General features: G+C 59.8%; 42 protein-coding genes. 13 read left to right on the forward strand and 29 right to left on the reverse strand.

Translation table 11 applies throughout. The features are described from left to right. Positions 1-18 precede the first annotated feature (18 nt). The 3 genes from AC6FTP_RS07680 to AC6FTP_RS07690 all read right to left on the reverse strand — a co-directional run bounded on the left by AC6FTP_RS07680 (position 19) and on the right by AC6FTP_RS07690 (position 3,497). Positions 19-1,482, reverse strand: a complete 1,464-nt coding sequence (locus AC6FTP_RS07680) for a SulP family inorganic anion transporter (protein WP_497206324.1) — start codon at positions 1,480-1,482, stop codon at positions 19-21. 120 nt (positions 1,483-1,602) lie between these two features. Beyond that, positions 1,603-2,523 (reverse strand): LysR family transcriptional regulator, encoded by a 921-nt coding sequence (locus tag AC6FTP_RS07685; RefSeq protein ID WP_497206325.1) that lies wholly within the window; start codon positions 2,521-2,523, stop codon positions 1,603-1,605. A gap of 95 nt (positions 2,524-2,618) precedes the next feature. Then, complete coding sequence (locus AC6FTP_RS07690) at positions 2,619-3,497, reverse strand: LysR family transcriptional regulator (RefSeq protein WP_497206326.1); 879 nt, start codon at positions 3,495-3,497, stop codon at positions 2,619-2,621. Positions 3,498-3,582: 85 nt separating this feature from the next. Here AC6FTP_RS07690 and AC6FTP_RS07695 point away from each other — a divergent pair, with 85 nt between their 5' ends. The 3 genes from AC6FTP_RS07695 to AC6FTP_RS07705 all read left to right on the forward strand — a co-directional run bounded on the left by AC6FTP_RS07695 (position 3,583) and on the right by AC6FTP_RS07705 (position 7,278). Further along, complete coding sequence (locus AC6FTP_RS07695; RefSeq protein ID WP_497206327.1) at positions 3,583-4,563, forward strand: sodium-dependent bicarbonate transport family permease; 981 nt, start codon at positions 3,583-3,585, stop codon at positions 4,561-4,563. Further along, complete coding sequence (locus tag AC6FTP_RS07700; protein ID WP_497206328.1) at positions 4,560-4,862, forward strand: P-II family nitrogen regulator; 303 nt, start codon at positions 4,560-4,562, stop codon at positions 4,860-4,862. The genes AC6FTP_RS07695 and AC6FTP_RS07700 overlap by 4 nt, the downstream gene beginning before the upstream one ends. A gap of 139 nt (positions 4,863-5,001) precedes the next feature. Then, positions 5,002-7,278: a bifunctional SulP family inorganic anion transporter/carbonic anhydrase gene (locus AC6FTP_RS07705; RefSeq protein ID WP_497206329.1), complete on the forward strand. Its 2,277-nt coding sequence runs from the start codon at positions 5,002-5,004 to the stop codon at positions 7,276-7,278. 1 nt (position 7,279) lies between these two features. Here the strand turns inward: AC6FTP_RS07705 and AC6FTP_RS07710 are convergent, their stop codons facing one another. Further along, positions 7,280-7,930, reverse strand: a complete 651-nt coding sequence (locus tag AC6FTP_RS07710; protein WP_497206330.1) for a DedA family protein — start codon at positions 7,928-7,930, stop codon at positions 7,280-7,282. Positions 7,931-8,018: 88 nt separating this feature from the next. On the opposite strand from AC6FTP_RS07710, the gene AC6FTP_RS07715 reads away from it, so the two are divergent. Beyond that, positions 8,019-8,522, forward strand: a complete 504-nt coding sequence (locus AC6FTP_RS07715) for a helix-turn-helix domain-containing protein (RefSeq protein WP_497202506.1) — start codon at positions 8,019-8,021, stop codon at positions 8,520-8,522. A 13-nt stretch (positions 8,523-8,535) separates the two neighbouring features. After that, positions 8,536-9,639, forward strand: a complete 1,104-nt coding sequence (locus tag AC6FTP_RS07720; RefSeq protein WP_497206331.1) for an esterase — start codon at positions 8,536-8,538, stop codon at positions 9,637-9,639. Positions 9,640-9,645: 6 nt separating this feature from the next. Here AC6FTP_RS07720 and pdxH read toward each other — a convergent pair whose 3' ends face one another. Further along, the gene (gene pdxH, locus AC6FTP_RS07725) at positions 9,646-10,299 is read right to left on the reverse strand and encodes a pyridoxamine 5'-phosphate oxidase (RefSeq protein ID WP_497206332.1); all 654 of its coding nucleotides are present in this window, start codon (positions 10,297-10,299) and stop codon (positions 9,646-9,648) included. A gap of 71 nt (positions 10,300-10,370) precedes the next feature. Here pdxH and hpt point away from each other — a divergent pair, with 71 nt between their 5' ends. Continuing rightward, on the forward strand, positions 10,371-10,913 hold the full coding sequence (gene hpt / locus AC6FTP_RS07730; RefSeq protein WP_497206333.1) for a hypoxanthine phosphoribosyltransferase: 543 nt from the start codon (positions 10,371-10,373) through the stop codon (positions 10,911-10,913). Next, positions 10,910-11,152: a MoaD/ThiS family protein gene (locus AC6FTP_RS07735; protein ID WP_497206334.1), complete on the forward strand. Its 243-nt coding sequence runs from the start codon at positions 10,910-10,912 to the stop codon at positions 11,150-11,152. The genes hpt and AC6FTP_RS07735 overlap by 4 nt, the downstream gene beginning before the upstream one ends. Before the next feature lie 55 nt (positions 11,153-11,207). Here the strand turns inward: AC6FTP_RS07735 and AC6FTP_RS07740 are convergent, their stop codons facing one another. The 4 genes from AC6FTP_RS07740 to AC6FTP_RS07755 all read right to left on the reverse strand — a co-directional run bounded on the left by AC6FTP_RS07740 (position 11,208) and on the right by AC6FTP_RS07755 (position 13,741). Further along, positions 11,208-11,693, reverse strand: coding sequence for a thiol-disulfide oxidoreductase DCC family protein (locus AC6FTP_RS07740; protein WP_497206335.1), 486 nt, complete (start codon positions 11,691-11,693; stop codon positions 11,208-11,210). 162 nt (positions 11,694-11,855) lie between these two features. Beyond that, a complete protein-coding gene (locus tag AC6FTP_RS07745) occupies positions 11,856-12,248 on the reverse strand; it encodes a hypothetical protein (RefSeq protein WP_497206336.1) in 393 nt (130 codons plus the stop codon). Positions 12,249-12,330: 82 nt separating this feature from the next. Next, entirely contained in the window at positions 12,331-12,867 is a 537-nt protein-coding gene (locus AC6FTP_RS07750; RefSeq protein ID WP_497206337.1) for a GbsR/MarR family transcriptional regulator, read from the reverse strand. Positions 12,868-12,940: 73 nt separating this feature from the next. After that, positions 12,941-13,741, reverse strand: coding sequence for an HpcH/HpaI aldolase family protein (locus tag AC6FTP_RS07755; RefSeq protein ID WP_497206338.1), 801 nt, complete (start codon positions 13,739-13,741; stop codon positions 12,941-12,943). 79 nt (positions 13,742-13,820) lie between these two features. Here AC6FTP_RS07755 and AC6FTP_RS07760 point away from each other — a divergent pair, with 79 nt between their 5' ends. Continuing rightward, positions 13,821-15,218, forward strand: coding sequence for a DUF1501 domain-containing protein (locus AC6FTP_RS07760; protein ID WP_497206339.1), 1,398 nt, complete (start codon positions 13,821-13,823; stop codon positions 15,216-15,218). Between the two features lie 54 nt (positions 15,219-15,272). Here the strand turns inward: AC6FTP_RS07760 and AC6FTP_RS07765 are convergent, their stop codons facing one another. Beyond that, the gene (locus AC6FTP_RS07765; protein WP_497206340.1) at positions 15,273-16,637 is read right to left on the reverse strand and encodes a Gfo/Idh/MocA family protein; all 1,365 of its coding nucleotides are present in this window, start codon (positions 16,635-16,637) and stop codon (positions 15,273-15,275) included. 102 nt (positions 16,638-16,739) lie between these two features. On the opposite strand from AC6FTP_RS07765, the gene AC6FTP_RS07770 reads away from it, so the two are divergent. The 4 genes from AC6FTP_RS07770 (at position 16,740) to AC6FTP_RS07785 (ending at position 21,907) form a co-directional block, all read left to right on the forward strand. Next, positions 16,740-18,191, forward strand: coding sequence for a hypothetical protein (locus tag AC6FTP_RS07770; RefSeq protein WP_497206341.1), 1,452 nt, complete (start codon positions 16,740-16,742; stop codon positions 18,189-18,191). A gap of 70 nt (positions 18,192-18,261) precedes the next feature. Continuing rightward, entirely contained in the window at positions 18,262-19,632 is a 1,371-nt protein-coding gene (locus tag AC6FTP_RS07775; protein WP_497206342.1) for a DUF1501 domain-containing protein, read from the forward strand. A gap of 32 nt (positions 19,633-19,664) precedes the next feature. Next, positions 19,665-21,101 carry an amidohydrolase family protein gene (locus tag AC6FTP_RS07780; RefSeq protein WP_497206343.1) on the forward strand — a complete coding sequence of 479 codons (1,437 nt, stop codon included), beginning with the start codon at positions 19,665-19,667 and terminating at the stop codon, positions 21,099-21,101. Between the two features lie 101 nt (positions 21,102-21,202). Further along, positions 21,203-21,907 (forward strand): 3-keto-disaccharide hydrolase, encoded by a 705-nt coding sequence (locus AC6FTP_RS07785; RefSeq protein WP_497206344.1) that lies wholly within the window; start codon positions 21,203-21,205, stop codon positions 21,905-21,907. Positions 21,908-21,955: 48 nt separating this feature from the next. Here the strand turns inward: AC6FTP_RS07785 and AC6FTP_RS07790 are convergent, their stop codons facing one another. The 18 genes from AC6FTP_RS07790 to AC6FTP_RS07875 all read right to left on the reverse strand — a co-directional run bounded on the left by AC6FTP_RS07790 (position 21,956) and on the right by AC6FTP_RS07875 (position 49,911). Further along, complete coding sequence (locus tag AC6FTP_RS07790) at positions 21,956-23,296, reverse strand: hypothetical protein (RefSeq protein WP_497206345.1); 1,341 nt, start codon at positions 23,294-23,296, stop codon at positions 21,956-21,958. 108 nt (positions 23,297-23,404) lie between these two features. Continuing rightward, positions 23,405-24,265, reverse strand: a complete 861-nt coding sequence (locus tag AC6FTP_RS07795) for a sialate O-acetylesterase (RefSeq protein ID WP_497206346.1) — start codon at positions 24,263-24,265, stop codon at positions 23,405-23,407. Continuing rightward, positions 24,262-26,889 carry a LamG-like jellyroll fold domain-containing protein gene (locus tag AC6FTP_RS07800; protein WP_497206347.1) on the reverse strand — a complete coding sequence of 876 codons (2,628 nt, stop codon included), beginning with the start codon at positions 26,887-26,889 and terminating at the stop codon, positions 24,262-24,264. Before AC6FTP_RS07800 ends, AC6FTP_RS07795 begins: the two co-directional genes overlap by 4 nt. 12 nt (positions 26,890-26,901) lie before the next feature. Further along, positions 26,902-28,341, reverse strand: coding sequence for a hypothetical protein (locus tag AC6FTP_RS07805; RefSeq protein ID WP_497206348.1), 1,440 nt, complete (start codon positions 28,339-28,341; stop codon positions 26,902-26,904). A gap of 76 nt (positions 28,342-28,417) precedes the next feature. Further along, positions 28,418-29,851 (reverse strand): DUF1501 domain-containing protein, encoded by a 1,434-nt coding sequence (locus AC6FTP_RS07810; RefSeq protein ID WP_497206349.1) that lies wholly within the window; start codon positions 29,849-29,851, stop codon positions 28,418-28,420. A 36-nt stretch (positions 29,852-29,887) separates the two neighbouring features. Next, positions 29,888-31,363: a DUF1501 domain-containing protein gene (locus tag AC6FTP_RS07815; protein ID WP_497206350.1), complete on the reverse strand. Its 1,476-nt coding sequence runs from the start codon at positions 31,361-31,363 to the stop codon at positions 29,888-29,890. After that, positions 31,360-33,930, reverse strand: a complete 2,571-nt coding sequence (locus tag AC6FTP_RS07820; RefSeq protein ID WP_497206351.1) for a PSD1 and planctomycete cytochrome C domain-containing protein — start codon at positions 33,928-33,930, stop codon at positions 31,360-31,362. Before AC6FTP_RS07820 ends, AC6FTP_RS07815 begins: the two co-directional genes overlap by 4 nt. A 48-nt stretch (positions 33,931-33,978) precedes the next feature. After that, positions 33,979-35,490 (reverse strand): Kelch repeat-containing protein, encoded by a 1,512-nt coding sequence (locus AC6FTP_RS07825; RefSeq protein ID WP_497206352.1) that lies wholly within the window; start codon positions 35,488-35,490, stop codon positions 33,979-33,981. Between the two features lie 330 nt (positions 35,491-35,820). Beyond that, entirely contained in the window at positions 35,821-37,494 is a 1,674-nt protein-coding gene (locus AC6FTP_RS07830; RefSeq protein ID WP_497200890.1) for a 30S ribosomal protein S1, read from the reverse strand. 193 nt (positions 37,495-37,687) lie between these two features. Then, positions 37,688-38,455, reverse strand: a complete 768-nt coding sequence (locus AC6FTP_RS07835; protein ID WP_497206353.1) for a hypothetical protein — start codon at positions 38,453-38,455, stop codon at positions 37,688-37,690. A gap of 61 nt (positions 38,456-38,516) precedes the next feature. Further along, a complete protein-coding gene (locus AC6FTP_RS07840) occupies positions 38,517-38,852 on the reverse strand; it encodes a hypothetical protein (RefSeq protein ID WP_497206354.1) in 336 nt (111 codons plus the stop codon). A gap of 14 nt (positions 38,853-38,866) precedes the next feature. Then, on the reverse strand, positions 38,867-40,537 hold the full coding sequence (locus AC6FTP_RS07845) for a dihydroxy-acid dehydratase domain-containing protein (protein WP_497206355.1): 1,671 nt from the start codon (positions 40,535-40,537) through the stop codon (positions 38,867-38,869). 119 nt (positions 40,538-40,656) lie between these two features. After that, complete coding sequence (locus tag AC6FTP_RS07850) at positions 40,657-41,469, reverse strand: hypothetical protein (RefSeq protein ID WP_497206356.1); 813 nt, start codon at positions 41,467-41,469, stop codon at positions 40,657-40,659. Between the two features lie 283 nt (positions 41,470-41,752). Then, on the reverse strand, positions 41,753-44,695 hold the full coding sequence (locus tag AC6FTP_RS07855; RefSeq protein WP_497206357.1) for a hypothetical protein: 2,943 nt from the start codon (positions 44,693-44,695) through the stop codon (positions 41,753-41,755). A gap of 41 nt (positions 44,696-44,736) precedes the next feature. Then, on the reverse strand, positions 44,737-45,303 hold the full coding sequence (locus AC6FTP_RS07860) for a hypothetical protein (RefSeq protein WP_497206358.1): 567 nt from the start codon (positions 45,301-45,303) through the stop codon (positions 44,737-44,739). A gap of 47 nt (positions 45,304-45,350) precedes the next feature. Next, entirely contained in the window at positions 45,351-45,641 is a 291-nt protein-coding gene (locus AC6FTP_RS07865) for an FmdB family zinc ribbon protein (RefSeq protein WP_497206359.1), read from the reverse strand. Between the two features lie 80 nt (positions 45,642-45,721). Beyond that, positions 45,722-47,161 (reverse strand): Gfo/Idh/MocA family protein, encoded by a 1,440-nt coding sequence (locus AC6FTP_RS07870; protein ID WP_497206360.1) that lies wholly within the window; start codon positions 47,159-47,161, stop codon positions 45,722-45,724. 65 nt (positions 47,162-47,226) lie between these two features. Beyond that, the gene (locus AC6FTP_RS07875; RefSeq protein ID WP_497206361.1) at positions 47,227-49,911 is read right to left on the reverse strand and encodes a beta strand repeat-containing protein; all 2,685 of its coding nucleotides are present in this window, start codon (positions 49,909-49,911) and stop codon (positions 47,227-47,229) included. A 230-nt stretch (positions 49,912-50,141) separates the two neighbouring features. Here AC6FTP_RS07875 and tal point away from each other — a divergent pair, with 230 nt between their 5' ends. Further along, positions 50,142-51,095, forward strand: coding sequence for a transaldolase (gene tal / locus AC6FTP_RS07880; protein ID WP_497206362.1), 954 nt, complete (start codon positions 50,142-50,144; stop codon positions 51,093-51,095). Positions 51,096-51,703: 608 nt separating this feature from the next. On the opposite strand, the gene AC6FTP_RS07885 is transcribed toward tal, so the two are convergent. Next, a partial coding sequence (locus AC6FTP_RS07885) for an acetate--CoA ligase family protein (RefSeq protein ID WP_497206363.1) occupies positions 51,704-52,886 on the reverse strand: 1,183 nt, incomplete at its 5' end.

Raw genomic sequence — 52,886 nt, forward strand, 5'->3', positions numbered from 1 at the left:
TCAGGGGCTATGCTCCGATCAAGCTCTCACACCTGGCAGCGATTTTCCTCGTCTCGGCGTGCCTTCACGAGCAGGTTTGTACCATTCCTCGTGAGTTTCATCGAGATCGACATGGCCGCCGGTCTTCTCGTGATTCAGACGCCAGCCGTGCAGCGATTCAAAGGCCGCGTGGTCGATGAAATCGACGGCGAGGTCGATGTCCACATTATGACCCGCAGGGATGCTCGAAAGCGCTGCATTCATGCTCGGCACGGAGGCGAAAGTAAGCGTGCCACCGATGCGCACATGCCACTTGCCTTCACGCTGCTCGACTTTGACATCCGTGTTGGAAAGACGACGCAGCAGGAAGAAAACGCTGAGGCCAAGGCCGAGGCCGACACCTGCCAGCAGGTTCAATCCAACCACACCGAGCACGGTGGCGAAGTAGATCGGCGCTTCCTTGTGCGTGTGCAGGTCGCGGATGTGATGCAGGTTCACCAGATTGATGCCCACATGCACCAAGAGGCCAGCCAGCACGGCCAGCGGAATTTGCTCGATCACTCCACCGAGGAACAACGCGAAGATCAGCACCCACACGCCATGGAAAATGGCCGACCAGCGGCTCGCACCACCCGCGATGATGTTTGCCGATGAGCGCACGATCACGCCTGTGATAGGTAGGCCGCCGAGCAGACCAGAGACGAGATTGCCTGCGCCTTGAGCACGCAGTTCCTTGTCCAAATTCGAGCGCACTCCGCTGTGCAGTTTGTCGGTGGCCACCGCGCAGAGCAGTGACTCGATGCTAGCGATGATCGCCACCGTGAGCACCGCGACCACAAACGGTCCCCAATGCTCTGGCGGTGCGAGTTTGGTCAACTCAAAGGTCTCCGGCAGATCCACGCGCTTTACATCCATCTTCGCGATGATGGACACCACCGTGCCAGTCACCACGGCCACCAGGGGGCCTGGGATAGCTTTGAAGGGAAGCTTTTTCCAAATGATAAGGATGGCGATGGTCAGGAAGCCGAGAATCGCCGCCTGCATGTTCACGAGGCCAAGCTGCTTCGGAATACCGAGCAGATTCACCACGGGCGAGCTCTGCGGCGAACCACCAAGCACCACATGAATCTGTGCCAGCGCGATGGAGATGCCAATGCCCGCCAACATGCCGTGAACGACCGCCGGCGCGATGATCAAAGCCCCACGTGCGACTTTGAACCAACCCATCAAAAGCTGCACCACGCCCGCACAGGCCGTGATCAGGCACATCGTCTCCCAGCCAAACTGATGCACCAATCCAGCAACGACGACGGTCAAGCCAGCTGCTGGCCCCGAAACCTGAAGTGGTGATCCCGCGAGCAATCCCGTCACAATGCCGCCAGCAACTGCCCCGATGAGTCCAGCAATGATCGGTGCCCCAGATGCGAAGGCGATGCCCAGCGACAGCGGCACAGCGACAAGGAAAACAACGAGAGAAGCAGGGAGATCGCGACGGAGATTCATGAGGGTGGAGACGGATGTAGTTTCCCACGCTGAATCAAGATGCGAATGAATTCTCCATCCATCCCCTCCGCAGGCTAATATGTCTGCCATGCAAAGGGACGGAAATCGGGTCTTCGCCGCCTATTTCAGTACGGACTTCGTTTTAAACACGTCCTTCGACTCCCCAGCGATCACCGCCAGCGCGGGATGCCGCATGGCCCGCTCAAGGGTGATGAGGTAACAGGAAAAGCCGCAGCGCACCGGGCGGCCGACCGGCTTCAGGCCGTAGCGATCCACGGCCTCGTCCAAGACGGAGGCGGCGATGGGGGCAAGGCCCATGCCATCGGAGGCGGCTGTTTTCATCAAAGCGGCATCATCAAACTCGGCGACGATGTGTGGACGAATGCGGTGGGAGTCGAACCAGCGATCCAGCTCATGCCGCCAAGCCGTACGGCTGGCGGGAAGGAGCACCGGGGCGTCTTTGAGCGAGGCGGGGAAATTCGCGCTCAGCTTCTTGGCCAGCGCTGGCACCGCGCAAAACACCACGGGCGACTCGCCGAGGAGGTGATTGAAAGCTTTCACCGGCATCGACGACGGCGCAGCTTCATCGGATAAAACGACATCCAGCCTTCCAGCCGCGAGGGAGCCGAGCAGCTCCTGCGCATGACCTTCCGCACAGGAGAGCTGCAAATTCGGAAACGCCTTCACCGCAGGCCGGATGAGCCGCCACGCGACGAGTTTGGGCAACGAATCGGTGATGCCGATGTTCAGCCGCAGGCTGCGAGCGCTGCCCTGGCCGTGCAGCGAGCGCACCATCTCCGTGCCGAGGGAGAAAATCTCCGCTGCGCATTCCATCACGAGGCGGCCGCCAGGCGTGAGCTTTAGCCCGCGGCCTGTGCGATCAAAGAGCTGCTCGTCGAGACTGATCTCCAGCGCCTTGATCTGAGCACTGATCGTCGGTTGCGAGAGATTCAGACGCGATGCTGCGGCCTTAAGGCTGCCTGCGCGGGCGACTTCCCAGAACAGGCGCAGATGGTGGTAATTGAGGTGTGGATCGTTCATAAATGATTTAGAGCTGACCTAAGCGGTGATTTCAGACATCGAGGTGATCAAAACGTGTTATTGGAGATGATTGTCGCGCATATTGCGCAATCCTCTCAGCGCCTCGTTGCCATCAGCTCAGCCAAGATCGGGTTAGGAAATCTTCGGCTAGGCGTGATGGCGTAAAAGGTTTCTTTGATCTGGGGGAATTTGTAGCGCTCTACCAGGGTGCCACTTTCCAGTTCGTCTTTAACGACAACGGGCGGGACGAGGGTTACGCCGGCGGTCTCGCGGGCCATGAGGCGGAGCATCGCCATGTCATCGACTTCGGCGGCGATGTTTGGACGGATGCCGGTTTGATCCAAAAGCAGATCAAAGGCTGCTCGGAGGCTGCTTTCCGTGCTGGGGAGAACGATAGGCGTGGTGCGCAAATCCTCGGGGAAGCGGAAAGGCTTCATGCCGCGTTTTTTATGCCCCACGAGGCTGACGGGCTGCTCGTCGAGCAAGTGACTGTGCCAGCCGGTCTCGGCATCGCGACGCACGGGAGTATTGGAAAGCACAACATCGAGCGTGTGAGTCTGGAGCTGGGTTAGCAGCTCACGCAATGTGCCCGAGTGGATGATGAGTTCCACATCATCTCGCGTGATGATCGGGCGCAGGAAGCTGAGCTGGAAGTTGCGCGAGAGATTCGATGCCGCTCCGACTCGCAGGTAGCCACGGCTGCGCTTGGCGCGGTTTTGCAGCAGGTCGGTCAGCTCCTCGCCACTGCGGAAGATGGAGTCCGCATACTCCAACGCGATGCGACCTGCCTCGGTGAGCACGAGCGCCTTGTGCTTCCGCTCAAACAAGGGCTGGCTGAGGTTTTCCTCCAGGCTGCGAAGCTGAACGCTGAGCGCCGATTGCGAGAGCTTCAGGTGTCGTGCGGCCTTCGTGAGGCTGCCCTCGGTGGCGATGGCGCGGAAGTAGCGGAGGTGGTGGTAGTTCAGGAAAGCCATGACGATCTCACATTTAGCAAAGCGAACGATGATTGCCAGAACATGAATTGGAGCGAAGCCAAGCTCCGACGCATTTGATAGGCATATGGACCTTCTTACCGCGATTCAATCGAACCTTCTCAGCCCGGCGGTGCTATTTTTTGTGCTCGGCGTGTTTGCGGCGGTTTCGAAGAGTGATTTGAAGTTTCCTGAGTCGCTCTACACGACACTGACGATCTACTTGCTCATCGCCATCGGCTTCAAAGGTGGTGTGGCGATCCACGAAGCGGGCATCGGCGCGGTGTGGCTTCCAGCGCTTGCGGCGATGGCGCTGGGCGGGCTGATCCCACTGTGGACGTATACGGTGCTGCGAAAGCTGGGCGGCTTCAGCATCGCAGATGCCGGAGCCATCGCGGCACATTATGGCAGCGTGAGCGCAGTGACTTTCATCGCGGCGACGAACTTCCTCAAAAGCATCCACCAGCCGTATGAAAACTATGCGTCGGCCTTTCTCGCCGTGATGGAATCGCCCGCGATCATCGTCGGCGTCATGCTGGGCAAAGGAGCCTTCGGTGGGAAGTTTTCGCTGTCCGATCAAGGCGTGCGTCATGCGCTTCGGGATGCGGTGCTGGGCCGAGGCGTGCTGCTGCTCATCGGCGCGATGGTGATCGGGGCGCTGAGTGGCAAAAATGGCATGAACTCGGTCGAGGGTTTCTTTATGACGCCGTTTCAAGGCGTGCTGGCTTTGTTCCTCCTCGAAATGGGCATGGTGGCGGGGCGCAGGTTGGGGGATTTGAAGAAGGTCGGTGTCTTCCTGCTGCTCTTCGGCCTCATCGCTCCGGTGGTGCATGGTGCGGCGGGCGTGCTGCTCGGCACCTGGATTGGCCTGAGCACGGGCGGGGCGATGCTGCTGGGCGTGCTGGCCGCGAGCGCCTCCTACATCGCCGCGCCCGCTGCGGTGCGTCTTTCGCTGCCGGAGGCCAATCCGACCTACTCACTCACAGCTGCGCTCGCCATCACCTTTCCCTTCAACATCACCGTCGGTGTGCCGTTGTTCTTTGAAATCGCCAAACGTCTCCAGCCATGAACCTGCATCCCATGAAACTCGTGACCATCATCTGCGAGGCCATCCTCGAAGAGCGTGTGGTGGAACTCCTGCGTGAATCTGGTGCGCATGGTCACACCGCTTTCAACGTGCGCGGCAGCGGCCATCAGGGTGAGCGCACGGCAGACATCGCCGAGACGGGCAATGTGCAAATCCAGGTCATCGTGAAGCCCGCCGTGGCCACCACCGTGCTGGAGCGGCTGCATCGCGAACTTTTCGCCGCCTATGCTATGGTCGCCCATGAAAGTGAGGTCCGTGTGATGCGACCGGACAAGTTCTAAACCCTCAATCCATGTGTGGCGGCTGCCGCCACGAAGCCAATGGAAAGGAGATTTTGAGCTTCGGGATTCTCTAAGTGACGCTTTGAAAGAGCGGAATCGTCAAAGCATGATGCAGGAGCGTAAGTCTTAAATCAAAGTCATGCCTCACAACCAAGCTCCTCTCTCCGTCACCCTGCCAAAAGACCTCACCGCGAGCATCGCGGTGTTTCTCGTGGCGCTGCCGTTGTGTCTTGGCATCGCGCTGGCATCGAATGCGCCGTTGTTTGCGGGTTTGATCTCCGGGATCGTGGGCGGGATCGTGGTGGGGATTCTGAGTGGCTCGCACAAAAGTGTGAGCGGACCAGCGGCAGGTTTGACGGCCATTGTGGCGGCGCAAATCGCGCTGCTGGGCAGTTTTGAGGCGTTTTTGGCGGCGGTGGTGATGGCGGGGGTGATGCAGATTTTGATGGGCACGTTTCGCTTGGGCTTCATCGCATCGTTTTTCCCGATGAGCGTCATCAAAGGCCTGCTGGCGGCGATCGGCCTCATTTTGATCCTGAAGCAGATTCCGCACGTTTTCGGTCATGATGCGGATGTGGAAGGCGAGATGAGCTTTGAGCAGCCGGACCATGAAAACACCTTCACCGAGCTGCTGGCGACGCTTTCGGATATCCTGCCCGGCGCCGCGCTGATCGGTATCGCGTCCGTTTTACTGCTGGTGATGTGGGACAAGGTCAAGGTGCTCAAGAAGCTGCCGGTGCCCTCGGCGCTGATCGTGGTGTTCGCAGGTGTGGCGATCAATTTGATCCTGCGGAAGATGGGCCACACGTGGGAAGTGAAGGCATCCCACCTCGTGCAGGTGCCGGTGGCAGCGGATGTGAAGACCTTCCTCGGCTTCCTGCAATTCCCCGGCGTGGAGCATTTCAGCAATCCGCTCGTCTTTAAAGCGGCGATCACCGTGGCGCTGGTGGCTACGCTGGAGACGCTGCTCAATCTGGAGGCCGTGGACAAGATCGACCCCGATCAACGCCAGTCGCCACCGAACCGCGAACTCGTAGCGCAAGGCGTGGGCAACATGCTCGCGGGCCTCATCGGCGGTCTGCCGATGACGAGCGTGATCGTGCGCTCCTCCGTGAACATCAACTCGGGTGGCAAAACCAAGCTCAGCGCCATTTTGCACGGCTTCCTGCTCATCGTGTGCGTGATGACGATGCCGCACTGGCTCAATGAGATCCCGCTTTCGGCTCTCGCGGCCATTTTGATCGTCACCGGCTTCAAGCTCGCCAGCCCGAAGCTCTTCAAAGAAATGTGGAGCGAGGGGTTGCCACAGTTCCTGCCCTTCTTCATCACGATCACCGCCATCGTGCTGACCGATCTACTCACTGGCGTGCTCATTGGCCTGTGTGTGAGCATTCTCTTCATCCTGCATAGCAATCTGCGCCGTCCGCTGCGCCGAGTGATGGAAAAACATGCCGCAGGCGATGTGCTGCGCATCGAACTGGCAAACCAGGTGAGCTTCCTGAACCGCTCCTCATTGGAAAAAGTCTTCTACAGCGTGCCACGCGGCGGGCGGGTGCTCATTGATGCACGCAGCACCGATTTCATCGACCCAGACATCCGCGACCTGCTCTCCGATTTGCGTGACAAGACTGCTCCGGCGCGTGGCATCGAAATGAGCTTCGTCGGGATGCGGGATCACAACTTCATCGACGATCATGTGCAGTTCGTCGATTACACCACGCGTGAGGTGCAGAGTGGCCTCACGCCGCAGGCGGTGCTGGAAATTTTGCAGGCGGGTAATCAGCGCTTCCTCGCCGGTGAGCGCATCGAGCGTGATTACAACCGCCAAGTCACCGGCACATCGTCCGGTCAGTTCCCGATGGCGGCCGTGCTCGGCTGCATTGATTCGCGTGCGCCAGCGGAGGTCGTCTTTGATCTCGGCCTGGGCGACATCTTCAGCGCCCGTGTGGCTGGAAACATCGCCACGAGCGAGCTGCTCGGCAGTTTGGAATACGCCTGCGCGGTGGTCGGCTCGAAGCTCGTCGTCGTGCTCGGCCACACAAGCTGCGGTGCGGTGAATGCGGCGGTCGATCTGCTCGCAGCGGCCAAGAAAGCCAGCGAAGCCACGCCTTGCGCCAACCTCGATGGCCTCGTCATCGAGATCCAGCGAGCCATCAATCCCGCCACGCTGAAGAAGCCCGATCAATGGTCCCCCGGCGAAAAAGCCGCCTACACGAACGAGATTTCCCGCCTGAACGTCCTCCAAACCATCCAGACCATCCGCAAACGCAGCAGCACGCTGAACAAGCTCGTCGAAGAAGGCAAGATCGCCATCGTCGGTGCCCTTTACGATGTCTCGAGCGGTGAGGTGAGCTTCTTCCAGACAGCGGAGTCGAGCGTGGCAAAGCTCAACGTGCCAATGGTGGCTGTGGCGTGACTCACTCCGCCTTCTTCTTCGCTGCCCGCTTGTGCTGGATCACCTCAATGAGGATCGGCAGGATGGAGACGAAGATGATGAGCAGGGAGACCAGCTTGAAGTTGCTCTTGATGATCGGAATGTTCCCCAGCGCGTAGCCGAGCAGGGAGATGCCCGCCACCCAGAGCAGACCGCCGCCGATGCTGAAGGTCAGGAAGCGCGAGTAGTGCATCTGGCCAAAACCGGCGGTGAAAGGGGCAAAGGTGCGCACGATGGGCACGAAGCGCGCGATGATGATGGCCCGCCCGCCGTGCTTCACAAAAAAGTGTTCTGTCTTGGTGAGGTAGTCACGTTTGAACCAAGGTCGCGTGACGATCCATGAGCCGCATTTGCGCCCGATCCAGTAGTTCAAATTATCCCCAATGATGGCCGCCGCCATGAGCAGCGGGATGATGATCTCGATCCGCAGCAGGCCCTGAGCCGCGAGTGCGCCGACGGCAAAGAGCAATGAATCCCCCGGCAGGAAAGGTGTGACCACAAGCCCCGTCTCGCAGAAAACGATGGCAAAGAGCAGCACATAGATCGCCGTCCGATGCTCCTCGGCGAAGCCTTGGAGGTGTTTATCCACATGGAGAACGTAGTCGATGAGCTGGGTCATGGCGGGCGCGGACATTCCGTTCGTTGAGCCTGTGGGCAAACGAAAATCTCGACGCGAGATTCAAGCTTGCAGAAGATGCCTCACACGGATGAACATGCCGCCTATGGAATCCCACCAAGTTATCCGAGCCGCTCTGGAGAAAGTTCACGTCAAGGAAGTCGCCGACAAGATGGGGCTTTCGCTCTCACTCGTCTATAAATGGGGCGAACGACAGGATTCCGACGCCAAGAGTGGCTCCGCTAATCCGCTCGACCGCGTGAAGGAACTATACGAAAACACGCAGGACGACCACATCGTGCAATGGCTGTGCAACAAGGCGGACGGATACTTCGTCAAAAATCCGCCGACTTCGAAGCGCCCCGGACGTGAGGTCATGCCTGCCACGCAGCAGATCGTCCAGCAGTTCGCCGATCTGCTCTCCGCCATCAGCCACGCTGCCAGTGACAACTGCATCAGTAAGGCAGAGGCGAAGCACATCCGCCATGAATGGGATGAGCTGAAGCGACTGACGGAGCGCTTTGTGAACTGGTGCGAGCAGGAAGACTTCGTCCATCTGGCTGAAGACCTGAAGGTGAACCGGGTGGGCAAGAACGACGACAATCGCTAACCTTACTTTCGATATGAAGACCCTGACCTCTCTGGCGATCATCGCCCTCATCACCGCATCACCCTTCACTTCCCATGCTCAGAAAGGCGGTCCCATCGTCTCTCCTGAGTTCGTCAAAAACAAGGAAGTCACCTTCCGGCTAAAAGCCCCCAAGGCTGGTGAAGTAGCTCTGCGCGGTCAGTGGGATCGCCAGCAGGTGGGGATGACGAAGGATGCTGAAGGTGTGTGGTCGATCACTTTGCCCGAGGTCAAAGCAGGCGTGTGGGAGTACAGCTTCATCGTGGACGGACTGTCGATGATTGATCCTGCAAACCCGGCGATGAAGCCGCAGCGCAGCCCGAACACGAGCATACTGCACATCCCCGGCTCCCCCGCTTTGGCTTGGGATTTTCAGGACGTGCCGCACGGGACCATTCACCAGCACAGCCACTTTTCGAAGTCACTCGGGAAAGAGCGCCAGGTCTGGGTTTACACGCCGCCGGGTTACGAGACTGCGACGACTGAAAAGTATCCGCTACTCGTGCTCCAGCATGGTTCGGGCGACCGCCATGAAACCTGGGTGACTCATGGCAAGGCGCACTGGATTCTGGACAACCTCATCGCGGCCAAGAAGGCCGTGCCCATGATCGTGATGATGATCGATGGGCATCCGCTCGGCATGGTGCCGCGAGATCAGGCAGATCGGCGTGGTGCCTCTTTGGCGGCCTTTAAAACCGAGCTTCTGAGCGAGGCGCTGCCGCTCGTGGAGCAGCTCTACCGCGTGCGCCCCGAGCGTGAACAACGCGCAATCACGGGCCTCAGCATGGGCGGCTGGCAGTCACTGAGCACCGGCATGACTCACCTCGACAAGTTTGCCTGGATCGGCTCCTTCAGCGGCGCTGTGGATGAAAAGGAGATCCAGTCCGCGCTCGATGATCCTGCGGGCACGAATGCCAAACTGAAGCTGCTGTGGATAGCCTGCGGGGAGAAGGATTTCCTGCTGGAAAGAAACGAGCAACTGACCACCACGCTGAAGGCCAAAGGTATCCAGCATGAATGGCGGCTCACGCCAGGCGATCACTCCTGGCCCGTCTGGCGGGACTACCTCGCCGAGTTCACTCCGAAGCTTTTCAAGTAAACTGCATCAAGGGCTGAGCCGCTCGATCCTCCAGCCTTCGCCCTCGCGGACGTAGCGGATGCGGTCGTGGAGACGACTCACCCTGCCCTGCCAGAATTCTATCTCGTGAGGCTGGATCGTGTAGCCTCCCCAGTTCGGAGGACAGGGGATCTCCGCATCGCCAAAGCGGGCCTGCATTTCCAGACTGCGCTGTTCCAGCCAATCACGGCCAGGAATGACGCTACTCTGCTCCGACACCCACGCACCGATCTGATGCCCGCGTGGACGTGCGGCGAAGTAGCTCTCGGCCTCGGAACGTGGCAGTTTCGTGATTGTGCCACGCACGGTCGCCTGATGATGACGCTGCGTCCAAAGGAAGACGGCACAAGCCCGTGGATCAGCGGCGATCTCGCTGCCTTTGCGGCTGTCGTAGTTCGTGAAGAAGTGGAAGCCCTGCGCGTCCAGCCCCTTCAAAAGGACCGTGCGCACTGAGGGCGAGCCATCCAGGCCGACCGTGCCGAGTTGCATCGCGTTCGGCTCAGGGAGTTGATGCGCCAGAGCATCCTGGAGCCAGGCATTGAAGAGCAGCAGCGGATCGGCAGGGAGCTTGTCCTCGGTCAGATTGTCGAGTTCGTAGCTCACACGCAGGTCGCGCAGGGTGTTGGGTGGGAAATCCATCATGGTAGGAGAAGAAACGCGCGTCAGGCCGTTGCGGCAATCCCGTGTTTGCGCCTTCATGCGGTCCTATTGTCATGAATGCCCTGACCGGAGTTTTGAGCGATCTCGACCGCGTGCTGCTCAGCGCGGAGGACATCCATGCCCGTGTCGCGGACATGGCCAAGCAGATCGAGCGCGACTATGCAGGCAAGCTGATCACCGTCGTGGCACTCATGGATGGCGCGCTATTCTTCGTCGCAGATCTGCTGCGACAGATCGATCTGCCCATCCGCCTCGTCACCCTGGGGGCCAGCAGCTACCACGGCGGCACTCAGTCCAGCGGTCAGGTGAAGCTGCAATGGCCCGCTGGCGTGAGCTTCACTGGCGAACATGTGCTGCTTCTGGATGACATCCTCGATACCGGCCTCACGCTCACCGCTTTGCACGAACGTCTCTCCGCCGAGTCACCCGCCACCCTGCGCACAGGCGTGCTGTTGAATAAGAAACGCCCACGCGCCCAGGACAGCCCGCTGGACTACTGCGGCTTTGAGATCGAGGATGAATTCGTCGTCGGCTACGGCATGGATTACCAGGGCCGCTTCCGCAACCTGCCTTGCATCGGCATCCTCAAGCCATGAAGCTGCGCGTGCTCTTCTTTTCCGTGCTTCGGGACATCACAGGATGCAGCGAGACCGAGTGGATCTGCGCTGGCACGACCATGGCTGATCTGCTGGAGGAAATCTTCACTCGCTGGCCCGCCCTGCGAGCCTGGGAATCCAGCCTGCTTCTCGCCATCGACTGCGCCTACGTGAAGCGCGACGCCGCCCTCCACGAAGGCTGCGAAGTCGCCCTCATGCCGCCCGTGCAGGGTGGCTAATCCGTAGAACGAATTTTAAAGTCGTACACTGGTGAGGCGAGATTTCATCTCGCCATCAGTCGATCAAATCCAAGTCATGCAGCATTCTCGTGTGCGGTCTGGCGGCTGCTGGGCGAGCGGGAAGCTGACACACGGGCTCCTCCATCTCCCGCTCCGCCACGGCGGTCAGCTCGGCATCGCTTTTGAAGCGGAGCAGCCGCGAGAGGCCGATGCGGTTCTGCGAGATCCAATGCACGACCTTTCTCGCTGCACCCTGCATCGTCGGGCTGGCGAATCTCGCCGACCAAGCGCGATACTCCCGCAGCGCCCAAAGGCACATCACCCAGGCTCCCGCGCCCTGCCAGACCTCGCCCGAGTCGGCCATGACGACGATCTCCTGATCTGCCCGCAGATGCTGGATGGCGGGAAGGCGTTTCTTGGCCTCCGGTGAATCATACGGCACGAAGTCGAGCCGCACATAAGCCGGCTGACCACTGAGCCATTGCCTGACCCGCGAGCATAAGCCGCAGCGGGCGTCGTAGAAAAGTGTGAGGGTATGCATGTGATTGGGGGTTTTGAGTTTCGATGAGCGCGGCAGCGTCTTGGAGTGCGTGCGGCTGTGACGCCGCTTTCGGAAGTCTGCCGAGGCTGGGTAACTGCTAGTCCCGCCGAAAGCGGTGCCGCGCTTGAGCGCTTGCCACCGCACTCCAGGACGCTTCGCGACTTAGGCACCGACTTTCAGCATCGGTGGCACGGGAGGGGGCATGGTGGCGAGGTGGGCGCGTTTGCGCATTTTGGTGAAAACCACCAGGTTGAAGAAGTGCATGGCCCCGAGCACCAGCAGCACGATGCCCATCTTCCCACTCAGCGCTTCAAAGACGCCGCGTGCGCCGACCACGTCTTCCGTGGTCTTCAGGTAGAGCGAGACGAAGCCGATGTTGATGAGGTAAAAGCCGACGACGAGCAGGTGGTTCACGCTGTCGGCCAGCTCCTCGTTGCCGTGGAAACACTCGACGAGGAAGATGCGGCCACTTTTGTGCAGGGTTCGAGCGACCCAGATGGTGAGGGTGATGGCGAGGGCCAGGTAGAGGCCATAGGTGAGGACGGTTTCGTTCATGGGGGTTCCTTTCGTGGGGTTTGTGTGTTTGTTTTGTTTATAGTTTCAGATACTTCTGAAACATTGGGTCAAAAAAAGGGGGTTAACTGAGCAGTCTCATGGCCCACTGGAGGGCGGAGGCGTGCTTCATGGAGGCGACGGTGTCGGACACTTTCATGCCAAACTCGACGAACTCCTGAAGCTCCTTCATCTGTCGGTGGAAGTCTTTCCCTGGGCCTGCCGCCTCGCTCTTCGTCTCTTCCGAGCACTTGCGCAGCACGGCCAGCGCAGGGTCCAGCTCGCGGCGTTTCCGCTCTTTGGCGATGGTGATGAACATCTTCCAGACGTCCTTCTCCGCCTCGAAATACTCCCGACGCTCGCCCTTTTTCACCACCAGTCGGATGAGGCCCCAACCGATGAGCTCGCGGATGTTCGTGTTCGCATTGCCGCGGCTGATGTGGAGCCGCTCCATCATCTCCTCGGTGTGCATCGCTTCGGGGGCGGTCATGAGCAGCGCGTGAATCTGCGCCATCGTCCGGTTGATCCCCCAGTTGCTCCCCAGCGCTCCCCATTGGGCGATGAACTCCTCGCGCGAGGTTTCCCAATTCGCGGGAGTGTCAGTCGCAGTTTCGTCAGGCATCTTACTTTCAGATACTTCTGAAAGTTTGATCTGGCAAGTTGGTTTTCACCAGATCTTCATCAGGCTTATCTGATCAACCCTTACGCAACGTTCCAAACACCGTCGTCATGATGTCCTTGAGCAGGCTGCTGTCGTTCGAGTGGCAGATGAAGCGCGCGCCTTGCTTGATGGCGCGGAGCTGCTGCTCGGTTTTGCCAAACCAGCTCCCGGCGGGAATGTGGCGCTTGTCAGCAGCATCAATGACCTTCTGCACGGCGGCAATGAAGTCGGGATGATCATATTCATTCGGAATGCCCATGTTCGTGGTCATGTCGTTCGGGCCGATGAACAGCGCACTCACACCGGGGATGGAGCAGATCGCATCCAGATTGTTCAAAGCACGAACGGACTCGATCATCGGCACGAAGAGCGTGTCCGCGCACTTCTGCTCGATGTAGTCGCGCGTCTTGTCACTGGGCCATTTGCCTTCTTTGATGGCACGTTCGAGCGCGACGCCTTTGAGCGGGCGATACACAGCGGCTGCGGCAAGGCGTTTGATCATCTCCACGTCCTCTGCATACGGAATCACGACGCCATCGAAGGAATCGCAGACCTTCGCCACGTCATCGGCATCGCGACTGTGCGTGCGGGCGAGCGTGGCGATACCCTTGGCAGCCAGCGCATAGCGCAGCGGCATGAAGTCGGCGATGTCGAGCGCGTTGTGCTCCGCCGTGACGATGACGAAGTCGATGCTACCATCGGGAATGAAGTCCACGATGGCAGGCACGACGGCATGCTGGATCAGCGTGCCAAAGACCGTGTGACCCTTCATCATCTTCTCTTTGAGGATCCGTGCGGGCTTCGATGCGGTGGGGCTGTAGGGCTGGGTGCTCATGCTGATGACTGATACGGCAGCGGATGGCCTGGTTATCCAGCGAAAGTGCTGCGCGCCTCGGCCCGTAGGTCTGACACGCATGTTCACCTTCCCGAGCAGCACTTCCAGCCACCACCGCCGCAGTTTTCTGAAGGCGGGGGCATTGGGTGTTGGATCGCTGACGCTCGCGGACTTGCTGCGCGCGGAATCGGTGGCGGGTGTGCGGTCTTCGACGAAGGCGGTGATCAACATTCATCTCGATGGTGGTCCGCCGCAGATGGATCTCATCGATCCAAAGCCAAATGCGCCGAGCGAGATTCGCGGCGAGTTCAAATCGCTGCCGACGAAGATTCCAGGCCTGCATTTGACCGAGTTGTTGCCGCGACTGGCAGCGAACGCGGACAAGTATGTCTTCCTGCGCTCGCTCAGCGGCGCGATGGGCAATCACGATGCGTTTCAGTGCCAGTCAGGCTTTGGTGACAAAGAACTGGCCTTCATCGGCGGACGTCCGGCGATGGGTTGTGTGGTGAGCAAACTGCTAAGCACTTCGAAGGACTCCGCGCCTGCCTTTGTCGATCTCATGCAAGGCCGCCCGCTCGTGCGCAACAGCGCTAGGCCTGGCTTTCTCGGCACGGCATCGTCAGCGTTTCGTCCGGACATCTCACATCTGTTTGAGCGGCAGTTGGAAAACGGCATGAAGGCCGAGTTGGCGCGTCGCGGCTCGGGGCACAGCCAAAGTCTGGCGTTGACGAAAGGCCTGACGGTCGGGCGGCTCGAAGATCGTGTGTCGCTGCTGCGTGATCTCGACACGATCCGCCGCGACATCGACAACAGCGGATCGATGAACGCGCTGGATGAGTTCAACCAGCTCTCACTCGGCATTCTCACCTCAGGTCGGTTCGCCGACGCGATGGATCTGAGCAAAGAAGATCCCAAGGTGCTCGAACGCTACACGCCGCGCATCATTCGCCCTGCGGATGCCTTTGGCTCGATGGAAAGCCCAAAGTGCGCGCAGAAGTTCCTGCTCGCGCGACGCTTAATTGAGGCCGGTGTGCGCTGCGTGAGCATCTCCATCAGCGATTTCGACACGCACTCGCGGAATTTCTCCGCCATGCGCTATCTTGGCCCGCTCATTGATCACGCGCTGCACACGCTGGTCACCGATCTAGATGAACGCGGTATGCTGCAAGACGTGATGATCGTCGTCTGGGGTGAGTTTGGCCGCACGCCAAAGATCAATGACAAAGCCGGACGCGATCACTGGCCGAAAGTGGCCATGGGCATCATGGCGGGTGGTCACTTGAAGACCGGCCAGGTCATCGGCGCCACCGACAAACATGCCGCGGAAGCCACCGAGCGCCCGGTGCATTATCAAGACGTCATCGCCACTCTGTATCAGCATCTCGGTATCGACGCACGCGGCACCACGCTCACCGACACCACCGGCAGACCGCAGTATCTCGTCGATCTCGGCCAGCCGATCGCCGAGCTCATTTAAAGTGGTCCGGCCCCGCAGGCCATGTTCCCTCCCTGCATTGGAAGCGAATCCACATCAGACGCGCCCATACTTCGCACGTTCGGTTTTGTGGATGAACTTGTCCGCTTCCGTCATGCCGGGGACTTTCATGTTCGGGCCGTCCCAGTCGATGCTCTTTTGCAAACGCAACGCCACGATGCCGGAGAGGCCGATCTCGGTGAGATGACCACCGAGATCAAAGTCGGCGAAGACCTTCGGGCCGCCCTGGATGGCATCAACCCACTCGTCGATGTGGCCCTTCACACGTGGCAGTGAGATGGGCACTTGTTTGGCAGCGGGATGATTGTCCGCGCCGGTGAATTTAGCGTCGCTGTTGAGCTTCACGTAGCAATCGGAGTTCCAAAGGCCGCTTTGAAGCTGGCCGTGCTCGCCGATGAGCAGGCAGCCGGTGCGCGGTAGGCTGCCGAAGGTGCCGATGAGCGGTGCGGTGACCTCCGCCGGTGGCAAATCACCGCCGGTGTAGAAGTGCAGCCGCACCGGGCCGCGATCACCACGCGCCGTGAAGTGAAAATGCACGGTGCAGGACGCGGCGAAGCTTTCTTTGCCCATGCCGGTGCCGCTGATCTCGATGCGCGTCGGATAATCGAGATTCAAGGCGTGCACGGGCATGTTGAAGCCGTGGCAGCAAAAGTCGCCGAGCGAGCCGTTGCCAAAGTCATACCAGCCGCGCCACTTTGCCGGATGGTAGATGCCGTTTTTGTAGGCACGCTCCGGCGCGGCGCCGAGCCAGAAGTCCCAGTCGAGCGTGGCGGGAATGGGATCATTGCCCGCAGGGCGCTCCTCGCCGCTCGGCCAACTGTGCGTGGGATGCCATACGTGGATGTCGCTGATCGCGCCGAAGAATCCCGCGCCGATCAACTCCATGCTGCGGCGCAGATTCGGCGACGCACTGCCCTGATTGCCCGTCTGAGTGATCACCTTCGCCGTGCGCGACATCTCGCGCAGTTCCCGTGCTTCCGCGATGGTGTGCGTGAGCGGCTTTTCGCAATACACATGCTTTCCCGCGTTCATCACCGCACGGCAAATCGGCGCATGCCAGTGATCCGGCGTGGCGATGACGACTGCATCCAGCGACTTCTCTTTTTCAAGCAGCACTCGGTAATCGCTGTAAACCGCCGCGTCTGCCACGCCCGCGCCATGACGCTTCTTGGAGTTCTCAATTTGCGCCGAATCGACATCGCAAAGCGCGCCGACGTGATGACCGAGCTGCACAATCTTGCTCACATGGCCCTGAATCTGACCGCCCATGCCGATGAAGCCGACATTGAGCTTGCGCGCCGACTGGCCGCGCAGCAGTCCGGAGGGCAAAATCAGCGTGGAGGCCGCAGCGGCGGTGTTTTGGAGAAATTGGCGACGGTTGGAGGCGGCGATGGGTTTCATGACGTTGGAAGGGCATTCAATAAGCCGAGGCATGACTCATTGTTGCATGCATCATGCGCCCTGGGTTTCGAAGAATCCGCTGCGGCAGACCGTTTGACCCTCATGCGACTTCTCCTTGCTCTACTGGTCACCACTTCGCTGCACTCTGCCGAACTCCGCATCGGCTCGTCCACAGTCAGCATCACGCCGGACAAGCCCGTGGCGCTCGCGGGGCAGTTTGGGACGCGCATTTCGCAAAGTGTGGAAGCTCCGATCATCGCCGCTGCGGTGGCGATTGAATCGGTGGAAGGCGGCAAGGTGGTCGATCAGAGCATTCTCATCTCCTGCGACCTTGTGGGCATTCATCAATCGGTGCTCGCGCAGTTTCGCCACCATCTGAAGCCGCTGCTGCCGGACTTTGATGTGCGGAAGGTCATCGTTTCCGCCACGCACACGCACACCGCGCCGGTGACCTCGGAGATTCCCGAGGAGACGCTCATCACCTATCCGATCCCGAAGGAAGGCGTCATGCAGCCGTTGGAATACACCGCGTTTCTCGTCGAGCGACTCTCGCAGGCCGCCGTGCAGGCGTGGAAGGGCCGCAAGCCGGGCGGTGTAAGCTGGACGCTCGGTTTCGCGCAGATCGGCGAGAATCGCCGCTCCGTCTTCGCCGATGGTCATGCGCAGATGTATGCGAAGACGAATGACGCGCGCTTCCGCCACATGGAGGCCGGTTCGGACTCGGGAATCGAGGCGCTATTCTTCTGGAATGCCGAAAAGCAGCTCCAGGCCGTCGCGATCAATGTCGCGTGCCCATCACAGGAAGTGGAGAGCCGCAGCGCGCTCAACGCCGACTTCTGGCATGACGCACGCGAGCAGTTGAAGGCCAAATTGAACATGCCAGATCTCACCGTGCTCGGCTGGTGCAGCGCGGCGGGTGATCAATCGCCGCATCCGCAGTATCGCAAGGATGCCGAGGTGCGCATGATCAAGCTGCGCGGCCTCACGCGCCAGCAGGAACTCGGCCGCCGCATCAGCAATGCCGTTTTTGACACGGTCGATGCCGCGAAGGCCGACATCCGCACCGACGCGCCCTTCGGCCACATCGTCGAAGACCTGCCGCTGCCGCCGCGCAAGATCCTGCAACGCGAGTATGAGGACGCGAAGAAGAACATCGCGCAATACAGCGTCGTCGAGAAGCCGGACAACCGCGTCATCACGATGCTGAAGCTCGAACAAGGCATCGTGAAGCGATTCGAGGAAGCGGACAAACTTCCCGCTTACGACATGGAGCTGCATGCCCTGCGTCTCGGCGACATCGCCATCACCACGAACACCTTTGAGCTGTATCTCGACTGGGGCATCCAGATGAAGGCCCGCAGCCCCGCGCAGCAGACTTTCGTGCTCCAGCTCACCAACGGCTGCGGCATGTATCTGCCCACCGCGCTCGCGATTGAAGGCGGCAGCTACAGCGGCCTGCCACACGTGAACAAAGTCGGCCCTGAAGGCGGCCAGATCCTCGTGGATCAAACCGTGCGGGCCATGCAGGCATTGTTTCCAGCGACCAAGCCCTGACTCTTTTGAGCCATACAGCAAGTCGGCCGATGTGGCGGCGTAGGTTTGTCAGCAAACCAACGCCACACGCATGAATTCCAAGACTGCCTCCATCACTCAGGCCTTCAGTCCCGCTCGCGGAGATCTGCTGCGCGTCGGCTCCACGCGGCGTGGGTTTCTTCAGACTGGACTCGCTGGCTTGGCGGGTGTTTCGATGCCTTCGCTGCTCCAAACGCAGGCGCTGGCCGCCGCAGCCGGACAAGCGAAGAGCAAGACCAACGTGATTCTCTTCTGGCTCTCCGGCGGCCCGAGCCACATCGACATGTGGGACCCGAAACCTGACGCGCCGAGCGAGATTCGCGGCCCATTCGGCAGCATTTCAACCAAGGTGCCCGGCATTCATGTCTGCGAGCATTTGCCACTCACGGCAAAGATCATGGATAGGCTCACGCTGATCCGCTCGGTCGATTGCAGCGCCAGCAATCACACGCCGATCACGATGCAGGCCTGCAATCCGCTCGCGAAGCGCACGAACGATGGTCGTGATGGCGGCGGTTGGCCGTCGATGGGCTCCATCGCGGCGAAGTTTCGCGGGGCAAACGCGCCGGGCATTCCTGGTTACGTCGCGCTGGCTGACTCGCTGCCTGCCGACATCTGGGGCGCGGGGCACATGGGTGGTGACTTTGAACCTGTCAGCGGCAAAGATCTCGCCGGGCGGCTCAAACTCTCCGAAGGCCTCACGGTCGATCGACTCGGCAATCGCCGGGATTTGCTGGCACAAATGGATGACTGGAAGCGCAGCGTCGATGGCAATGCTCAAATCGCTGCCGCAGACCGCTACACGCAGCAGGCCTACGAGGTGCTCATGACCGGCAACGCACAACGCGCCTTCAATCTCGATGCCGAAACGCCTGCAATGCGCGACCGCTATGGCCGCGACAGCATTGGCGAAAAGGCGCTGCTGGCACGTCGTCTCGTCGAAGCCGGGTCCACCTTTGTGACCGTGAGCGGTGCGTGGGGTTACTTTGATCATCATGGCGATGAAGTGAAATGGGGAGGCATCAAAAAAGGGCTCACGCCGCTGCTGCCGAGCGTGGATCGCACACTGCACGCCATCGTCACCGACCTCGAAGATCGCGGCCTGCTCGACAGCACGCTCATTCTCATGCTCGGCGAGTTCGGGCGCAGCCCCACCATCAATAAGAACGCCGGACGCGATCACTGGCCGCGCGTGATGTCCATGGTCGTGGCTGGTGGTGGCATGAGGCACGGCCAGGTCATCGGCAGCACCGACCGTCAGGGCGGTGACATCGACAGCCGCCGCGTCGCGCCCGGTGATCTCGCCGCCACGGTGTTTCATCATCTCGGCATCGAGCAGAACACCAACTGGATCGATCCGCAGGGGCGCCCACGTCCCATCGTCGCGGATGAAGGCAAGGTGATCACCGAATTGGTTGGCTGAGTCCGGTGCGCGAGCGCATTCTCCCGCATCTCATGAACGCCCGCATCCTCTTCGCGATCCTTGCCAGCGCGCTTCCACTTTCTGCGCACGATCTCGTCATCGCCAATGGTCGTGTGATGGACCCCGCGACTGGTCTCGATGCGATCCGCCACATCGGCATCACGGGCGGCAAAATCAGCGCGATCTCCGAGACGCCGCTTTCGGGTGAAAAGATCCTCGATGTGCCAGGGCAAGTCGTGTCCCCCGGCTTCATCGACATTCATGCGCACGGCCAGACCACCGGTGACATGCAGATCCAGGCGCGTGATGGTGTGACGACGGCGCTCGACATGGAAGTCGGCGTTTATCCGGTGAGTGATTGGTATCGCTCCATGGAAGGCAAGGCACCGCTGAATTTCGGAGCCGCTGTCGGCCACATCACGGTGCGCTTTGCCGCGTTTCATCCGCAGCTTCGCATTGGGCACTGGGCGGTGAATCGCGCCCGTGTTTCTGGTCTCGGCGCATCGCCCGCTGGGGCCAACAAGATCGCGAGCGAGGCTGAATTGAAGCTCATGGACGAGGCGATTCGGCGCGGGCTTGATGAAGGCGCGTTGGGCATCGGATTCGGCATCAATTACACGCCAGCGGCCGATCCAAGCGAGATCGAGGCGATGTTTCGCATCGCGGCGCAGCGCAAGGTGCCCGCTTTTGTCCACACGCGAGCCTTTGGCATCGCCGCGATCCGCGAGGCCATCGACACGGCGAAGAAGACCGGCGCGGCGTTGCACATCGTGCATGTCGGCAGCAGTGGCATCACGGATGTGCCGGAGGTCTTGAAGCTGATCGACGCCAGCAAGGCCGCTGGCATGGATCTCACGACGGAAGTGTATCCCTACACCGCCGCATCCACCGCACTGGAGTCTGCGATGTTCAATCCCGGCTGGCAGGACAATCTCAAAATCAGTTATGGCGATCTTGCCTGGGCCGCGACGGGTGAACGGCTCACGCAGGCAACGTTTGAGTCGTATCGCAAGCAAGGCGGTTGGGTGATCATCTACATGATGAAGGACGAGAACGTCGAGAAGGCCATCGCGCATCCCGGCGTGATGATCGCCAGCGACGGCATCCCGTTTGTCGATGGCAAAGGTCATCCGCGTGGGGCAGGCACCTTCGCACGTGTGCTCGGCCACTACTCCCGCGAAAAGAAGCTGCTGCCGCTCATGGGCGCGCTGGCGAAGATGACCATCCTGCCCGCCAAACGCCTCGAAGGTCATGTTCCGATGATGAAAAGCAAAGGCCGCATCGCCATCGGGGCCGATGCGGACATCACCGTATTCGATCCGGTCAAGGTGATCGACCGCGCGACGTTTGAAGCGCCCACCACGCCTTCAGCAGGCATTCCGCACGTCTTGGTGAACGGCACTTTCGTCGTGCGTGATGGCGAACTTGTGAAAGATGCTCGTCCGGGCCGCGCTGTGAAAGCACGCTAAATGTGGTCCGCACAGTCCTCTGTGCGGTTCGAGCGTCTCCTGATTCCGCACAGGGGACTGTGCGGACCACTTTGTGCCATCTATCGAAACCCACCAAAACCATGAAACCGCTTTTGTTCTCCATCCTCCTCGCCACCGCCGCTCTCGCCGAGGATGTGCCGCAGTGGCGCGATCTCTTCAACGGCAAGGACCTCACTGGCTGGGTGGATGTAAACACCAGCAAGGACACCTGGAGTGTCAAAGACGGCCTGCTCGTGTGCAAAGGCCTGCCCATCGGTGTGATGCGCAGCGAGAAGCAGTATGAGAACTTCATCCTGCACATTGAATGGAAGCACACACAGGCGGGCGGCAACTCCGGCGTCTTCGTTTGGAGCGAAGGCAGCACGCCTCCGAATCGTCCGTTGCCCAAAGGCATGGAGGTGCAGATGCTTGAACTCGAATGGCCGAAGCTGCATCCCGGCAAAGACGGCCAGCCGAATCATCCCGGCTATGTTTCCGGCGAACTCTTCGGCGCGAACGGGCTTGAGGGCATCCCCGACAATCCACGCGGTCGCCGCAGCATGTCGTGGGAGATGCGCTGCAAAGGCAAAGGCGAATGGAACACCTACGACGTCGTATGCGTCGATGGAACCGTGAAGCTCTCGATCAACGGCAAGTTCGTGAACGGTATCAGCCAGTCCACCGTGCGCAAAGGTTACCTCTGCCTCGAATCCGAGGGCGCGGAGATCCATTTTCGCAACATCAAGATCATGGAGCTCCCCGGCGGCCGCGTGACGCCGGAGCAAACGGCTCCTTTGGTAAAATAATGTCGGGTAAAATGATGGTTTTGATTCAGGACATCATTCTACCCAACATCATTTTACCATTTCAACGAGTTCACTGACCTTCGCCGTGATCCTCTCCTCCACCGTTTCCATGTAAGGCGCACGGTGGCCGTATTCAAACATGCCGGTCACACCCTCGTAGCCGCCTTCCTTCAGCACGCGCAGACTGGGGATGTAACTTGTAAGGTCGTTGTTGTAGCCGCAGACCCAGGTGTTGTTCCAGCCATAGGCTGCTTTGAACTTCAGCGAGTAATCCACCACCGTTTCACCCGTGAGTGCGATGAAGGTGAACTCCGCCCCGATGCGCCACACCTGAATCGGATACTTCACCCGATCCGGCGGCGAGCCGAGGGTTTCATATTGGCGAATGAAGTGCTCGAACTCTCGTTTCGGCATGCCGGTGAGGTTTGGAACACGTTGATTCAACTCATCGAGCGGAATCCCCGGCTGCAATTCCAGCTCCGTCTCGCCCATTGCAGCCTGGATCGGCCCGCTGAGTGGTTTCATCGGCGCGGCGATGACCTGGCGCACCGCTTCAGCCAGAACCTTGCCATACATGCCCGCCAGTTCCGTCGCTTCGACATCCTTCCCGCGAATGCGCGGCAGTGGATTCGCATCCCCGCCGCAATTCTGCACAAACATCGCCACGGAGCCAGGAAACGACTTCTCCAACTCAAGCTGTGCAAAGCCCGCGTAGTCGCCATTGATGCTCAACCCGCCCAAAGCTGTCGTGTGGCAGGAATAACCAAAGACGATGGCCCTGAGGTTGCTTCCGCTCTTCACCGTGATCGCCGGCACATCCTGATCCACCTGCCCGCCGAGCTTGCGGCTGTCCGGGCCGCGCGAGCGACGTCGATTCACCGCCACACCGGCCAGACCTTGCTCAAATGCGAGTTCCGCAGGCGCAAGAGCCGCGATAGCCTTGCCAATCACTTCGTCATACTTCGCATACACCATCGTCGTATAGCGATCCTTCGCCGCCGCCTCTTCCGGCGTGAATTCATAATAGAGCCACAGCACATCCTCGGTGACCGGACACGAGTGATTATGCGAGGTGTTCAAGATCAGCCGCTCTCTCGGAATGCGATGCTTCTCCGCCGCGTTCTTCGCGATCACCGAGATCATCTTGTCGCTCAATCCCACCAAATCCGCCGTCACCAGGATCGAAGTCGCGCCCGAGTCATCCTTCAAAGCCAGCGCTTTCAACCAGATCGCATGCTCCACTTGCTGTGACATCCGCGTCTTGCCGCCGTAGCCCGCCAGCGGCACGGATTCCGTTGGCGTGATGTCTGCTTTGGCGACACCCGCCTGCCAGGCGGCAAGCGTGGAAGACGTGAGACAAGTCAGGAGAATTGTGATGAGGCATTTCATGGTGAGTTGAACTGAGGCTGATACGCCGGCTATGAGAAGCATCATGCGATCAGCATCACGACACGGATCTCACGATTGTGATTCGCGACGGACCAACTTGAATGCGTGCTACTTGCCCCACTCCAGCCACGCCTTCGCCATGCGCTGGCCGATTTCGAGTTTGGCGCCTTTGCAGAAGTGCAGGTTGTCGTAGCGCTGTCCGCGCAGGTCCAGTGTGTCGATGTAATGAAAGGTGGGATCGTTCTTCGCCAAGGCGGACTGCTGCGCACGCACGACATCGCTCTTCTCACCGCCTGAGGCAATGCCGCCGATGATGACCTTCATCGCAGCAGCGTTCGGCAGATCCTTGCGAAGGTTTTCGACGAGCGTCTTCAATCGCTCACCCGATGCGGCGGCTTCGGCGGGACTGTCGCTCTCGCCTTGAATGTAAAGCAGCGCGGCGATCTCGAAGGTGACGCCTTGCGGCAAGGCCTGGATCGCCTGTTGCACGGTTTCGACGACATGGCGATACATGTGATCATCGCGGCTGCCCTTTAGCCAGAAGCTGTTGCCACCGCCGCCACGGCTGGCTTTCACGAAGAGAAAATCCTTCACGCCATTCGCGGCCAAGTGCCGTGAAAAGCCGATCTCTGGGCCCCAGAACAGCGGATTCGCTCCATCACCTTTCTGTGATCGCAACGTGAAGATTTTGCCGCCCGAGTCGTCGTAAAGCTTCACCGTGCCATCACTGTTTCGTGATAAACAATTGGCCCAGAAGAACGGAATCTGCGCATCCAGCGCGTCCTTGCCCGGCGTGATGTCTGGCTCCTTCTTGTCAGCCGTCGTGCCCAGACTGTTCGACTGGCCGGTGAGCAAGAAAATTTTCACATGCTGTCCGTTTGCCTTCAGTGGTGATACGTCGTCCTGTGACCAGGCCACTCCTGCGGCCAACATCAAGCATGTGAAGATGAAAGGGAAAGGCTTGCTCATGGTTTGGGTGCCTCCTTCGCCAGCGCCTCGATTTCCAGGGCATTCAGAGTTCGGTGATACATGCGCACATCGGAGAGGCGGCCGTTCAAGGCTCCATTCATGCCCGTGCCAATGCGCAGCGGGGCGTTTGTGTCGAGTTGATAGGTCGTGGCCTCAAAAGCAGGCGTTTGAGAGACCATTTCGCCATCGACATGGAGCGTCAGCCGATTCGCTGACTTCGCCGCCGTGACGTGGTGCCATGCGGACGACAGCGTGTGGCCCCAGGCGGTCTGCTGGCCGGCGGTGAAGGCGAAAATCTTGCCGGAAGGCAGCGTGCTGCAAAACACCTGACCATCGTGCTCGGCCATCGTCCAGGCGCGGCGATAGGTGACATCGGGCGTGTGATCGAGCCGTGCGAGCTTCTTCCACGTGTCGCCGCCTTCATACGAATACACCTCCGCCAGTGGCAGAGAACCGGCCATGAGGCGTCCGTTGTGAACGGTCATGCCCATGACCTCCAGTTCCTCGCCGAGGCGGCCCACGTCGGTCCATCGTCCGACATCCTCGAAACGAAACACACGTCCGCTGCGCCAAGTGCCCACATACAAACGCCCTTCGTATTGCGCGAAGGAGTAAGTCTGCGTGTTGTCGCCGATCTGGCCGCAGTCGGTCCACGTCTTGCCATCAAAACGATGCACATGGCCACCGTCGTAGCTGCTGGCGTAGATGAAGCCGTCATGCACGGTCAGCGCCTCCACACGCTTTGGTCCGATCTCCTGTGTCTTGAGATCAGGTCCCTTCGGCACCGGCAGCGCCGTCCAGCGCGATTCACCTTCGTAGCGGAAGAACCCGGCGGGTTTGAACAACGACGAGGCATAAAGCTGATCCTTGAACACCACCATCCCACCCACGGCTTCCGTCTCGGGCAACTGGCCGCAGTCCACCCATTTTGTGCCGCCTTCATAACGAAACACGCGCCCACCGAGCGTGGTGTTTTCGGATTCCTTCAACGAGGAGCCGCCCAGCCGATACTTGCCTGTTCCGGCGTAAAATTTGCCGTGATGCACCGCGAGCGCCGTGACCGTGTTCGACTTGTCCGGCGAACCGCAGTCGATCCACAAGTCACCTCCGCCGTGGCGATACACATGGCCCGATTCACTCTTCCCCGGCTCGCAGGTGCTCGCATAGAGAGCGCCTTCATGAACCGCGAGCCCAAAGGCGAGCGTGGCATTGCCGGGACGCCCGCAATCGCGCCACTCCGACGTGCGATGATCACCAATGCCGAACTGCAAGTGCCGCCAGTTCGCCTGGTTCGTCGTCGCGCCCGGATTGCTCTTCAGCGTGAAATGAAACCCGCGCCGCTTCACCGGATCGTATTGGCTCATCAGATCGCCTGAGAGACGGTCCGCAGCCTCATCCGATTGTATCCACATCGACAAAGTGAAATCACCCGCGCCAAGCTGAGGCGCGTCTTTGGCCGGAATTTCGAGCGCCTTGTCCACCACAGGCCAGTGGGCGACGAGATCACGCTTCAACTCCACTTTGCCAACGCGAGGCCGCAAATGCTTGTCGAGAAACGCATAGGCCGCCTGACGCTCCGCTGCAGGGAAGGCATGACCGGCATCGGGATAACGCACCGCGAGCCGGTCCTCGGCCTGGAACACCTCGCGATACACCGGAATGGCCGCCGTAAAGCAATCGCGCACGCCGGAAACCTCGAAGTCCGGTGCATCATGCAGTGGCGCGTTCACAAACACCGCGCGAGGTGCCAGAGCGGCCAGCACCTCGGTGAAATCGAAGGGAATCTTCGCCGGCACATCGCCATACACCGTCTTGATGCGCGACATGTAGAAGCGGCTGCTCCAGGCGCGTACGTCGCCGCCATTGTGTTTCGCGAAGACATTGAACCCGCAGCTCGACACCACCGCCTTCACCCGCTCATCAAACATGGCTAGAAACAGCGCATTGTGTCCGCCGAGTGAGTGCCCGATCACGCCAATGGCCTCCGCATCGACAAACGGTAGCGATTGCAGCACATCCACGCCGCGCCGGTGGTTCACGATGCCCTTCATCGTAGCGCTGTCATACTTCAGCGCATACGGATCGGTCTTGTATTCTTCTGTGTGCAGCAGCGGGTAGTCGAGCACGAGACAAACGTAACCGCGCTCCGCCAGCTCATGCGCATACGCACGATCCGCGAGCGCCGTGAGGCCTGCGGGAGTGTCCTTTCCCGGCGCGGAACTTCCTGGCAGGCAGATCATCGCCGGTCGCTTGTCCGTGGCGCTCGCGCCATCTGGCACCAGCAGCCATCCCGGCACGCGGTCGCCTTCCTCGGCCACAAACGTCACATGCTGCCGCGTGTAGTGCCTCAGCGGCGTCTCGCCATCGATTTTGAGGTCCAGAGGCAGTGTTGTCTTCTCCGGCAGCGCTCCCATCACCAACTCCATGTTTGCCCGAATGTGTGCTACACGCCGCGCCCAGTCCTCGGCGGACTTTACTGGCTGCGGCTTGCCCTGATCGTCTTTGTAGAAGACCAAGTTCGTCCGGTCCTCATACCATGGTGCGACTTGGCCCTGTGCCTGACATGAAAAAGCAGGCAACAGCAGCGCCGCCAAGATCAATGGGAAAAACGGCGCGGCATTCATGATGGTAGTGGATCACTTGGCTTCCGACTTCACCTCCGCCGCCATCTCCAGCAGCGTGTTCATGAGTTTCACGGAGGCCTGGGATTCGGTGTTGTTCGTGCCAGGCCAGGTTTCGTAGCCGCCGAGTTCAAAGTGGCGCGGGGTGGGCATGTAGCCGTAGTAGCCGTGCGCCAGTTCGACCATGAAGGACTTTGCAAACGGGCTGCGCTTGCGAAATTCGACGCCGGTCTCGGCAAACGTCTCGCAAGGCGAGGAGCCGATGCAGATGTCGCCGATGCGGAGGATTTGTGCGGGGAATTTCGTCTCGGGGCTGGCCTTGGCGAGGCGTTGCACACGGCCTGCGTATGCCAGCGGCAGGTCGGCTTTGCCGCCTTGAATGCGCGGGGCTTTGGCTTCGGTTTCTTTGGCCCAGGCGATGAGTTCATCAGGGATGGCGCGCCACTTCACGTCAAGTTCGCGATACTTCGCCGCGAGAGGGGCTTCACTTTGCCACGTCAGCTTTTGCAAAGCCACGTTCACCTTCGCGGCGACATCTTCGGCGACGTACCGCATCTGCTCATAGGGCTTCTTGCCGGGTTGGGGATTGCGAAAGTTGATGTTGTTGGCGTCGCCGCTGGTCCCGTTCGCCATCATCGCGACAAAGGGAGGATAGTCGCCGCCGCTGGCTTGCAGCTTCTTCAAAGCCTCACAATACACGCCGTAGTAGTCGGCGGAGATGTCCGCGCCGGTCACACCGCCGACGTAATGCAGCGAGTAGGCCGAATAGACGGAGATGAGCCGCCCGCCCGGCTCACGCAGCGCGATGATGCTGATCGTTGGATCGGGTTCACCCGCAGGCTCCACCAGTGCAGGATTGCCCGCGCCTGGGTTCATCTTCACCTTGTCGATCTTGCCAAACGGATTCGGCGGCATGGAGCCTTCTTTGAGAAACCAGCGGCGGATATGCACATGCTCCGGCACGTCCACGGTGCCAAAGGCGATCTCCGCTGGACGCAGCAGATTGATCGCGCGCCGCACTCCGTCCGCGATGCGTCGCGCGACGAATTTCTGGAAATCCGTCAGCTCCATGTCCGATCCGTAAAACCTCACCGGCCCGCCTAGCGCATTCACTGCTGAGTGCGTGTGCGTGCCGCTGATGAGCACATTCGCCGCCGGGATGCCGGTTTCCTTCTCGATGAGTTCCCGTGCCTTCAGCGACACGCTGCGATGCAGGCCGAGCAAATCACACACCACCAGTGCCAGCTTTGTCTTTCCATCATCGAGCACCAGACAGCGCGCGTGAAGTTCGTCATGGATGTGTGTGCATGGATACGGCGCGAAACCGCCCACGACCTCGCCGCCTAGCTCCGGCGTGATGTTTGAGGTGGCTGCTCCGGCCATCAGCGGTGCTTTGGGAGCATCGGCGGCGAAAACGGAGGCGGTGACGAGGAAGGCGAGCAGAAGTGTGCGCATGGAAGCAATACAGCGCCTCGTAGCATGGCCTTTCCAGGCGGTATCATTCGAAATGAGGCAGGCTAGAAAGCCTACCCTACCCAAACAGCGCCATCACCGGCTTGCCGCCGTCCACGATGGGGATCGGGCGGTTCTCGCGATTCATGAGCATGAGGTCGGGATCGATGCCGAGTGACCAGTAGATCGTCTTGGCGAGATCCTCGGGCGACACGGGTTTGTCATCGGGATAAGCGGCTTCTTTGTCCGAAGAGCCATAAACGATGCCGCCGCGCACTCCGGCTCCGGCGATGAGCGCGGGGAAGCAGGTGCTCCAGTGGCCGCGGCCCCAGGTGGCGTTGGGCGTCGGTGTGCGACCCATTTCGCCAATGGCGATGACGAGCGTCTCATCGAGCAATCCGCGCTCGTCGAGATCGGTGAGCAGTGCGGAGCAGCCTTGATCAAACGTGGGCAGCAGGTGATCGCGCACATCGTCGCTGTTGCGATGCGAGTCCCAGCCATAGCCATCGGGGGAATCGTAATGCACGGTAACGAAACGCGTGCCTGCTTCGACCAAACGACGTGCCATGAGGCAGCTTTGGCCGAAAAGATGACGCCCATAGCGATCCCGCATCACTTCTGCTTCGGCGCGGATGTTCAGAGCGCTGCTGGTTTTGTCGGAGGAGATGAGTGCCATCGCCCGCCTGCGATGCAGGTCCATTGCATCGCCATCACCCATATCGAGTCGCGTGCGAACAGCCTCGAATTGATCGAGCAAGCCGACACGCTCCTGGATTCGGCTCACGGGAATGACTGGCTTCAGGCCTTCGATCTCATAGCTCAATTCACCATCCGCACAGGCACGCCAGTAGGGATTGTCCTTCACTTCCTTTTTGTTGATGACGGTCGTCATCGGGTTGTAGGCCTGGCCGAGCCAGCCTGCATACTCGCCAGGGCGGATGTATTGCCCGCGATCCTGCAACTTGCCGAGGCGATTGGGCAGCACGGCATACGATGCGAGATCACGCTCCATGCCGCCGGGCAGCTTTTGACTCAAATGCTCCACCACCGAGCCCATCGACGGCCAATCCTGCGGCGTGGCCGAAAAACCGCCGCCCACCGGCAGATGCCAGCGATGGCCAGTTTGCAGATAATGGCCCGCGCCGCTGTGATCGTTGTAGTTGTGCGTCATCGAGCGGATGACCGCGTATTTGTCCGAAATCTTTGCCAAACGCCCGAGATGCTCGCTGATGAGCAGGTCCGGCGTGCGACTGCGGATTGGCTTGAATGGCCCACGCACCTCGCGCTTCGCATCCGGCTTCATGTCAAAGGTCTCAAGCTGGCTCGGACCACCAAACAGGAACAAAAAGATCACCGACTTCGCCTTCCCGCCCGCAAAAGCCTGCTGCTCCTCCTCCGCGGCGAGCACGCCCGGCAGCGTCATCCCAAACAACCCCGCACCGCCAATCTGCAAAAGCTCACGACGCGTGACGCCGGAGCAGTTGGAGCGAGATGTGCCGTTGATGGTGAGCATGAGGTCTGATGATACGAGCGACGGGAGGTAGGGTTATCAAGACAGCACCTCATGGATGACATTGCCATGATCGATCTCCAGCCGCTTGCGTCCCGGAACCTCAAGCGCGCGCAGATCGATGCCGAGCAGGTGGCACGTCGTCGCGTGCAGGTCGGTGATGTAATGACCTTCGCCTTGCGCGTGGTAGCCGAGTTCATCCGTCTCGCCATGCACGGTGCCGCCCTTTGTGCCGCCACCGGCGAACCAGATGGTGAAACCGTGCGGATGATGATCGCGCCCGTCTTTGTGACCGCTGCGCGTCTCCATGCCAGGCGTGCGGCCAAACTCCGTGCAGAACACAACGAGGGTCTCTTCCAACATGCCACGCTGCTTCAGATCGCGCAGCAGACCAGCGACGGGCTGATCCACGCTCTCGCACAGACCCGTGTGATTCTTCTGCAACTGCGCGTGCGAGTCCCACTTGCCGGTGTTCGACGGATACACCTGCACGAAACGCACTCCGCGCTCCACAAGCCGACGTGCGGCCAGGAAACGCTCACCAGCATCTTTGGTCGCCGGTTCATCAATGCCGTAGAGCTTCCGCGTCGCATCGCTCTCGGTCTTCAAATCAAGCGTCTCGGGCACCGCCATCTGCATGCGGAACGCCAGCTCATACGCATGGATGCGCGCGCGCAGCGAGGTGTCCTCGGGATACTCGACAGCGGTGAGCTGATTGAGCCGGTTGATGAGCTGGTATTCGCGCACCTGCTCGTCCGCGCTTTGCCGCGAGTCGCGTTTGCCAAAAGGCAGCGGATTGTTCGGGTCGAGTGTTAGAGGCACGGCGGCGTGATCGGGGCCGAGGTAGAGAGAATCAATCGAGAGCCGCTTTGTGCTGTCCGTGGGACCACCGAGCACGACGAACTTCGGCAGGTTCTCGTTCAGCGTGCCCAGTCCGTAATGCACCCACGAGCCGATGCAGGGCTGCTGTTCATCCAGGCGATGCCGCCCCGTGTGCAGTTGGTTTTCGGCAAAGTGGTCGTTGTCCGTCGTCCACATGTTCCGCACAAAGGCGATGTCATCGACGCAATTCGACAAATGCGGCCACCAGTCGGTGATTTCGACGCCGCATTGCCCTTGTTTGCTGAAACCGACCTGCATCGGGTAGATGCTGGGATAGACATCGCGTTTGTTGATCTCCTGGGCCGCCACGGAGCGGAAGCGCTTGTGATGCTTGTCGGAGTTCAGTGGGTTTTCGAGCGGTGTCTTGTCAAAAGTCATGCCCGCATACTTCGTGAGCGCAGGTTTCGGATCGAACGTCTCCACATGGCTGTAGCCGCCGGAGAGGAATATCCAGATCACCGACTTCGCCTTTGGAATCATTGGCGTCAGCGCGGGCGATGCCTTTGCGATGCCATCACTCATCAACGTGCCACCCAAGGCCAAACCCGTGAACCCCATGCCCGCATCCGCGAGGAAGCGTCTGCGGCTGATCTGGCCGCAGGGGAAGGTGGAAGATGAAATCGGTCGGTTCATCGCACAGTGACGAAGTCGTTGTGGTTCAATAGCACCCGCACCAGGCTTTCCTTGCTGCCTTGCTTCAAAAAGTGACGACACGAGACAAGTTCGACTTCGGTCGGCGTGCGGCTCAGGATGTGCTCGAAGGCAGCAGTGATGAAATCTGAGGTGTCCGCTCCAATCTGTCGAGCAAGCGCCGCGCTGTGATCATGCACCAGTTTGCTGTTCGTCATCACCAGCGCCTGCTGCGGCAGCACGCTGCTGGTGCGGCGGTAGCAGTCCGTTGGCTCAGGCGCGTCGAACATCGCCGCCATGGCACTGCGGCCACCGACTTCGGGATGGCAACTGAAGTAAAGGCTACGTCGCGCGCTGGTCTCCGCCTCGGTGTTTTCCAATTCCTGACCACCCATCTTCGGATCAAGCGCACCGGCCAGATGCAGCACGCTGTCGCGCACGACCTCCGCCTCCATGCGTGAGGAGTTCATGCGCCAGAGGAAATGGTTGTCGGGATCTTTGTAGGACGAGTTTTCCAACTCGTCTCCTGAACGGGTAGGAAAACCCGTTCTACTGCTCCTCCGATACGCCGCGCTAGTGACGATCAGCCGGTGGAGATGCTGCATGCTCCAGCCGTTTTCCATCAACTCCGCCGCCAGCCAGTCGAGCAGCGCCGGGTTCGTTGGTTTCGCGCCATTGCGACCAAAATCAAACACGGATGCGACCAGCGGCTCCTGGAAATGCCGCATCCAGAGATGGTTCACCGCCACGCGAGCCGTCAGCGGATGATCACGCCGCGTGAGCCATTCTGCGAGTGCTTTGCGCCGACCCGTGCTCTGCGCGGGAAACACGCTCGTCATCGACGTGTAGGCTTCCGGTGATTTCGGATTCGCGCGCGCAGCCTCCGCCTTGGTCAAGGCCGCCTGCGCAGTTGTTTGAGCTTTCTTCAGGGCATCCGCAGCCTTCGTATCACTCGCGGGAACGCTCATCGCATGAATCGCAGCCGCCAGAGCCGCCTCCGCGTCGGCGACAGTCGCCTCGCGCTCTGCCTGGCCTGCTTTGCGTGCGAGCGCGAGCTTTTGCGCTTCGGGAGTGTCGCCAAACTTTGCCTGATCCGCCGCGAACCGCGCGATGGAGCTGGCAAGAGCCGCACGCGCCGTCTTGAGAGCCATGCGCGCTTTTTCCAAAGCGGTCGCTGCACTCTGCGTCGATGCGGTGAGTGCGAGAAGCTCCTCCTCGGCCCGTGTGACCGCATTCATGCGGCTCGTCAGCTCCGTCTCCTGAATCGCAGGCCGCAAACCGGGATACACGGCATCCGTGGGCAGCGACACAGGTTGGATGGCTAGATTCTGTGCGCTCAGAAAGGTCGGCATGCCCGGCGTGAGCGGCGGTTTGTTCTCCACGCGATTGCGCTCATCGCCACCCGTGTAGAACCACGTCTTCGCATCACTTTGCTTGTCGAAGGCACGCACCGCGCCCAGACGTTTCGGTTTGCGCTGCGTCACATAGACATACTCTTGAAACGGGCCCGGATCGGCCTCGCCCGGCCAGCGATCCTGACGCACACCGAGCGGCTCAAAGATCGCACGGAAGCGGAAGTAGTCCTCGTGCGAGATGGGATCATACTTGTGATCATGGCAGTGCGCGCAGTTGAAGGTGAGGCCGAGGAAGGCCTTGCCAGTGTGCTCGATGGTGTCGCGCATCCACTGATTCGGATTCAGCGCATACCAGTTCCGAATCAAGAAGCCGGTCGCCACCGCCGCCTCATCATCCAGCGGCGCTATTTCATCCGCAGCAAGCATCTCCGACAACATGCGGTCATAACCTTTGTCAGCATTCAGCGACTTCACGATCCAGTCCCGCCAGCGCCAGATCTGCGGGGCGCTGTTCCACACATCATTCGCCGTGCGACGGCCATACCAGTCGCTGTAGCGCCACACATCCATCCAATGCCGCGCCCAGCGCTCGCCATGGCGCGGATCATTCAAGAGTCGGTCCACGACGCGCTCGTAAGCGTCGGATGAAGTGTCTGTGAGAAAAGCGTGAAGCTCATCACGCGTCGGCGGCAGACCGATCAGATCGAGGTAAACCCGCCGCAGCAGCGTGGAGCGAGGCGCCTCCGGCAATGGCGTGAGTTGATTCGCTACAAGCGCTTCATTCACGAACGCATCAATCGCATTCCTGCCTGCGGCCTTAGGCAAAGCCGGACGCCGCACTCTTTGAAAGGCCCAATGCTGCCTCGGATCGGCCTCCGACGTTTCATTGGCCAGTCCCGGTGCTCCGGCATCGATCCACTCCCGAAGCATCGCGATCTGCTCCGCTGAAAGGGCCGCCGCCTCCTGCGGCATGCGCTTGTGCTCATCCGTCTCGGTCACACGCTCGATGATGAACTTCGTCGCCGAACCTGATTTGCCGCCCTTCAACAAGAGCTGCGCCGTGTCCAATCGCAGCCCCGCCTTTTGCTTCAGTCCACCGTGGCACGAGTAGCACTTCTGCTTCAGGAGCGGCTTGATTTGCGATGAATAATCCACGGCCTCCGCGCGCGGAACAAGCGCGAGAAGTCCCAGGATGAGCACGAATGAGCTTTTCATGTCGTGCGGAACATACGTCAGGCCAGCCGACAAACTCGCCACCACCGCTCATTTGCGCTGGTCCAAGTAATCTTGCGCCTTCTTCCGAGCGATGGCGATCTCGGTTTCATTCAAACTGAAGCCCGTCGTTCCAGACTGCATGAGGTTCGTATTGTCCTGCCGATGTTTCAAACCGAGCGCGTGACCGATCTCATGCGAGGTGACACGCGGCAGCGGCTCATCGAGACCACCGGGCACTTCACGCAGCTTCGCGGTGTCCTTCACGACGACAGGTTCTCCGTAGTAGAAGCCATTCGGCTGCACATCCTTCACATAGCAGATGTCGATAGCCTTCGGGCTGAGGCTGTCTTTCGGAATCATCGAATGCACGCGATCAAACTCAGGCGTCATCCGCATCTCCGGCGGCAACGGGACGGCTGTCGTCGGGCCGATGGACTCGATCTCAAACTGAATGCCCGCCTGCGACCAGACTTTGTTTACCTTGCCCATGATGCGCTTCACATCCGCCTCCAACAGCGTCGTGTGCATCGCAGGAATCGTGTCTGATTGCACGAGATGAATCCGCACCGGCAGTGTGATCACAGATCGCTGCTCGGCGGGCAAACTCAGGGACCACACTTCATTCGACAGCGGCCGAGCATGACCGCCGGCGATCCACAGCTTGTCTTTGAAAACGAAAGCCGAGTGCTCATGCCGGGCCTTCCAGCAGGTCTTCGTCTCAAGGCGCTGCCAGCTCTTGCCGTCCGCGCTGTGCCAGACGTCGCCAAAGTTGTCCTTGTCCTTTGACCAGCCGCCGAGCACCCACATGCGTCCGCGATACACCGCCGCGCTGAACCACAGCCTCGGCTCCCACGGCGCAGACTCCGTCTCGCAGGTCCAGTTCACGCCATCGCTGGATGACCACACATCATTCTTCGCATGGAAAGCAGGCGTGTAGTTGCCGCCGCCGAAGATGTAGATCTTGTCGTTGAGCACAACCGCCTGATGATATGCACGCGGTGACCACGCGGCCTTCACCGCCTCCTGTTTCCACTTTTTGCCGTCGGCTGAGGACCACACGTCGTTTTTCAAACTCGTGTCATCGCCAAAGTAGTAGTTCTCCGTGCCGCCGAGCATCCACAGGCGGCCGCGATGCTCCACCAGCCCCGCCGCAAGACGCGGTGACCATCCCGCGCTCGCCGTGACTTGCTCCCACTTCACACCATCACCAGACGACCAGACCTGGTTGCTTGCCGAGTGCCCGGGCAGCCTTCCATTATGCCAGCCGCCCATGACCCACATCTTTTCGGCAAACGTGATGTTCATTGACAGATCGCTATGCAACCACGGCGCGTTCTTTTCGATGAGTTTCCAATCCTTGCCGTCACCCGATGCCCACACATCGCGCGGTGGCTCTGCAAAAGACTGAAACCAGCCACCGCCGATCCAAAGCTGATCATGAAACACCCACTCTGCTTGTGAATCCCGCGCCTGCCATGCTGCTGTGCTTTCGAGCACCCATGTGGGCTCAGTGGCTGGTAACGTTGCAGCTACGCCCAGCAAAATAAGAAGCGACTTCATGATTTATTGTAGGCCTCAAATCGCCTGTCTGCCATCCGATAGCCGAATGGTGACGGTGTTCGGCTTTTTTAACCAGCCACTCATGATCCAAACCCTTCTGACCAAGACTCTTCGAGATCAGCCTTCACCGTGCGCGAGTAGCATGCATCTGAATGAAGCTGGGAAACTGCTTTGGGCAGTGCAGTAAAGCGGCTTTAAAGGGTTCAAGCTGGTGAGAGGAGATTCCATCTCCTCCATCTCAGAGCCCGTCCATGAGTTGAAGCCTCTTCTACAAAAAGAGAGGCACCTTGCGGTGCCTCTCCGTGAATTGAACTGGGTGCTTTGCGAGGATTACTCGCCTGGACGCCATTCTTCGGTGGCGAACTTGAAGGCCTGCTCGAGTCCGACGAGGTCGGTGCTTGGGCGGAGGGCTTCGAAAGCAGCGCTTTCCTTTTGAATTTCGGCTTCGTTGTAGTTGAGTGCCTTGACGGAGAGTCCGACGCGGCGCTCGACTTTGTCCACTTTGATGACGCGGGCTTCGACATCGTCGCCGACGTTGATGACGTCCTTGACCTTGGCCACATGATCTTCGCTGAGCTGGGAGATGTGGATGAGGCCGTCGATGTCGCCATCGAGTTCGACGAAGGCGCCGAAGCTGGCGATCTTGGCGACTTTGCCTTTGACGATGTCGCCGACTTTGAAGCGGCTGTCGATGACGCTCCATGGATCGGTTTCGAGCTGCTTCATGCCCAGGCTGATGCGCTGGTTTGGCTTGTCGATGCCGAGGACGACGGCATCCACTTCCTGGCCCTTCTTGAGCATCTCGGATGGGTGGTTGACCTTGCGTGTCCAACTGAGGTCGGAGACGTGGATCATGCCGTCGATGCCTTCTTCCAGTTCCACAAAGGCACCGTAAGCGGTGAGATTGCGGACAGGGCGCTTGAGCTCCGTGCCCACTGGGTAACGGAGGTCGATGTCGTCCCAAGGATTGGTGTCGAGCTGACGGACGCCAAGGCTGATCTTGCGCTCGTCTTTGTTGATGCCAAGGACGATGGCTTCGAGTTCCTGGCCCACGGTGAGCACGTCGGATGGACGGGCGATGCGCTTGACCCAGGAGAGTTCGGAGACGTGGACGAGGCCTTCGACTCCTTCTTCGATTTCGACGAAGGCACCGTAAGCGACGAGCTTGGTGACCTTGCCCTTGACCTGCTGACCGACTGGGTAGCGGGCTTCGATGTTTTCCCAAGGGTTGTTCTGGAGCTGCTTGAGACCGAGGGAGACGCGTTCTTTTTCGCGGTTCACTTCGAGGATGAGGAGCTCGAGCTTCTGACCGATGCCGACGAGTTCGGTAGGATGGTTCAGGCGGCCCCACGACATGTCTGTGATGTGGAGGAGACCGTCCATGCCGTTGAGATCCACGAACACACCAAAGTCGGTGATGTTCTTGACCACGCCGATGACTTTGTCGCCAGGGGTGACGGAGTCGAGGAACTTCTGGCGCTGCTCTGCACGCTCGGCTTCGATGACTTCGCGGCGGGAGAGGACGATGTTTTTGCGCTCGTCGTTGATCTTGACGATCTTGAACTCGAACACTTTGCCCATGTATTCGTTGAGATCCTTGGGCGGGATGATGTCGATCTGGCTGGCAGGAAGGAAGGCTTCGACGCCGACATTGACCATGAGTCCGCCTTTGACGACGCCCTTGACCTTGCCTTTGACGAGTCCGCCATCGCGGAACACGGAGGCAATTTTGTCCCAGTTCTGTTTGTAGGCGGCTTTTTCCTTGGAGAGGACGACCATGCCTTCATCATTCTCGAGTTTCTCGAGCAGGACTTCGACTTCGTCGCCGACCTGGATGTCTTCATCTTCAAACTCGTTGGCGGGGATGGCGCCTTCGGATTTGTATCCGATGTCCACAAGGATGACCTGTGGTTTGATTTCGAGGATCTTGCCTTTGACGATGGATCCTTCGGAGAGTTCACGGAAGGATCCTGCGATCATTTCCGCGAGTGTTAGGTTGCTCATTAGCTGTGTTAGGGTTGGGAGTGCCTGGTGTTGGATGAACCGCGCGCGACCTTCCACTCCTGAGGGCTGCGGCGGGCTTTCGCCCCGCATGGCCAGAGGGCCAGGGGGCAAGAGGGTCGCCATATTCGGGGCGAACCGCTCTTTGGCAAGAGAAAAGGCGGGGCTGAAGACGCCCGAACTTGGCTCCACTGAACTACTGAATTTGCAGTGTGGGCGGCAGGGTGATGGGGCCGGTTTTCGGCTGCGCATCGTCTGGGAAGATGACAGTGATACTACGAATGCCCCCCGTTGAGGCGACTTGGTCCTGGAGGAGCCATTTTTTCACGAACTCGGCCACCGATTTTCGGGCTGCCTCGCGGATGGTGTCGAGGTGGGCTTTGTTCCCGGCGCGGCGTTCGAGGGTGGGGGTGAGGCTTTTTTCCAGGGCGACGAGATTTTCGGCGGCATTGAAGCGGAGCCAGCCGGCTTCGGATTTCTTTTCCATGCCGTCCGTGCGCACGGCGGGCGGCGGCGAGGGGCGCATGGCCGGGGATCGGACGATGCACTGGCCATCCTGGACCCTAAGCTGCCAGTCTTCGGAGATTCTGATGTGGTAGCGATAGACGACGGGGGTGCGGATTTCAGAAACGGTGGTGCCGAGATAGACCATCTCGCTGAGGGCGGTCTTCATGTCGTAGCGGGTAACCGTCTCGTTGGTTTCCAGGGTGGCGACTTCGAGGATGTCGCCGTTCGTGGAGGTGATCTTGGTGATGGACTCGCGAAAGCTGGTCTCGATGTCACTTTGGACGAGTTTCGTGGGCAGGTCGCTGACCCAGGCTGCGGCTTCTTTGAGAGAACTGAGGAAGAAGTAACTGAGGATGCCGAGTACAAGCGTCAGCAGCAGGGCAGTGGCGGCGAACCAGCGCAAGCAGCCGGGTATGCTCGGGGACTTGCCTCTGACGGGCTCGGGTAGGTCTGCCATGACATTGATAATTAGGTGCCAGAAGTTGACAGAGCAACGACTCTCTTCGCCACGACCGTGTTCAGATAAGCCGTCGCGAATTTCTCAGTCCATCAGCAGTGATGACGGCTTGATGGCGTGAAGCAACTTGGAAATCGACATGGTTTTGCCACTGCATGGGGCGCAAGGCAGCGAGACCTTTGATCCTCATGCGGTAGCCGCATTCGGCGATCTCCCAGCCAAACTCGCTGTGGCGGTTGCGGTATTCCTGCCGATGCAGCCAGGCACCGAACTCATCTTTTCTCCACACGGCAGGGTCATTGCCAGGGATGATCTGGGCGAGCTGCCACACCTGCTCGATGACCTCGCGTGCATAGGCTCCTGAGGGCAAAGTTTCGTCAGGGAGGTGAGCGGACATGATTCGCACAGGGCTCAGCGCTCCATAACCCATGCAGAGACACAGCCGTCATGGGCCTGCTGGGCGGTGGCGGCAAAATCGGCGAGGTAACCGCGCTGGTAAGTCGGCTTTGGCCAGGAAATGGGTCGAGAATCCAGATCCGCGTGGACCTGGACGGTGCCCGCCATGAGGTCGAACTCGATCTCATCTCCATCCTGCACGGCGGCAATGGGGCCACCGACGGCGGCTTCAGGAGAACAATGAATGCCCATGACGCCGTGAGAGACGCCAGAGACGCGGCCATCGGAAAGGAAGGCCACTTTGCCGTCCAATTCGGGGACGGCGAGTGCGGCGCTGGCGACGAGAAGCTCGGGCATCCCGGCGGCAATGGGACCAACACCGCGCAGAACGACGACATGACCGGGCTGAATGCGACCTGCGGCGGCGGCATCGGAGACATCTTTGACGCTGGTGAAGCAGATGGCGCGCCCTTGGAACTTTGGATCGGTCCGGGAGGAGACTTTGAAGACCATGCCATGAGGGGCGAGGTTGCCGAAGCAGATCTGGAGGTCGGCGTAGGCTTTGAAAGGCTGTCCGAGGGGCGCGATGAGGTCCTGATCCGCCGGGACGTCAGGGCAATGGGAGACGTTTTCAGCCAAAGTCTGGCCTGTGACGGTGATGCAGGTGCCATCAAGCACGCCTGCTTTGAGCAAATGCCGCAGAAGCATGGCGGTGCCACCGATGCGGTGGAGGTCGGCCATGTTACCCTTTCCACGAGGGGCAAAATTGCAGTAAACGGGGGTCCGGCGGCAGATGTCTTGCACATCCTTGAGCGTGAACTCGACACCTGCCTCGTGGGCGAGGGCGAGGATGTGGAGGACGCCATTCGTGGATCCTCCCATCGCGGCGATAGCGGCCATGGCATTCGTTAGCGCAGCCTTCGTGAGGATGTCGCGAGGGCGAAGATTCAGCTCCAGGAGGCGGCGCATGGCAGCCCCGACGCGCTGGCAGTCGGTCTTTTTCGCCTCATCGACGGCAGGAATAGAAGAGGTATCTGGGAGGCTGAGGCCCATGGCTTCAAGGGCGACTCCCCAAGTGTTGAAGGAGGCCGCGATGCCGCAACCGCCGGCTCCAGGACATGCGTGGCGGATCACGGTTTCGGACTCCTCGACGCTGATCTTGCCGCTGTTGGCCTGAGCCTGGGAATCGTAGGCGTCGAGGATGGTCAGCGAGCGGCCCTGGTGGCAGCCAGGGAGGATGCTACCACCATTGACGATGAGACCTGGGCAGTTCATTCGGGCCAGCGCCATGGCAAAAGCGGGTCCGTTTTTGTCGCAATGATGCAGACCGATCATTCCATCGTAGCGATGAGCGCTGCACACCATCTCAGCGCCATTGGCCATGAGATTGCGGGAAACGAGGGAGGAAGCCCCCCCTTCGTGACCCTGAGTAATGTTGTCGCTCACCGGACTGACTCCAAACGGGAAAGCGATGAGGCCTGATTCATGGCAGCTCTTTTGGAGTTCTTTCGCCAATTCGTGGGCACGTAGATTGCAAATATTCCCGTCCAGAAGGGGGGTGGCGATACCGATCTGCGGTTTATCAAAATCAGTCTCGGTAAACCCAAGTCCCCAGTAGAAGGCTTTAACGCCACGCTGCCAGCCGTGGGTGAGAGAAGAAGAGTTCCAGTTCAGGGATTGGGACATGGTTGGATTGAAGTCAGAACGAGTTAAGAGCAATATCACTTTGCCACAAACGCAAAAACTCCCGACCAGGAGCACTGGTCGGGAGTTGGAATGAAGGAGTCAGATCAGACCCCGACGAATTAGAAGGTGACGCCGAGCTTCACACCACCGAAGATTTCGCTGTCCTGAGTGTTGTTGGAGTGACGGGTGTCGAGGGAGATGTTGTAAGCGATGTACGGGGTGAGCGTAGCAGTCTTGGTCAACTTGATCGGAGCGGAGAGGGAAGGAATCACGTGGGTGAAACCGCTCTGGTTGCTCACACCGACGATGGTGTAATAGTTGGTGAAGCCGTAGCCAGCCTTGACAGCTGGGACGAGGCTCAACCAGGAATTGATCTCGATTGGCATGTCAGCACCGATTTCGGCATAGGAAGCGCCGATGGTGAAGTCATAATAGAAACCACCATAGAGATTCACAGGGCCGACGGAGGAAGCGACGGTGAGGCCGACTTCTTCTGCACCCATGATGTTGAGTTCGTCCTGGCCGTTGCCAACACCGAAGTTGCTGCCAGAGAAGGTGTCGAAGAACTCATAGTGAGTATAAACGAGACCGAATTTGGCGAAGCCAGCGTCATAAGTGAGGGACGCGGACAGGTCGAGCTCAGAATAATCGAAGTCGCCAATGCCATTTGGACCAGCATTACCTGGGCCAGTGGTGGTTTCGACGGTGGTGGTGTAAAGAGCACCAAAACCGAGGGAGAGCTGCTCAGTGAGAGGGATGCTCATGTTCAGGCCGGTCCAGACGGTATTATCAGCGAACCAGAGGCCGCGGAAGTAATAACGGCTGTCGTAACCCACTTCGAGAGTGGCACCGATGGTGTCGAAGAGAGCACCAGCTTCTGGCTCGGGAGCCACAACTGGGGCTTTGCCGCTAGTGCCGGCGAACGCGTTCATGCTAGCGCAAGCTGCGAGAACGAGAGCCGACTTCGTGATGACGGAGGTCATGCTTTTCATGTGTATTTTGGTCGAGGTATAGTTTGTTGATGTGGATGGAGGTTGGTCCGGGAGACCTCCCACCGAAGCTCTATTTAAGCACTCGTTGTGCCATTGCCAAGTATCTTTTCTGAAAATTATTGAGTTGTTCACATTTCATCGACATGAGTTGAATTTAGAAAGGTGGATCAAGTCTTGGGGTGGCTCTTCCAAAATCGATGAATGATGAGATCCTGAGAGGCCCTTAAGGCCTTGCAAATTCCCGATCCAGCGCATCCAGATATTTAGAAATGGGGTCCTGCCTGGCAGGGGTCTCATTGCGGATGGTCTCAGGAAGCTTCAAGAAGTCATCAAAAGCACCGGACATCGCGGGAAGGCTATTTGCCTCATGAGTGTCTAGTTGGTCGCGGATGGCTTTGCTCTGATCCAGAGCTGTCTGAACTCGCCGACGCAATTGTTTGAGCCGGTCATCCGCATTTTTTGTTTTGCCCTCCGCAAGATCTGCGACAACCGCCATATAATCTGCCACAATGGGACGGAAGAGTACTGCACTACGCTGTTGCAAAGCATTCAGGGACAGGAGACTGCGCTGAAGAATAGCCTGGTGATCAGGACGCTTCATGATGGAGGCGAAATCCTCGACAGGAACCGCGACGGCAACGAGTGGTTCATTGGGGTCGATTTTAGGATTTTCGGCGGCTGGTGCCCTTTTGACTGCGGATTCAACGGACTTAGCCTTGGGCAACTCTTGTTTCCTGGCTGGTTCCACCTGCTCTGGTTTTTCGGCCTTCACAGCCATCGCTGGGGCTGGCTTTTGCTCACCGATACCTTGAGAGGAAGGCATTGGTTTGCCTTCATTCGCTTTGAGTTCTGTGGTCTTGTCCTTTGAGGGCTCTTGCTTCTTTTCAGGCTTTGTTGGTTGGGGCTTTTCGTCCGACGTTGATTGCTGGGGAGCAGGCTTTTCAACGACCATGGCATCTGCGGCTGGTGGCGCATCCTTTTCATCGGGTTTGGTGCTGGCGTCGTCCATGGCTTTACCCTCTTCCTCGGCTTTTTTCCCTGAACCGAACAGAGATTTAAGGCGGAGGGGTTCTCTTTTGGGTTTTTCCGCTTTAGGTTGATCGTCTTCAGGCTTGGGCTCTGCGGGCATTGCTACTGGGGCGTTTTTGTCTTCGGGGGCTGGCGGGGGCGAGCCTGTCTCAGCTTTGGGTTGAGGCGCTTTTTCAGACTTGGTTTCAATTTTGGATTGGGTTTCCGTGGGTGCTTTGTTTTCAACTTTGTCTTTGGTGCCATCTGGGGCCGTAGTTTTTTGAGATTTGTCCTCTGCCTTAGGTTCCGATTCCTTGGGTTTTTGCGGTTCTAAGGGCTTGGGTTCTGCGGCCGGTTTCGGCTTTTTATCACCACCAAAGAGACCAAAGAGCTTCTTTTTCTTAGCTGGAACCTCTTCAGTAGTGGCTTCCTGGTAAAAGAAGGCAATCAGTGGACCGCCCGCCTCCGGCAACCATTGGTCAAGGAATGTGCTGGCAGTTTCGACAGGTTTTTCGCCTGATTCCTCTGCTGGTTTTTCTGGGGCTGGCTCGGACGATTCGGGAGCCTTGCTGCGGCGCAACCAGTTCAAGGGATTCCATCCGCTTGGTTTTTTATCCGTGGGTATATTTTCAGGCTCCACCAAAGGGGCGGGTTCGAGAACATCGTCCTTGGGGATATCAGGTTTGCCCTCTGGCTTCTTTGCTGCGGACGTTTTGCCGCCACCAAACCAGCGGTTGAAGATCGGCTTGCGTTCATCAATAGCCGGGACTTGGTCTTTGGCGTCGGCTGACTGGCTGGGGAGTTCGATGGGAGGAGTACTTGCCACGGGAGAGTCAGACGACTTGATTTCCGAATCGGCTCGGGCTTTGGCTTCATCACGGGCTGCTTCCTCAATAGCAGCGTCGATCACGGCTTCGTCGCTGGCAGATTTGCGGCGAGAAAAGGGATTCAGGCGACTGAAGAAAGAGCGCTTTTTATCTTCGGTGGACGCAACTTCTGGTGCCGTTTCGGCGATAGTGGAAACGGGACTGGCGTCGGCTTTCGGAGGGGAAACTACCACCGTGGCTGGCGACGGGGTGATCCGTGCGACGACCGGGCGCGGTTTGGGAACCTCACTAGCACGTGCCTGGTAGCGGAAAGTGAGGGCATCTTCGAGTGCATTGACGGTTTCTTGTGGACTCAGCGGCTCAGCGAGGCCGGGGCGGGACAAGCTGGCGAGTTGGAGCGCCCACCACTTGTTCAGGCTCGCTGGGCTGGTGGCAAAGCTGGGAAATGCTTGATCCAGCAGTTCCCGCTCGGGTTGTGGGTCACCCGCAAGACTGGCCAGAAAACGATTCAGCCGGGCACCTCCTTCAGGTTGGTCCAGCAGGGCCAGCACAAGGGCGCAGCACGAAGTCTGGTAGATCGTCTTGGAAAGGGCGTCCATCTGCGTGGGGGATGCCTCGATAATTTCCTCGATACCAAAGATTTTGCCCGATTTGAAAATGGCGGCAAAGAGCGTACTGGGGCGAGTTTGCTTTCGATAATCCAGAGCCTCCATGACTCCTGTGTAAACCCAGTCAGGGAGCAACGAGGTTCGCTTTTCAGGAATCACTGACTTCTGGCGCAGGATACGTTCATGGAGAAGCGCTCGGATGAGTTCGGCACGAAAATCAGCAGGACGCAGGTCTGGACGAAGGTTGATTGTGACTTGGATGTGGAACCCCGCTTGATCGATCTGCGAAAGGGTCATGATCACCGTTTTTCCCGCCTTGCGCGCAGCTTCGCCAGAATTTAGCAGGACGACAATGGGTAGCACCCAAGGCTGCTTGTCCTTCAGGAGTGTGCGCAGTTCCTCATGAATCTCCTCACAACGCGTGGAGAAGGCGCTGCGCAGGGGCAGGTCATTGCCATGCACGATGAATTGCCCGCTGTTGCTGGTGGAGGGCAGCGCTTTGTTGGAAGTCAGCGGCGTTCCCGGCACGGGCGTGGCAGCAGGAGACGGTAGATCGGGGATGCGGCTGGGGGGAGCGGCTGGAGCCGCTTGCAGTTGGCCCGGCAAGGGCGGTGCCACAGGAGTGGCAGGGGCAGTCGTCGCTGGAGGCAAAACAGGCGGCGTCTGGGCAGCGATGGGACCGCTCAGAATGAAGGGAATGAGGAGGGCAAGACGGCGGGACATGGCGCGGACGGGACGGGTGAGCTGACTGAAAAGATGGAACATCAGGGGAAACGCGGATCGAGCACCAGCTTATCCTGGGCGATGCGCACCTCGTTCATTTGGAAAAGGGCCTGGATCTCCTCGTGCAATGTTTCACTCAGGCTTTGCAAAGCAGGAGAGAGAGGGCGGAGCAAACCTCGCGGCACACGCAGGTGTCCATAGGCACCGCCCGTCACTTCCACCCGAAAAACCTTTTCAAGCCGTGACACGGTCAGGTCCACGGTGGCCGTGCTGCGGTGACCGTGCATGTCCCAGACGAGAGTGACCTCAGCCACTTCGGGTTTCAGATCCACATGCAGACGCTCAAATTTCACCCAGCTATCCAGGCGGACATTCGCTTTGGCCGAGAGTACCCGCGCCAGATGACGGTTCACTTCCCCTTCGCTGATCTCCACGAGGCTGGATCCTTTGATCACAGCCTGTTTGAGATCATCCACGAGATCACGCGGCTTGGCATTCCCCTTCAGCTCCTGGTGTGGCTTGATCAAAGCAGGGCGATGTGCGACCCAAGCTGCGCCGGTCAGAGCGCTGAGCGTCGCCGTCAGCAAAAGATAGAAGAGAAACCTCACAAGCCGTGATCATGCACCACAGAGGGGCATGGCGGCAAGCGCAATGCTCAAGGAGCAGGACTCGATGCCGGTTTTGCCGGGGCTGCTGCAGGCGGGCTGCTCGCGGACGAACTCGCCGCTGAATCCTGCTTCGCCGCCGCCTTGTAGGAGTCGCTGCGGTAGTCGGTGATGTAGAATCCGCTGCCTTTGAAGATAAGGCCGGAACCCAGACCGATGAGACGCTTCACCGGCCCGGCGCAGTTTTCCTGAGGGCAATCGGTCAGGTGCGGGTCCTTCATGGACTGACGCGCCTCGAACTTGTGTCCGCAGGTCTGGCATTCGTAATCGTAGGTGGGCATGGCTTGATCTGTAGATAAATGGGGGGCGGGAGCTATGCGGGCTACGCCGCCCCGGTGCAAAAGGATTCTCACATCCCGACTCACACCATTTCAGGCACTTCGAAGCCAGCGCGGTATTGCCGCTTCAGCAGAGCCAGCGCTTCAGGAGTCGCCGTAGCACCGACCAGTGTCTCGTTTGCGGCATCGATTTCGAGCATCGAGCCCACCCGGAGTTCGCCAGATTTCAGCGAGACTTCATTCGCCGCGAGGTGCGCAGGCGTGTCGTCGATCACCTGCTGCCAGGGCTCGAAGTCCGCGAGCTGAGCTTTCGCCTGATCGTAATCGCCGCCCTTGCCGAGCTGCCAGGACATGTTCCCCAAATGGCACCACGCGCTGGAATAATGGATCTTTTCGATCTCGCCATTCAAGTCCTCCGACTTCCGGCTGCGGATCGCTGCGATGAAGTTCGCCGCGTGCTTCGCACCGCCGTCGCCTTTGAATTTCTGGATCACTTTCCCATTCAGGTCATGCGCCGAGCCGCCTCCGCGACCTCCAGCGTAGTAGCCGCCTTCACATTCGATCACGAGGAAAGCGCTCGTTCGGCGGCGGAGATAAACATCGGGAGCCTTCATGCCCGTTTTGCGCGGCAGATTGTGCACATCCATCACCACGGGCACCACGCCGGTATCAAAATAGACAAAGTGAGTGTTCGGCGTCTCGCCCGCGTCATTCCAGCCAAAGCGGCCTCCACCAGCGAGCACTCGCTTCGGCAGCGGGATCTTGTCGCGGAAGACCACATTTCTCAGGTCATCGAGGATGTGCGGTCCCCAGTTGCCCAGCTCGCCGTTGCCGGTGTTCCAGTTCCAGTGCCAGTCATAATGAAACTTCTCCCGCAGGATCGGGATGTCCTGCGCCGGGCCCAGCCAGAGATTGTAATCCACCGTCGTCGGTGGCGTGATCGGCGTCTCACGTTTGCCGATGGTCGCCCGCATCCCGTAGTGATTGCAGCGCACATATTTCATCTTCCCGAGCGCGCCGGAGTCCAGGTAAGCCTTCAGCTCCAGGTGAAAAGGATCACTCCGCTGCTGAGTTCCGCCCTGGACAATGCGGTTGTATTTCCGCGCCGCCTTCACGAGTTGGCGACCTTCCCAAATATTGTGGGAGACGGGCTTCTCAACATACACATCTTTCCCCGCCTGAATGGCCCAGATGGAGGCCAGCACATGCCAGTGATTGCCCGTCGAAACCACCACCGCGTCGATCGTCGGATCTTCCATCACCTTGCGCAGGTCCTGCGTCGTCTTCGCGTTGGGATACACCTTCTTCGCCTTGTCCAGAGCCGCCGTGTCCGCATCGCAAAGATAGGCGATCTCCACGCCCGGCACCTTTGCCATGCGGCTCGCATTCCCCATCCCCTGCCCTCCCAGGCCGATGCTGGCGATGCGGATCGTGTCATTCGCCCCCAGCACTCGGGAGGCGGAAAGAGCTGTGGTGGCGAGCGCAGTGCTGCGCAGAAAGGAGCGACGTGTCGAGGTGGTCATAAATGAAAGCAGGTCAGATTGGGCCAATCCAAACGACACGTCACCTGGAAAGCTGTCATCTGCCTTTAAGGCGCGAGATTGATCTCCACTCTGAAGAACTTCGGCACCGCCCCACCCGTCAGACTCGCCGGGTAAGGCACGCAGATCAGTTCATACGTGCCATTATCTGCCACCACGGTGGGCGCGCCGCTGGCTTCCCAGAGACTCAAATTGGCGCTGAAGCTTGGAACGTAGCTGAGCCCGGCAGTGGCGTAGTCTTTGCGACGGATGAACAAGGCGCAGGGGCTGCCATTTTCGATGGCGATCACCGGTCCCCCAGTCGTCGTGATCGAGGCCCCGCCCGAGAGTGATCCGCCGAAGCTGAGGGAACCCGCGCCTGAGCCGGGATTCGTGGCACTGGTGCCGAGCGCATACTCGCAGAGATTGCAGACACCGTCGTGGTCGTAGTCGGCCAGATCCGCCGTGTCGCCTGCATTGCTCGTCGTGCCAAATTGAGCCAGTCGCCAGTCCTGCACAGAGGTGAGCGTGGCAAACTCCTGATCGGCACTGTAGGTGGTGCCAGTCACATTCGTCGCTTTGACTCGAACATGATACGTCGTGCCAGGGTTGAGTCCCTGAAGGTAAATGGGAATGAGGCTGCTATAGCTGTCCCCATAGTAGAAAGCTGGCAGTGAAGTGGCATAGACGGTCTGTCCATAGCTGGTCGTCAGGCCGTATTCGAAATCGATCGTCGTGCTCAGGCCACTGTTTCCCACCGTGGATTGTACATAAGCGCTCGTGGTGGTGATGGATGAGACTTGGACAGGCGTCACCGTCGGAGCCGGCAGACCGCTGACAAAGCTGTTATCAGCCCCCGTCGTCGTACCGCTCGAATTCGTCGCAACCACCCGGAAGTGATAAGTCGTGTTCGGCGTCAGTCCCGAAATGCTGCTGTTCACCAACTGCGCAGACACGCCATCGTTGGGAGAAAGCGTGATCGCAGCCGTGCTCCCGTAGCTTGTCGTGGTGCCGTATTCGAAGATCGCCGTCGTCGCGAGTCCATTTGGGTTCACACTGGCACCCAGCGTGGCACTGCTTCCCGTGATGGAACTAGCAGAGCCAGTACTCACAATCGGTGGCGCTGAGACAGTGCTGGAAAGCGTGAAATCATTCCCCGTGCCGCCCACATAACTCGCCGTGAGCGACACGCCGTTGAAGACGATCTCGCCTCCCTCCGCCACTCCGGCAAAGGTTCCCTGAATCGCGTCCGTGCCGTCGTTGTCGATGAGGGTAAACGTCTGCCCCACGGCTGGGGTCGCTGCGTTGGTGGAGGTCGCTGGAGCCAGGTTCAAAGAGGCTCCGTTGAGGTCGATCGTGCCCGTGACCGTCAGTTTCGTCGATGTCGTGGAAGTCGGGAAACCCGTCACCACACCGCATCCAGAGTTGAGGGCCAAATTGACTGCGGTCGTCGTCGCCGTGGAGCTGGACCAAGCATCGATCAGGACATCGCCCGCCAGTCCCTGGCCATTCACCGCTCCGGTGCCCCCCGTGCAGACATTGCCAGAAAAGTTCACCGCCCCACCAAGCTGTAGTTTTGCGCCAGCACGCACAAACACCGCCGCGCCGAGCCCAGCTCCACCGCCGCCACTGCTCGTGCCCGAGGCTCCACCTGCGCCGAAGCCGCCCTTGCCATTGATAAAGCCTCCACCGCCACCACCGCCGAAGCCACCCGATCCGCCCCGGCTATCGCCAAAGTAAGGAGTGCTGGTGTTGATGCCGCTGCCGCCACCGCCGCCGAAGCCACCCGCACCGCCGTTGCCCGTCGTGCTACTGCTGCCGACACCGGAAGCGCCGCCACCACCGCCAAACCCACCTGATCCACCCGAGCGGAAGCTGAATCCACCGCCGCCGCTGCCAGAGTAATTTCCACCCCCACTGCCGCCACCGCTCACACCACCACCGCCACCGCCTGCGTTATTGGCTCCGAATGAAAAACCTCCGCCAAACGGACCATTGTCACGCCCCCACCCACCAGTGGAAGCACCCGCCAGACCACCCGCGCCTGGATCCTGGGTCTGATTGCTCGGAAGAGCATATCCACCGTTCGCACCCAGTCCGAAACCACCGCCGCCGCCGACAGCAGCGCCGCCGTTGCCGCCCATGCCGCCTCCGCCGCCATCAAAGCCAGATCCCGTGGAGCCACCGACAGCGCGGTTGTTGTTAAAGCTCACGTCATTCAGCACCAGCGTGCCCGCATTCACAAACACCGCGCCCCCCAGACCGGCACCGCCACCTGCGCTGCCTCCGCCCGCACCACCGCGAGCGTTGCCATTCGCCAAAGTCAGGTGGCTCAGCGTGAAAACAGCACTCGGAGTCGCCGTGCCGATGTCCGAACTCACGCCCACAAACAGCAGGCGATCCCCAGTCGAATTACTCGTCGATCCCCCGCTGATCGTGATGGCCCCTTGGCCCGAATTGCTGCCATCAATGCTGATCCCGTTCGGGTTTTTCAGCACCGGCAGCATCCGCGTCCCCGCACCATTCTCCGCCAGCGTGATCGTGCCTCCACCCGCGATGTTAAAGACAATGTTCGATGCCGCCGCATCCGCATTCGCCGCCAGGATCGCCCCGCGCAGCGTACCATCATTCGCCGCAGCAGTGGGGGAATCCATGAGACTGGTCACGGTAAAAGTAGCCGCAAGGCCAAAGCCTGCGCTCGCAACGAGCATGCTCCCCACAAGCACCCACAGATGGACGATGACGGATTTCATAGGCAGATAAGTTGGCTGATTCAGCGTAGCAGGCCGAACCACTCTGAGTGGATGAGGGCAACGACAGATACCATTTGGCAGAAAGGCCGGAGTTCTGACAAGAAAACGTTTCCCATGAGTCCCGCTGCTGCTGCCCATGATAAACCATCATCCACCAGCGCTTGCCGCGTCCAGACCGCCGCTTGCATCCCCGGCGCTTGCCCTTATTCTCGCGCCCCCAAAACACAAACATGAATCAACTCGATCAGCTCAAGCAGCACACCGTCGTCGTCGCAGACACCGGCGACTTCGAGGCCATGAAGGCCTACAAACCCCAGGACGCCACCACGAATCCGTCCCTCATCCTCCAGGCCTCCCAGAAGGCGGAGTACAAATCCCTGGTCGATCAGGCCATCGCCGAGCACAAAGGCAGCTCCCTCACTGGCGCAGCCAAAGTGGAGGCCGTCATGGACCGCATCCTCATCCTCTTCGGTCTCGAAATCCTCAAGATCGTCCCCGGCCGCGTCTCCACCGAGGTGGACGCCCGTCTCTCCTTCGACACCCAGGGCAATCTCGACAAAGCCCGCCAGCTCATCAGCATGTATGAAGCCGCCGGCATCGGCCGCGAGCGCGTGCTCATCAAGATCGCCTCCACCTGGGAAGGCATCAAAGCCGCCGAGATTCTTCAGAAAGAAGGCATCAACTGCAATCTCACCCTCCTCTTCAGCCTCGCCCAGGCCGTCGCCTGCGCCGAAGGCGGCATAAAGCTGATCTCCCCCTTCGTCGGTCGCATCCTCGACTGGCACAAGAAGAGCACCGGCAAAGACTACACCGCCACCGAAGACCCCGGCGTGCAGTCCGTGACCCAGATCTACAATTACTACAAGCACTTCGGCTACAAGACCGAAGTCATGGGCGCCAGCTTCCGCAACAAAGGTGAAATCACCGAACTCGCCGGCTGCGACCTCCTCACCATCTCCCCCGGCCTCCTCGGCGAGCTTCAGGCTTCTGAAGAATCCCTCGTGAAGAAGCTCGACGCCACCGCCGCCCAGTCCCTCAAGATCGAGCGCATCGGCAGCGACGAAAAAACCTTCCGCTGGCTCTTCAACGAAGACGCCATGGCCACCGAAAAGACCGCCGAAGGCATCCGCAACTTCGGCAAAGACATCGTCAAGCTCGAGAAGCTCATCGAAGCCGGTCTGTAATACGCCTTACCGCGAATCCCCTCAAGGCGCGATCTCCCATGCGGAGGTCGCGCCTTCTTCGTTCGTAGTCCCGGCTTCAGCCGGTTCTTTGAATCTGGCAAGGCTCGTCAGCCCCAACCTTGGCCATAGAAGGTGTCGGCGGGGATGACCTGCGGCGGTGGAGCAGGGATGGTGGGTGGGGCTGCCGGAGTGCTCATGGACTTAGTTTGCCAGGAAACGGAGCCTCCTGACAAGACGGAAGACTCCGCAATCGAGGTCTGGGCGTCTCCCAACAAGCGGGACGACTCCGGGATCGAGGTGTCCGAGTCTCCTGACAAGCGGCACGACTCCGCAATCGGGGGCTTGGAGATTCCGGCAGGCCGATCCCGGAGTCGGCGCGAGTGTCGGGAGACTCCCGACAAGCAGGACGACTCCGCAATCGTGGTGTACGAGTCTCCCAACAAGCGGGACGGCTCCGTAATCGGGGGGTGGAGATTCCAACAGGTCGATCCCGGAGTCGGCGCGAGTGTCGGGAGACTCCTAACAAGCGGGACGACTCCGCAATCAAGGTGTCGGAGTCTCCTGACAAGCCTCACGGCTCCGCAATCGGGGCTCCCGAGAGGCTGAGATCAGGTTTCCCCCTGGGCGCAGACGATCCGGGCATCCAGGGCGATGATGCCGCTGGCGGTGGCGAGGAGGGGGTTGATGTCGAGTTCCTGGATCTCGGGGCAGGCGAGGACGAGGTCGCCGAGCTTCACGAGGACGTCGGCGAGGGCGTTCAAGTCGGCAGGTTGGAGATGGCGGGTGCCTAGCAGGGCGCGGTGGATGCGGGTCTGGCGGATGCGATCCAGCGCGAGCATGGGGGAAAGTGGCGGCAGGAGCAGGACGCGGTCTTGCAGGACCTCCACCATGACGCCACCGGCACCGAAAAGCAGCACGGGGCCGAACTGCGCGTCGTGGGTGCAGCCGCAGATGAGTTCGAGGCCTTTTTCCTGGATCATCCGCTGCACGGCCACGCCGTCGAAGTCGGAAGGCTGCACGGCTTTTTCGATACGCTGATAGGCGGCGAGCACGGCATCGGCGTCTTGAAGATCGAGCTGCACGCCGCCGATGTCGGTCTTGTGGGTGATGGTGGGGCTTTGCAGCTTCAGCACGACGGGGAAACCGACCTCTTGGGCGAGTGCGATGGCTTCTTCGGCGCTCCTGGCGTGTCGGGTTTCCAAAACGGGGATGCCAGCAGCGGCGAGGACTTCTTTGGCCTGAATCTCGGTGAGCAAAGTCCGGCCTGCGGCGCGATGGCGGGCGATGATTTCACGCGCCTCCGGCAAAGTAGGGCGCTCGGCGCAGGCGAGGTGGTTCGTCTCTTCTAACCAACGAAGCCGCTCCTGCCTCTGCCACATGAACTGCCAGGAGCGCGCGGCTTCATCGGGGTAATCATAGGTCGGGATACCGCCCGCATTCAGAGCTTCGCGCGCGACTTCCACGGCATCGCCGCCCATCCAGCTCGCGAGCAGGGGTTTGCTTGTCGTTTTGGCCAAAGCGACGAGCGATTCCGCGATGGCGAGCGGCTCGGTCATGGCCTGCGGGGTGAGCACGGCGAGGATGCCATCGGTCTGCGGATCATCGGCGATGGCGCGAAATGCAGCGGCATAGCGGGCGGCATCGGCATCGCCGAGGACATCGGCGGGATTGCCGTGGCTCCAATGCGCGGGCAGTTGGGAGTCGAGTTGCTGGAGCGTGGGGGGCGTGAACTCAGCCAGCTCACCGCCATGACGCACGAGGGCATCGGTGGCGAGCGCGCCGGGTCCGCCA

Source organism: Prosthecobacter sp. (assembly GCF_044378005.1).
Lineage (GTDB): Bacteria > Verrucomicrobiota > Verrucomicrobiia > Verrucomicrobiales > Verrucomicrobiaceae > Prosthecobacter.

Coding starts and splice junctions, on each gene's coding strand:
- AC6FTP_RS07680 (WP_497206324.1), bottom strand. CDS start 1,482: ATGAATCTCCGTCGCGATCTCCCTGCTTCTCTCGTTGTTTTCCTTGTC.
- AC6FTP_RS07685 (WP_497206325.1), bottom strand. CDS start 2,523: ATGAACGATCCACACCTCAATTACCACCATCTGCGCCTGTTCTGGGAA.
- AC6FTP_RS07690 (WP_497206326.1), bottom strand. CDS start 3,497: ATGGCTTTCCTGAACTACCACCACCTCCGCTACTTCCGCGCCATCGCC.
- AC6FTP_RS07695 (WP_497206327.1), top strand. CDS start 3,583: ATGGACCTTCTTACCGCGATTCAATCGAACCTTCTCAGCCCGGCGGTG.
- AC6FTP_RS07700 (WP_497206328.1), top strand. CDS start 4,560: ATGAACCTGCATCCCATGAAACTCGTGACCATCATCTGCGAGGCCATC.
- AC6FTP_RS07705 (WP_497206329.1), top strand. CDS start 5,002: ATGCCTCACAACCAAGCTCCTCTCTCCGTCACCCTGCCAAAAGACCTC.
- AC6FTP_RS07710 (WP_497206330.1), bottom strand. CDS start 7,930: ATGTCCGCGCCCGCCATGACCCAGCTCATCGACTACGTTCTCCATGTG.
- AC6FTP_RS07715 (WP_497202506.1), top strand. CDS start 8,019: ATGGAATCCCACCAAGTTATCCGAGCCGCTCTGGAGAAAGTTCACGTC.
- AC6FTP_RS07720 (WP_497206331.1), top strand. CDS start 8,536: ATGAAGACCCTGACCTCTCTGGCGATCATCGCCCTCATCACCGCATCA.
- pdxH (WP_497206332.1), bottom strand. CDS start 10,299: ATGATGGATTTCCCACCCAACACCCTGCGCGACCTGCGTGTGAGCTAC.
- hpt (WP_497206333.1), top strand. CDS start 10,371: ATGAATGCCCTGACCGGAGTTTTGAGCGATCTCGACCGCGTGCTGCTC.
- AC6FTP_RS07735 (WP_497206334.1), top strand. CDS start 10,910: ATGAAGCTGCGCGTGCTCTTCTTTTCCGTGCTTCGGGACATCACAGGA.
- AC6FTP_RS07740 (WP_497206335.1), bottom strand. CDS start 11,693: ATGCATACCCTCACACTTTTCTACGACGCCCGCTGCGGCTTATGCTCG.
- AC6FTP_RS07745 (WP_497206336.1), bottom strand. CDS start 12,248: ATGAACGAAACCGTCCTCACCTATGGCCTCTACCTGGCCCTCGCCATC.
- AC6FTP_RS07750 (WP_497206337.1), bottom strand. CDS start 12,867: ATGCCTGACGAAACTGCGACTGACACTCCCGCGAATTGGGAAACCTCG.
- AC6FTP_RS07755 (WP_497206338.1), bottom strand. CDS start 13,741: ATGAGCACCCAGCCCTACAGCCCCACCGCATCGAAGCCCGCACGGATC.
- AC6FTP_RS07760 (WP_497206339.1), top strand. CDS start 13,821: ATGTTCACCTTCCCGAGCAGCACTTCCAGCCACCACCGCCGCAGTTTT.
- AC6FTP_RS07765 (WP_497206340.1), bottom strand. CDS start 16,637: ATGAAACCCATCGCCGCCTCCAACCGTCGCCAATTTCTCCAAAACACC.
- AC6FTP_RS07770 (WP_497206341.1), top strand. CDS start 16,740: ATGCGACTTCTCCTTGCTCTACTGGTCACCACTTCGCTGCACTCTGCC.
- AC6FTP_RS07775 (WP_497206342.1), top strand. CDS start 18,262: ATGAATTCCAAGACTGCCTCCATCACTCAGGCCTTCAGTCCCGCTCGC.
- AC6FTP_RS07780 (WP_497206343.1), top strand. CDS start 19,665: ATGAACGCCCGCATCCTCTTCGCGATCCTTGCCAGCGCGCTTCCACTT.
- AC6FTP_RS07785 (WP_497206344.1), top strand. CDS start 21,203: ATGAAACCGCTTTTGTTCTCCATCCTCCTCGCCACCGCCGCTCTCGCC.
- AC6FTP_RS07790 (WP_497206345.1), bottom strand. CDS start 23,296: ATGAAATGCCTCATCACAATTCTCCTGACTTGTCTCACGTCTTCCACG.
- AC6FTP_RS07795 (WP_497206346.1), bottom strand. CDS start 24,265: ATGAGCAAGCCTTTCCCTTTCATCTTCACATGCTTGATGTTGGCCGCA.
- AC6FTP_RS07800 (WP_497206347.1), bottom strand. CDS start 26,889: ATGAATGCCGCGCCGTTTTTCCCATTGATCTTGGCGGCGCTGCTGTTG.
- AC6FTP_RS07805 (WP_497206348.1), bottom strand. CDS start 28,341: ATGCGCACACTTCTGCTCGCCTTCCTCGTCACCGCCTCCGTTTTCGCC.
- AC6FTP_RS07810 (WP_497206349.1), bottom strand. CDS start 29,851: ATGCTCACCATCAACGGCACATCTCGCTCCAACTGCTCCGGCGTCACG.
- AC6FTP_RS07815 (WP_497206350.1), bottom strand. CDS start 31,363: ATGAACCGACCGATTTCATCTTCCACCTTCCCCTGCGGCCAGATCAGC.
- AC6FTP_RS07820 (WP_497206351.1), bottom strand. CDS start 33,930: ATGAAAAGCTCATTCGTGCTCATCCTGGGACTTCTCGCGCTTGTTCCG.
- AC6FTP_RS07825 (WP_497206352.1), bottom strand. CDS start 35,490: ATGAAGTCGCTTCTTATTTTGCTGGGCGTAGCTGCAACGTTACCAGCC.
- AC6FTP_RS07830 (WP_497200890.1), bottom strand. CDS start 37,494: ATGAGCAACCTAACACTCGCGGAAATGATCGCAGGATCCTTCCGTGAA.
- AC6FTP_RS07835 (WP_497206353.1), bottom strand. CDS start 38,455: ATGGCAGACCTACCCGAGCCCGTCAGAGGCAAGTCCCCGAGCATACCC.
- AC6FTP_RS07840 (WP_497206354.1), bottom strand. CDS start 38,852: ATGTCCGCTCACCTCCCTGACGAAACTTTGCCCTCAGGAGCCTATGCA.
- AC6FTP_RS07845 (WP_497206355.1), bottom strand. CDS start 40,537: ATGTCCCAATCCCTGAACTGGAACTCTTCTTCTCTCACCCACGGCTGG.
- AC6FTP_RS07850 (WP_497206356.1), bottom strand. CDS start 41,469: ATGAACGCGTTCGCCGGCACTAGCGGCAAAGCCCCAGTTGTGGCTCCC.
- AC6FTP_RS07855 (WP_497206357.1), bottom strand. CDS start 44,695: ATGTCCCGCCGTCTTGCCCTCCTCATTCCCTTCATTCTGAGCGGTCCC.
- AC6FTP_RS07865 (WP_497206359.1), bottom strand. CDS start 45,641: ATGCCCACCTACGATTACGAATGCCAGACCTGCGGACACAAGTTCGAG.
- AC6FTP_RS07870 (WP_497206360.1), bottom strand. CDS start 47,161: ATGACCACCTCGACACGTCGCTCCTTTCTGCGCAGCACTGCGCTCGCC.
- AC6FTP_RS07875 (WP_497206361.1), bottom strand. CDS start 49,911: ATGAAATCCGTCATCGTCCATCTGTGGGTGCTTGTGGGGAGCATGCTC.
- tal (WP_497206362.1), top strand. CDS start 50,142: ATGAATCAACTCGATCAGCTCAAGCAGCACACCGTCGTCGTCGCAGAC.